Source organism: Paraglaciecola arctica BSs20135 (assembly GCF_000314995.1).
GTDB lineage: Bacteria > Pseudomonadota > Gammaproteobacteria > Enterobacterales > Alteromonadaceae > Paraglaciecola > Paraglaciecola arctica.
In genome coordinates this window covers 288,357-338,518 of record NZ_BAEO01000027.1, presented here as the reverse complement: position 1 = coordinate 338,518, position 50,162 = coordinate 288,357, and the positions used below count along the sequence as shown (strand labels likewise).

At 40.7% G+C, this 50,162-nt stretch carries 45 protein-coding genes and 1 other RNA gene (1 of these 46 only partly in view); 19 read left to right on the top strand and 27 right to left on the bottom strand.

From position 1 onward, the window contains the following. Positions 1-953, bottom strand: a 953-nt coding sequence (locus tag GARC_RS10665) for a transposase (RefSeq protein WP_039989309.1), incomplete at its 3' end; no start/stop codon positions are given. Between the two features lie 277 nt (positions 954-1,230). Here GARC_RS10665 and GARC_RS10660 point away from each other — a divergent pair. Next, a complete protein-coding gene (locus tag GARC_RS10660; RefSeq protein ID WP_039989307.1) occupies positions 1,231-2,163 on the top strand; it encodes a HEAT repeat domain-containing protein in 933 nt (310 codons plus the stop codon). A gap of 478 nt (positions 2,164-2,641) precedes the next feature. On the opposite strand, the gene rnpB is transcribed toward GARC_RS10660, so the two are convergent. The 18 genes from rnpB to GARC_RS10575 all read right to left on the bottom strand — a co-directional run bounded on the left by rnpB (position 2,642) and on the right by GARC_RS10575 (position 20,238). Further along, an RNA gene (gene rnpB / locus GARC_RS25925) (RNase P RNA component class A) lies at positions 2,642-3,024 on the bottom strand. A 75-nt stretch (positions 3,025-3,099) separates the two neighbouring features. After that, complete coding sequence (locus GARC_RS10655; RefSeq protein WP_226989109.1) at positions 3,100-3,987, bottom strand: type 2 periplasmic-binding domain-containing protein; 888 nt, start codon at positions 3,985-3,987, stop codon at positions 3,100-3,102. Between the two features lie 159 nt (positions 3,988-4,146). Then, the gene (locus GARC_RS10650; protein ID WP_007619739.1) at positions 4,147-4,569 is read right to left on the bottom strand and encodes a hypothetical protein; all 423 of its coding nucleotides are present in this window, start codon (positions 4,567-4,569) and stop codon (positions 4,147-4,149) included. A 12-nt stretch (positions 4,570-4,581) separates the two neighbouring features. Continuing rightward, complete coding sequence (locus GARC_RS10645; RefSeq protein WP_007619731.1) at positions 4,582-5,625, bottom strand: AgmX/PglI C-terminal domain-containing protein; 1,044 nt, start codon at positions 5,623-5,625, stop codon at positions 4,582-4,584. Further along, positions 5,622-6,188 carry an ExbD/TolR family protein gene (locus GARC_RS10640; protein ID WP_007619729.1) on the bottom strand — a complete coding sequence of 189 codons (567 nt, stop codon included), beginning with the start codon at positions 6,186-6,188 and terminating at the stop codon, positions 5,622-5,624. The genes GARC_RS10645 and GARC_RS10640 overlap by 4 nt, the downstream gene beginning before the upstream one ends. Continuing rightward, on the bottom strand, positions 6,185-6,733 hold the full coding sequence (locus GARC_RS10635) for an ExbD/TolR family protein (protein WP_007619728.1): 549 nt from the start codon (positions 6,731-6,733) through the stop codon (positions 6,185-6,187). The genes GARC_RS10640 and GARC_RS10635 overlap by 4 nt, the downstream gene beginning before the upstream one ends. A 26-nt stretch (positions 6,734-6,759) precedes the next feature. Beyond that, the gene (locus tag GARC_RS10630; RefSeq protein ID WP_007619727.1) at positions 6,760-7,431 is read right to left on the bottom strand and encodes a MotA/TolQ/ExbB proton channel family protein; all 672 of its coding nucleotides are present in this window, start codon (positions 7,429-7,431) and stop codon (positions 6,760-6,762) included. A gap of 63 nt (positions 7,432-7,494) precedes the next feature. After that, complete coding sequence (locus tag GARC_RS10625; protein WP_007619724.1) at positions 7,495-7,782, bottom strand: hypothetical protein; 288 nt, start codon at positions 7,780-7,782, stop codon at positions 7,495-7,497. Positions 7,783-7,805: 23 nt separating this feature from the next. Then, positions 7,806-8,507: a tetratricopeptide repeat protein gene (locus tag GARC_RS10620; RefSeq protein WP_007619722.1), complete on the bottom strand. Its 702-nt coding sequence runs from the start codon at positions 8,505-8,507 to the stop codon at positions 7,806-7,808. Then, entirely contained in the window at positions 8,494-11,553 is a 3,060-nt protein-coding gene (locus GARC_RS10615; RefSeq protein WP_007619720.1) for a tetratricopeptide repeat protein, read from the bottom strand. The genes GARC_RS10620 and GARC_RS10615 overlap by 14 nt, the downstream gene beginning before the upstream one ends. Then, the gene (locus GARC_RS10610; protein ID WP_007619718.1) at positions 11,550-13,598 is read right to left on the bottom strand and encodes a tetratricopeptide repeat protein; all 2,049 of its coding nucleotides are present in this window, start codon (positions 13,596-13,598) and stop codon (positions 11,550-11,552) included. The genes GARC_RS10615 and GARC_RS10610 overlap by 4 nt, the downstream gene beginning before the upstream one ends. Before the next feature lies 1 nt (position 13,599). Next, complete coding sequence (locus tag GARC_RS10605) at positions 13,600-14,166, bottom strand: hypothetical protein (protein WP_007619699.1); 567 nt, start codon at positions 14,164-14,166, stop codon at positions 13,600-13,602. Positions 14,167-14,206: 40 nt separating this feature from the next. After that, complete coding sequence (locus GARC_RS10600) at positions 14,207-15,385, bottom strand: DUF3570 domain-containing protein (protein WP_007619698.1); 1,179 nt, start codon at positions 15,383-15,385, stop codon at positions 14,207-14,209. A 7-nt stretch (positions 15,386-15,392) separates the two neighbouring features. Then, positions 15,393-15,638 (bottom strand): DUF4266 domain-containing protein, encoded by a 246-nt coding sequence (locus GARC_RS10595; protein WP_007619697.1) that lies wholly within the window; start codon positions 15,636-15,638, stop codon positions 15,393-15,395. Between the two features lie 3 nt (positions 15,639-15,641). Continuing rightward, positions 15,642-16,184, bottom strand: a complete 543-nt coding sequence (locus GARC_RS10590) for a TlpA family protein disulfide reductase (RefSeq protein ID WP_007619696.1) — start codon at positions 16,182-16,184, stop codon at positions 15,642-15,644. A gap of 30 nt (positions 16,185-16,214) precedes the next feature. Then, complete coding sequence (locus GARC_RS10585) at positions 16,215-16,871, bottom strand: outer membrane beta-barrel domain-containing protein (protein ID WP_007619694.1); 657 nt, start codon at positions 16,869-16,871, stop codon at positions 16,215-16,217. Then, positions 16,841-17,617, bottom strand: coding sequence for an SH3 domain-containing protein (locus GARC_RS10580; protein ID WP_007619692.1), 777 nt, complete (start codon positions 17,615-17,617; stop codon positions 16,841-16,843). Before GARC_RS10580 ends, GARC_RS10585 begins: the two co-directional genes overlap by 31 nt. After that, positions 17,617-20,238 carry an HzsA-related protein gene (locus GARC_RS10575; RefSeq protein WP_007619690.1) on the bottom strand — a complete coding sequence of 874 codons (2,622 nt, stop codon included), beginning with the start codon at positions 20,236-20,238 and terminating at the stop codon, positions 17,617-17,619. The genes GARC_RS10580 and GARC_RS10575 overlap by 1 nt, the downstream gene beginning before the upstream one ends. Before the next feature lie 806 nt (positions 20,239-21,044). Here GARC_RS10575 and GARC_RS10570 point away from each other — a divergent pair. From GARC_RS10570 to GARC_RS27635, 4 genes are all read left to right on the top strand, one after another. After that, positions 21,045-22,277, top strand: a complete 1,233-nt coding sequence (locus tag GARC_RS10570; RefSeq protein ID WP_007619688.1) for a hypothetical protein — start codon at positions 21,045-21,047, stop codon at positions 22,275-22,277. 2 nt (positions 22,278-22,279) lie between these two features. Next, positions 22,280-24,769 (top strand): LamG domain-containing protein, encoded by a 2,490-nt coding sequence (locus GARC_RS10565; protein ID WP_007619686.1) that lies wholly within the window; start codon positions 22,280-22,282, stop codon positions 24,767-24,769. A 145-nt stretch (positions 24,770-24,914) separates the two neighbouring features. Beyond that, positions 24,915-26,507, top strand: coding sequence for a hypothetical protein (locus GARC_RS10560; RefSeq protein ID WP_007619684.1), 1,593 nt, complete (start codon positions 24,915-24,917; stop codon positions 26,505-26,507). Positions 26,508-26,792: 285 nt separating this feature from the next. Continuing rightward, on the top strand, positions 26,793-27,293 hold the full coding sequence (locus GARC_RS27635) for a prepilin-type N-terminal cleavage/methylation domain-containing protein (RefSeq protein WP_007619682.1): 501 nt from the start codon (positions 26,793-26,795) through the stop codon (positions 27,291-27,293). Between the two features lie 50 nt (positions 27,294-27,343). On the opposite strand, the gene GARC_RS10550 is transcribed toward GARC_RS27635, so the two are convergent. Further along, positions 27,344-27,682 (bottom strand): FKBP-type peptidyl-prolyl cis-trans isomerase, encoded by a 339-nt coding sequence (locus GARC_RS10550; RefSeq protein WP_007619680.1) that lies wholly within the window; start codon positions 27,680-27,682, stop codon positions 27,344-27,346. A gap of 106 nt (positions 27,683-27,788) precedes the next feature. Here GARC_RS10550 and GARC_RS10545 point away from each other — a divergent pair, with 106 nt between their 5' ends. Next, positions 27,789-28,385: a thioredoxin family protein gene (locus GARC_RS10545; RefSeq protein WP_007619678.1), complete on the top strand. Its 597-nt coding sequence runs from the start codon at positions 27,789-27,791 to the stop codon at positions 28,383-28,385. Between the two features lie 138 nt (positions 28,386-28,523). On the opposite strand, the gene GARC_RS10540 is transcribed toward GARC_RS10545, so the two are convergent. The 4 genes from GARC_RS10540 to GARC_RS10525 all read right to left on the bottom strand — a co-directional run bounded on the left by GARC_RS10540 (position 28,524) and on the right by GARC_RS10525 (position 32,158). Further along, positions 28,524-29,783: an outer membrane protein transport protein gene (locus tag GARC_RS10540; RefSeq protein WP_007619677.1), complete on the bottom strand. Its 1,260-nt coding sequence runs from the start codon at positions 29,781-29,783 to the stop codon at positions 28,524-28,526. Between the two features lie 247 nt (positions 29,784-30,030). Further along, positions 30,031-30,939, bottom strand: a complete 909-nt coding sequence (locus tag GARC_RS10535; RefSeq protein ID WP_007619676.1) for a hypothetical protein — start codon at positions 30,937-30,939, stop codon at positions 30,031-30,033. Further along, positions 30,936-31,796, bottom strand: coding sequence for an ABC transporter ATP-binding protein (locus GARC_RS10530; protein ID WP_007619675.1), 861 nt, complete (start codon positions 31,794-31,796; stop codon positions 30,936-30,938). Before GARC_RS10530 ends, GARC_RS10535 begins: the two co-directional genes overlap by 4 nt. After that, a complete protein-coding gene (locus GARC_RS10525) occupies positions 31,796-32,158 on the bottom strand; it encodes a GntR family transcriptional regulator (RefSeq protein ID WP_007619674.1) in 363 nt (120 codons plus the stop codon). The genes GARC_RS10530 and GARC_RS10525 overlap by 1 nt, the downstream gene beginning before the upstream one ends. A gap of 287 nt (positions 32,159-32,445) precedes the next feature. On the opposite strand from GARC_RS10525, the gene GARC_RS10520 reads away from it, so the two are divergent. The 5 genes from GARC_RS10520 (at position 32,446) to GARC_RS10500 (ending at position 35,059) form a co-directional block, all read left to right on the top strand. Then, positions 32,446-33,294 carry a substrate-binding periplasmic protein gene (locus GARC_RS10520; RefSeq protein ID WP_007619672.1) on the top strand — a complete coding sequence of 283 codons (849 nt, stop codon included), beginning with the start codon at positions 32,446-32,448 and terminating at the stop codon, positions 33,292-33,294. Between the two features lie 122 nt (positions 33,295-33,416). Continuing rightward, positions 33,417-33,752 carry a PBPRA1643 family SWIM/SEC-C metal-binding motif protein gene (locus GARC_RS10515; RefSeq protein ID WP_007619670.1) on the top strand — a complete coding sequence of 112 codons (336 nt, stop codon included), beginning with the start codon at positions 33,417-33,419 and terminating at the stop codon, positions 33,750-33,752. Between the two features lie 69 nt (positions 33,753-33,821). Beyond that, the gene (locus GARC_RS10510; RefSeq protein WP_007619668.1) at positions 33,822-34,259 is read left to right on the top strand and encodes a nucleoside deaminase; all 438 of its coding nucleotides are present in this window, start codon (positions 33,822-33,824) and stop codon (positions 34,257-34,259) included. Between the two features lie 118 nt (positions 34,260-34,377). Next, positions 34,378-34,842, top strand: a complete 465-nt coding sequence (locus GARC_RS27275) for a hypothetical protein (RefSeq protein ID WP_007619666.1) — start codon at positions 34,378-34,380, stop codon at positions 34,840-34,842. A 1-nt stretch (position 34,843) separates the two neighbouring features. Further along, a complete protein-coding gene (locus tag GARC_RS10500) occupies positions 34,844-35,059 on the top strand; it encodes a helix-turn-helix transcriptional regulator (RefSeq protein WP_007619665.1) in 216 nt (71 codons plus the stop codon). Positions 35,060-35,183: 124 nt separating this feature from the next. Here the strand turns inward: GARC_RS10500 and GARC_RS10495 are convergent, their stop codons facing one another. Then, a complete protein-coding gene (locus GARC_RS10495) occupies positions 35,184-36,746 on the bottom strand; it encodes a bifunctional GNAT family N-acetyltransferase/carbon-nitrogen hydrolase family protein (RefSeq protein WP_007619663.1) in 1,563 nt (520 codons plus the stop codon). Positions 36,747-36,928: 182 nt separating this feature from the next. Between GARC_RS10495 and GARC_RS10490 the strand changes: the two genes are divergently transcribed. Both GARC_RS10490 and speA read left to right on the top strand, forming a co-directional pair. Beyond that, positions 36,929-38,269, top strand: coding sequence for a magnesium transporter (locus GARC_RS10490; protein WP_007619660.1), 1,341 nt, complete (start codon positions 36,929-36,931; stop codon positions 38,267-38,269). 69 nt (positions 38,270-38,338) lie between these two features. After that, a complete protein-coding gene (speA, locus tag GARC_RS10485; protein WP_007619658.1) occupies positions 38,339-40,258 on the top strand; it encodes a biosynthetic arginine decarboxylase in 1,920 nt (639 codons plus the stop codon). Here the strand turns inward: speA and GARC_RS10480 are convergent. Continuing rightward, positions 40,255-41,415, bottom strand: coding sequence for a serine hydrolase domain-containing protein (locus GARC_RS10480; RefSeq protein WP_007619656.1), 1,161 nt, complete (start codon positions 41,413-41,415; stop codon positions 40,255-40,257). The two genes, speA and GARC_RS10480, sit on opposite strands and share 4 nt — an antisense overlap. Before the next feature lie 280 nt (positions 41,416-41,695). On the opposite strand from GARC_RS10480, the gene GARC_RS10475 reads away from it, so the two are divergent. Then, on the top strand, positions 41,696-43,051 hold the full coding sequence (locus GARC_RS10475; RefSeq protein WP_153810907.1) for an AlkA N-terminal domain-containing protein: 1,356 nt from the start codon (positions 41,696-41,698) through the stop codon (positions 43,049-43,051). Then, positions 43,048-43,518: a methylated-DNA--[protein]-cysteine S-methyltransferase gene (locus tag GARC_RS10470; RefSeq protein WP_007619653.1), complete on the top strand. Its 471-nt coding sequence runs from the start codon at positions 43,048-43,050 to the stop codon at positions 43,516-43,518. The genes GARC_RS10475 and GARC_RS10470 overlap by 4 nt, the downstream gene beginning before the upstream one ends. Before the next feature lie 18 nt (positions 43,519-43,536). On the opposite strand, the gene GARC_RS10465 is transcribed toward GARC_RS10470, so the two are convergent. Then, positions 43,537-44,961: a sensor domain-containing diguanylate cyclase gene (locus GARC_RS10465; protein WP_039989302.1), complete on the bottom strand. Its 1,425-nt coding sequence runs from the start codon at positions 44,959-44,961 to the stop codon at positions 43,537-43,539. Positions 44,962-45,294: 333 nt separating this feature from the next. Between GARC_RS10465 and glmU the strand changes: the two genes are divergently transcribed. From glmU to GARC_RS10445, 4 genes are all read left to right on the top strand, one after another. Beyond that, positions 45,295-46,653 carry a bifunctional UDP-N-acetylglucosamine diphosphorylase/glucosamine-1-phosphate N-acetyltransferase GlmU gene (gene glmU / locus GARC_RS10460; RefSeq protein WP_007619649.1) on the top strand — a complete coding sequence of 453 codons (1,359 nt, stop codon included), beginning with the start codon at positions 45,295-45,297 and terminating at the stop codon, positions 46,651-46,653. A gap of 349 nt (positions 46,654-47,002) precedes the next feature. Next, positions 47,003-47,782, top strand: a complete 780-nt coding sequence (locus GARC_RS10455) for a DeoR/GlpR family DNA-binding transcription regulator (protein ID WP_007619647.1) — start codon at positions 47,003-47,005, stop codon at positions 47,780-47,782. A gap of 1 nt (position 47,783) precedes the next feature. Further along, positions 47,784-49,616 carry a glutamine--fructose-6-phosphate transaminase (isomerizing) gene (glmS, locus tag GARC_RS10450; protein ID WP_007619645.1) on the top strand — a complete coding sequence of 611 codons (1,833 nt, stop codon included), beginning with the start codon at positions 47,784-47,786 and terminating at the stop codon, positions 49,614-49,616. A gap of 406 nt (positions 49,617-50,022) precedes the next feature. Beyond that, positions 50,023-50,162: the beginning of a GIY-YIG nuclease family protein gene (locus tag GARC_RS10445; RefSeq protein WP_007619642.1), read on the top strand. It continues 151 nt past the right edge of the window; only the first 140 of its 291 coding nucleotides appear in the window; its start codon is at positions 50,023-50,025; its stop codon lies off the right edge, out of view.

The following is a 50,162-nucleotide window of genomic DNA, read 5'->3' as shown; positions in this document are numbered from 1 at the left end:
GCTTTACTCATGCCTCGAATGCGTTGGTGGCCTGTGTGTGCTTTAAACTGGTTCATCATCATTTCTGCGCCTGCTGCATAACAAAAGTGTTTTTCAAACTCTGTGGTGAGGGTGAGCCATTGTCCGTCTGATAGGCCTAACCTTTGTAAGATGGGTTGTTGTTGGTCTATATGCCCTGCTTTGTCGTTTCTGATGATTCTGCCTGTTATGTCCACTAACTCACAATAGTCTTTTAGTGAGAAAGCGATGCCTTTTGGCATATCTTGTCTAGGATTGCCGATAAAAGACATCAGTGAAGGTGTTGTGATGGGGTCTTTTATCGATTCTAAACGTTTTTTAATACTGGTGTGCTCTGACGTTTCAGGGGTATCCGCTATCTTGGTTCGAATGGGGTTAAGGTCAACATAGGCCATACAGGACAGTAATGCGGCGTCATCTAATAAAGCTTGTGATTTAAACCGTCCTTCCCAGAATCTACCCGTACATTCATCCTCTTTATTGGCTTCTCGGGCAATATGTTCATTCAGGTTACCCATCAACCAGCTAATATCATGTAAGCGCTTGCGATACTCGATTATGGTGTCATTTAAGGTCAGTTGTTGACTTTGGCTTAACGTGTCACCTCTTACAAACATTTGCGTGAGCAATGTGCCTTTATGTAGGCGGTGCCAGCGTTCAACCACTTCACTATCTGTCCAAGCCATCACTTGCTGCACATCCACATGTAACACCACATGCACGTGATTACTCATCACAGCATAAGCACATATATCAATTGAAAACACAGATGATAAAAACAACAGTCGTTGTTCAACCCACCCCCGACGATGTTCATAACTTTGGCCTGAATAACTATCCACACCGCACAAAAAAGAGCGCCGCACACAACGGGAAACACAATGGTAATAAGGAGTATCCGATAAACAAATTTGACTACTACGTGGCTGGGGCATGACATCAATCCTTTGATTTATTTCCTAATCAAAGCCTAGCTTGTGCTGGTGTTTAGTCAAATTGTTATGGGTGGCTTGGTAAATCTTGATTTATTTCCTAATCAAAGCCTAGCTTGTGCTGGTGTTTAGTCAAATTGTTATGGGTGGCTTGGTAAATCTAAATTGTTATGGGTGGCTTGGTAAATCTCTTTCGCGTACAAATCGATACATTCTCTAACTGGTAACGGTGCAGCGACAAAGGTAGCATGGGGCCATTGTTACATTTATGTTCAGAACCATGTCTAAATCCAGTCACTTTTTTACCTTAGCTCTCGCCTTCGCCGCATTTTTACTGGCGGCTAGCTGTTTTTATTTGCAAGTCAGTCAGGCACCGTTAAATCTAAGCCACAATGCGCTGTCAGCAGAAGAACAGGCTGTTTCCATTGGCATTGCGTCGCTGCCAATCACCAGCGCTGGCAACAGCAAGGAAGTGCACATGCAAAGGTTACAGCAAACTCTAAATGCCCTGAACCAAAGGTTAATCACATTGGAAAACACATTAAGCCAAGCGCCTGTCTCCGAACAAGTCGTCACCCAAATGATCGAGACTTATGTGGCTCAGCGCGAGCAACAATTGGAAGACGAACGCTTAAGCAATAATCCTTTTCAAAGCTTTTATGAAACATTACCTGATGATTACGAGCAAAAGCTTAAAACCGATCCAGACTATGCGGCGAAAATACAACAAGAATTGAAACACAAGGTGTTGGACAACAATCTCAGTGATGAAAAACGTCTAGAAGCCATGACCCAGTTACAAATCACCAGCGGGATCTTGTCAACTTTTTCTCCGGTTGAGACCAGCAATTTACTTTCTGAAGCTATCATGGATATTGCCAACAGCACCAATGATGAAAAAACCCGTATTCGCGCATTGGAAACCATAACCTCAGGGACTGTAGCCAACGCGAAGCTGGCTCCAACCTTTATCAACTTACTCAATAACGACCCCAATCACTATGTGCGCAACCTAGCTGCCAACGGTTTGAGCATGATGATGTTTAGCCGTGAAATAGACAGTAGTCATCGTCAGCAATTGGCCAATCAAATATTACAAACGATGAAAACCACCTCCGACAATGAGCTTAAAACCATATTAGAGCAAAATTTTGGCATTGAGCAAGACATGCAAAACATGTTGAAACACATGCAAGAGCAAGTAAGTGATTAGCATTACTAAGGCAGTCATATTAGCAAGCCTTAAAATTTACTAAACCAAGCAATACCATTCCGCATAAAGAAGTGCCCACTCAGAAATCACCAGCCATTTTTGCACAAGGCGTCACTATGCAGGAATGGCAAGCCCTTTCAAATAGTGAGAAGGAAGTGCAAGAATGGCTGGCGCTTTCCCTTTAGGGCGAGTTTAAAAGGGCTTACTCTGCGTTGCTCGAATTCGCAATAGAATAACTATTACTTCATTCAAGCGCCTTGATTAAGCCCTTTTAAAATCTCGCTGAGAGGTCACTTATTTATGCGGATTGGTATAATAGCGAAGTCTGAATAGACTTAGCCGGCAAAGCCGATACTTTGATTTCCCCTCCGCTCTATGTTCGCCAATTGTCGAGGGAATTTGCAAGAATGTTAATTGAGGGATAAAACTCTTTTAGAGGGTAGTATAAACCCATGAATTTCATGGGTTTATACTAAATAGTTGGAGTTGGCCGATAAGCCGGGTTCTGTGAAGTTTGTTCGAAAACAAACAGCGACAATCATTCATCTAGGCCAGCAATCGCTCACTGGCTCCAGCAACACACCCGATCTCAACGTGGGCCACGCCATACGAGATCCTATTTGGTCTTGCTCCGGGTGGAGTTTACCTTGCCGTATACTGTTGCCAGCAACGCGGTGCGCTCTTACCGCACCCTTTCACCCTTACCGGCGCTTACGCGCTTAGGCGGTCTTCTCTCTGCTGCACTTGTCGTCGGCTCGCGCCGCCCAGGCGTTACCTGGCACCCTGCCCTATGGAGCCCGGACTTTCCTCCCTTCAGAAATTCACAAGTGAAAACTGAACGACGATTGTCTGGCCAACTCCGCGGCGGATTTTACGCAGGTTATAGCTTAGATACAATCACAATACCCAAACAAATGGCAGTAGCGAAAATTGTGTTCATTGATAAAGTTGATACCACAAACGTTTGTCAGTTAAGGGAGTCGTTTTTGGTAGAAAAGGATTCGATAGTTTATGTACCACCCTAGAGCTTAGTTTGCCTTTAGACAATGCCTCTTGGTGTGCCGGATAGCTATATAGAAGTTGGTCAAAACTGCCGTCGTCAATAGCTTGATTTAACCCATACTCTAATCTCTGAGCTAAGGCTTTATTGTCTTTTTGTACGAAAAAATACATGGCGGCTGGGTAATAGAGCAAGTGTTTATTCTCAACTACTAGATTTTTAAATCGATATTTTCGCATTTCTGCCCAAGGCTCCAAAATAGACCTAGGAAAATAATCGTAATGCCCCTTACTCAGACCTTTGTACAAACTATTGTACCAATCTGATGTTTCCACTTTGAAACCATTTGCCCGAAGGATTTCTGTATCTGCCCAATCTAATCCTTGCAGAGCAACCATATTTTTGATTTGCGTGGTGCTTAATATATGAGTTAGTTCTTGTTGTTTTGTTTCTTGGATCACCATAATTCGATAACCAATAAGACCCTTCAAAATCGGGATCATTATGGGTAACAACTCTTGCTCCCTTTGTTCTGATGTCATGGCCCAAATAACATCAAGTTCACCTTTATTAAGACTAATCAGTTTACGTTGATACACCATAGAGGTACCAAAAGATTCTAACGTAGCGGGGCCAAACTTAGGTTGTGCTTTTTTAATGGCTAATTGTAGCAAAGCTACATAATAGGTTTTTTGTTGATCACGATCGGACCTTGAACTTACATGTTTGATAACTTCTAAAGCGGCATGACTAGTAGTAATGGTCAGTAATATAACCAATACAAAACATAGCTTTGCATACATATTTTTTACGACAACACTCACAGAAAACAACGGGCTAAGTACTGAAACGAAGGTTGCATTGCCATTCCTGAGTAAAGTAAATAAATTGTTAACAACAATATATTCCTAGTTATCCATTAGTACAAGGATCACAATACAGGTCTAAACTGCATTTATTTGCTCGTTTAAAAACATATGACTTTATTTCAGACTATAACCTTCAGTTTTAAGCCAGACTTTGGCTTGTTCGTCAGTTTCCAAAAAACGTCTTTGAAACTGAATTCGTGAAGGTTCGAATTCGCAGGGGTTTTGTTTTGAATGGTTGTTAAACAACTCCAGCTTAACACTCTTGGTATTATTGTTGACTATCGCTTCTCTTTTAAGACTATTACCCCTGCATTCTGCAGCCAATTCCACCATCAGTAATTCACAATCGGGAGTGCACAATCCCCACTGTTGAACATTGCTAATAAGAGCCCATGATTTGCCTTTCAGGGGCTCAATGGTTTGATTGATAGTGTGTTTATAGGCTTTGGCTGTTTCGGCATTCCAGGCTCCATATATATAGGCGATTAAAATATTACCCTGGCGTGTCACAACAAATTCGCCATGTTCATTAAACATATTTGACTTCCCTCAGAAGGGCAAAAAATTAAAAGAATAGTCTAGTAGGGTTTGTGTCACAGATTGTTCACCAAAATTAATGAGGCGTATTCTACTGAGTAATTTTTTCTCTACGTCTGGAGCTCCTAATTCACTGAAAACCAATGTTACTTTGGACACTGAACCATTAGGCTCTATCTGTAGATTAACGGTTAACTTGCCCTGTAAACTCGGGTCAGAGCGTAACGCTTTCCGATAAATAGCATAAATCGCACCTTTGTTGGCGTCCAATACTTTACGAATAGACTCAGTTTCGCGACTACCTAATACTGCACCTTCAGTTACAATTTGTTTTGCAGCCAATGATGCGAGACCTTCATTGGGGGCTACATATTCAGTGTTTTTACGTTCTGCTAGTTCTCCCTTTGAGCCGATATTAGTGGTCAAATTACTGGTGTCTACCCCACCGCTACTAGCCGCTACTTTTTTACCGATAAACTTACGCTGGGTTTGATTGCTTGCCCCAGCACCTTTGATGGTATCGGTATCCGCTAAATTATTCAGGCTGGCATTGTCTCGCATACTGGCTAAATCATCTTGAAAGGCTAACAAACCTGATTGTTTGGCTTTGATTTTAGCTTGTTCGGTAAGTTCTGCTTGTGTGGGCACTTTGACCTTTACCGGCTTAGGAGGCACTTTCTTGACATCTTTTGCTGGTACTTTTTTAGGTTCTACTGCTTTAGGAGGAACAGGTTTTGGCTTTTCGACCTTAGGCTTGGCAGGCAAAGGTTTGGGTACAGGCACTGGAATAGGTTTAGGTGGTTCGACTTTTCTAGGTGTCATTAAACGCGTCAATTGGGCGGGTACTTTTTCTTTTTCTGCACGAGCACGTTCTGGTAACTCTTGCCATTTCACTACTGCGGCAAAGGCCAAAGTGATAAACAAAACAACAACAGTAATAGTCCTAAAACGTTTGTTCTCTAGCTCACTTGATGACCATGGCAAGACTGTAACAAATGCATTCGGCTCTGACATATGACTATTAGTAGCAGTGTGAACATTAATGCTACTGGTCATTGATCTTCTCCTTGAGCAGTAGCAGCATCATTCACTTGGTTTTCTTTTTGTTGCCCCGAAGGTTCTTGCCCGGCAACTGCCAAAGAAATATTGGTAAACCCAGCTTGGGCGCATGTTTGCATAATACGTTTGAGCAAAGTATAGGGAATATTCTTATCACCCATAATGGTAATCGCTCTTTCGATATCGTTGCCATCAGCATCTTTTTCGCCATTGTTACTTGCACGATTAACTTGATATGCCAGTTCAGTTACAAGTTCTGGTATCAGGTCGTCGCTTTGACTCAAGATAGTTTGCACGCTAGCCAACTTTTGGCCTTGAAGAATTAAGTCAGTATTGTTGACCATCAATATCAAGGTTTCTTGCGCCGCTTGTTGCGCGGTCGATTCAGGTAACTCAACACTTTTGCTGTTTTGTAACACTTGCACTTCTGAGGCATTAACCATCAAAAAAAACACCAAAATAGTAAAAATATCCATTAATGAAACTAAGCTGAGTTTGGAGTCTTGGGCCATACGTTTATGGTGGCGCTGCATACGCATAGCTCTTGCTGATTGTTTCATTTTTCACTCCCAGAAGACTCATTTGATACGGCAGGGGCATCACCTAAGGAAATTTCAGGGAAAAGTTCAGCATCCACCACTGAAGCAATCAATACATCTTGGTATGAGCGAGTGGTATCCATTAAGGCCACAATCACTTGATATGGAATGTTTTCTTCTAATAACAAAGTGGCGGCTTTTTTATCGATATTTTTGTTGATCAAAGTCTGTTTTATTTGTCTAAGCACCAATTGCAAGGCGGCATAGTCATAACCTTGGTCGCTAACTGCAATATCTTTTACAAGATACCCTTGAGGGTAATAAACGGCAATATTGTCTGCCCTGACCACCAGCTCCAAACGCTGATCTTTCTCATCAATATTTTGTTCATTTGCTTCACCAAGCTGCGGCAAAGCAAGTTCCAAAACAGTGATCCGCGAGAACACCATCATCATCAAAAGCACAGGCACTAGTACTATCATCAAATTCATAAAAGAGGTGATGTCCAACTCAGCATCTTTTTTGATTTTTCGACTACTACGACCGAATTTTGCTCTACCCGCCATATCGTATTCCTATATTTGGGCTTAACTTATCTATTGTCGTCTGTAGAACGAGACTGGGTATTCAAATCATTTCGTGCAATGAGAGCGTTTAAACACTTCACCCCAGCCATTTCCATGCTGTCAATAATTTCGGTGGTTTTGGTTTGTAACACAGAGTGAAAAACCAGAAGGGGAATGGCGGCAATCAAACCAAAAGCGGTAGTATTCATGGCTACCGAAATGCTCTGGGATAACAAACTAGCCTTTTCAGAAGGGTCAGCCGTGGCTACCGCAGAAAACGCTGCAATCAATCCTATGATTGTGCCCAACAAGCCTAATAAAGTTGAGATATTTGCTAGCGTAGCTAAATATGCAGTACGCTTTTCCAATCGAGGCGTAGTTTCCATCAAACCTTCTTCCATGGCATATTCGATATCTTCACGCCTTTGACTATGATCTAAACGTGTTAAACCTGCACCTATAATGCGGCTAATCGGGGCATTATCAGTATTGGCGAAACTTAACACTCCGGGGTAATCATGTTTGTTAAGTAGCGGCTCCATTTGTTTAAAGGCTTTTTTATTGACACTTTTAGAAAAGCTTAAGAAGAAATAACGTTCGATTGCTATTGCCAGACCTATTGCTAAAACAACGGCAATAGGGAACATAAACGCACCGCCCTCTTGAAAAAACCGTACTACTACTTCAAAAAAATTCATCACTCACTCCTACTTTGTAATCTGTTCACTATATCTTTTCATTCCGCTCCTATAGGTATTTGCCTAAGGTTTGGGGTATGTTTTTAAAATTTGAATTTGTAGCTTTAATTCGTCCCGCTGTAACGGCACAAACTTTTTATTAATACGTTCAACAATAGGGCTAGGCAAAGCTTGTTTTGTTTTAGGTGACTGCCACGGCACTATAGTCATCACTTTGGGCTGCTCTTGATTACCTCGAATAGTTTCTTGCAACTTAATAACGTTCTGCTCTTGAGCATTAAGCATATTGCTCATTAAAGATAGTGCTAAGGTGAAAACCAAGCCCCATAAAAAGTCATGAATTTTAGTCATAACTTCGATCCATTTTGATGCGTTTATTCTGCATTTTTAATTTGCCTCTGTAGATCAATGATCCAACCTTTTAATTGCCGAGAGTCATCATTAGACAAAGCTTGATAAAGCTCATACTCAGCCAATGCTAAAGATTTTTTACCCATATATAAGTCGTATAATATGCCTCGATTAAGATAGGCAGGTGCAAATGCAGGCCAACTTTTTAAGGCTAATTCATAGTGACTTAGGGATTGCTGAAATTGCCCTTGTTGACGCAACACTAAGGCTAATTCATTCTGAGCTAAGTAATTTAGCGGGTTGGCAGCAATGGCCTTATTAAGATATTCCAGCATATCTTCACGCTTTTGTTCGATGTCGTCGGTGTTTTGTTGCTTGCTTACCAAGGCAAGTTGCAACCATATTCCTGAAAGCTCTGGGTGTTCTTCAGCTAAGGTCACAAGTATCTCTTTGGCTTGAGCCAACTTACCTTGCTGTTTTAACGCTAAAGCTCCTTGAAATTGATTTCGCGTCTGACTAGATAAAGTAGACTTACGATTACCCGCTTGCTCTAAATATAAATTAGGCATTGCTTGTAAGTCCGCCACCTCAATTTGCAGAGGTGTTAACGACTCTAGGGAGACTTCTGAAACGCTTGGTCCTGTTTCAATATCAGCAATCAAACTACTACAACTGTTCAATAAAGCTATGCACATCACACTGAAGACTACATTAGTAAATTTCATCAGTGATCTCCCCACTTCTTTCTTTTTTGTTATACCTGCCGGGCAGCAGTTTTTCTAAGGCGCTGAAACTTTTTTCAATCCAAGCATCATAACTACCTTGCCAACTTCGTTTGGCATTGGTTTCGTGAATAGCGATGGCTTTTTCTTCAAAAGGAAAAGCCTGCTCTTCAAGCAGCAAATCATATTGCTCAAGCTCTAGGGCATTAAGATTTTTAGGTTTACTGGATGTCATCAAATCTTTGGCAAGCTGATGATAAATATCGGCGATACTAAAGTTAGCTGAGGTAGTGAACTCTTCAACCTTATAATCCAAGGTTTTATTGTAAGCATCTAGCGCAGCGTTTAACGCTGCCTTTTTCTTAGCTAGGCTGGCTTTTAATGGTTGGGTTAGTTTGATTTTTTTGTACGCAAACAATTTGTCATCAGCAAACACATTGGACGCCATTGCAGCTAGATAACGAGTACGATCGTCGCGTTCAATATCTGGTGACTTTTGTGCTTGTTTGTCTGCTTGAATTAATTTATTCAACCAAAATCGACGTTTACTGTGCTCATTAGTTTCAAGGTAAAATTCACTCATAATATAGCGAGCTTGGTTAGCTTCAGCAAAAGGCATGGCATAACTATGGGCATAAGTTCGATAAGCATCCAATGCCTGTTGTCTGTTACCAATTTTGTGTAAATACTGAGCCGCTACATACAAGGCTTGTCTGCCCTCTTCAGATTCAGGATTGGCTTGATGTAACACTAACAACTCATCAGCCGCTTGTTGCCAGTTTTCATTCTGCTGATAGGCCAAAATCAATTGTTCTTGGATACTTTCAGTCAGCTTATTTTTTGGAAAACGTCGTCTAAAGTCTGTAAATAAATCTATACCTTGTTGCCATTCTTGCATTTGTAATAAATAGGTTGCAGCATCATATTGTGCGTTTACGCGGATCCCAGACTCAGGGGTTTTAGCCAACACCCTTAAAAAATCATTAATGGCTAAGGGTAAATAGTTGAGACTAACATTCTGCTCCCCTTGCTTGTATATACTCGCAGCTAGTCGATCCCGTATATCAAGGCGGCGAGGATCATTATCTGGCAACAATTGTATAACTTGCTCATAAGTACTTTCCCCAGCTGCATATTGTTGCAATGCAAATTGACTGTGTCCTATCACTAAATAACTGGCTAAACGTTTTTCAGATTGCACTTTAGGTTGCCAGTCCAACAATTGTTGTGCACTGACAATAGCAAGCTCATAACGTTTTAAAGTAAATAACTGTTGCATGCTGCTATATAGAATGTCACTTGCTCTAGGATCATCGGCAAAGGTATTCACAAAATTGTCTTGCGCAACAAGCTGCTTGTCTAGCCAACTAGCTTGTTGGTTATTATCTTGCTGTGGCAAAGAGTCCGAAGCGGCCAACTGAATTTTCTGGTAAGCCAAAATAGCAGAGTATGCTGCTTCTGCCGCTTTGGGATGGGCAGCACTTAGATGTGTATTAGGCTGAAGGTGCTCATAAGCGTAATCTTCAAATGCTTTGATAGACTCAGAAAATTGTTGTGATTCAAATAAAGCCTCGCCCAAACGGTAAGTTAATTCAGGCGTTTGCTCATCATTGGGGAAGGTCAGAATAAACTGCTGATACCACTTTGAGGCTAACAATAAAGCTTGGGTAGCTTGTTCTTTTAACTCTAAAGATGTGGCGCGATTTTTATCCGTATCCTTAACATTGGTTTTTCGACTTGCGCTGGCTAACATCTGCCCGCGGCTATGTTCATATTGTGCAAGCTCTTGTAAATATTCGTTTATATAAGGGGCAACTTGTTCTTGCCAAACAATGGGCCAATTAGGCCAATACGCTCCAGTAATACCATAACGCGTCACAAAACGTTGTTTGGCGGGTAACACTAAAGTTGGGAATTGCCCCAAGATGTATGAGTCAATTTGTTTGACCGCAAAAATAGGCGCCTGAAAATGGTCGGCATGGATCTCAGTAAAGGCTTGATAGGCTTTAGCACTATCGCGATACCTATCTTGATTCAGGTAATGTTGCGCCAATGCGTCGTACAGCACATATTCATAGTGCCTATTTTCAACCAGCGTAAAATGCGCTGCGATGCTCTGAGCCGCATTGGCTTCTTGGCTATTTTGATAGGAAAGCTGAGCGTCCTGATAAGAAAACAACAAACTCATAATACGGATCGTATCATTAACCAAACGTTTTTCACCCAGGGGTAAACCCTCAATTTGAGCTTGACTGTCTACCTGAGACAACATCCCCTGGGCGATAATTTCATTAGGTAATTTATGATCAAGCAAGGTAGTAAAGGCTTTTAATGCTTCACCTTGTTGGTCATTTTTAAAATAACTCCAGCCCAACATATAAGCAGCTGTGCCGTAATAAGGATTTTGTTCCCCTTGCTCTAATACCTTGCTATAGGCACTAATAGCCAATGGATAATTAGTACGATTAAACTCTACTTCCCCAACCCTAAAGTGGGTTTCAGCTAAGTAGGCATTGTCAGGGAATTGCTGCAATAACTGCTGTAAGGTATCAAAACTATCTTGTATTTGACCTTGCTGTTCATAAGCCTTAGCCAGTTGGTATAACACCTCTAAATTGTTGGGGTTTTGTGGATGATCCAGCAACAATTGTTGGTATTGAACTATGGCCAAATCAAATAATTTTTGTGGCTTTTGGCCGGTTTGTGTAGCACTGCTTGTAACTGAGTCTATAGGCAGTCCGTTTTCCTGTCTTTGCTCAGCTAATGAGACTTCTAGATCGGCTAACCTATACTGCACTATTTGTTTAGTTTGGGGATCAGCAACTACTTCAAGCAATGCCTTATAGGCATCTCGCATAGTTTTTGTTTCGGGCTGATCTAGCGGTGTATGATCAAGTGGTAATGGCTCAAAATATACCTCACCTAGAGTTTGTTTGCTTATAGATGGTGTTTGAGCAGTTTGTGAGCCATTTTCACCAGAAAACGATCCACAACCAGACAACGGCAACATCATAGCCACAAAAACCAACAGGCAATGACCCAATCTCATAGCTGAACTCCATCGTTTGCAGATGTATCATCTAATTTTGTTGAACTGTCATTGTCTTTTTTCAAGGCTTGATCACTCAACCTGACCATGGCTAATTGCGCCTGCAAAATATAGTCATTGACCTTTTGTTTGTGGGCTTGGATAAATTGCTTAAAGATGGCAGACAACTGACTAATAAGTGCATCTTGAAGACCATTATTTTTGATGATATCAACGTTAATACGCTGTGCTAACGTACTGACTCTAAGTCTTTGTTCAGCAAAATCAGGGTTAACTGCCAGTAGCTTATGTAGTTGCTGCTGACGCTGTTGTGTTTTGGTTATTTCAGCGTCGAGTTGATTTAATGCTTTTTGCGCTTGCCATTGATTAGCAGAATAAGCTTCACTCGCTTGCCAAATTAGTCTGCCCGCCACTCTTTTTATCCGTCGCTGATAACTCTCTGCCAAAGATGGTTGAGCGAGTTGTTTTTTAAGCTTAGAAATAGTCTCTAAACGTTTTTCTGAACGTTTTATTCTGTCTAACCATTGCTGACTTTGCAGGCTCATTAAAACTTGCCCATCTTGCTGACGTATGGCGCTATCAACGACTAGAGCAAGTGCCTCGCGCTGGGTTTGTAATGCTGGTAATTGTTCCAAAGTACGATTTTGTAAAATGTGTTTAGCGCGCTTGAGCCGTTCAGCTTGCCTTTCATCCAACATCAAATGGTATTGCTGCATACGTTGTTGCCAATTTTGCAATTGCTGTTGTATGTCACGACTTTGCGCTAAGGCTGATAACCCGGCCCTAAACTCAGTGCTGACTGTCACACTATTGAATAACTGGGTGCTATTAAATTGCTGACCTTTATGGTGAAGCGACAGGCTAGCATCATCTTCAACCTTAGGGGTGTACTTTGTATTTGGCAGTAAGTCTAAAATAAACTGGTGATGATTTACCTGTTGTTCTGCTTGATTAAGGTCAGATAAAGCCTGCTCAAAACGATCAACACCCAGTTGCAACAGTTGTAGCGATTGCCTTGGTGCAAAGGCTTTTTCATAGGCATAAGCGCTGGCCAGATAAGCCTCTAAGGTATATTCAGTATTTTGTGGCATTTGCATCAAACGTTGCCAAATGGCCAAAGCAGTTTGTAATTCATCCTTTTTTGCCGCAGCCCAGCCGTAGCCTAATAACGCCGCTTCTGCGTCTAAGCCGCCGCTGCGAATTTTTTCAAATACTCTAAACGCTTGATGAGGCTCATCGTTTTGCAGCAAGGTATAACCTAGAGTTAGGTTGGCCCGATCACGAATAGCATCACGTTCAGCTTCAATATTTTGTTCATCGTTGGCACTAAATATTGGATCACCCCACCCCATCCAGCGGCGCACAAAACTATTGTCATTTTTTGCTAAAGTAGATAAACGACTAATGGCTTGCTGGTTTTCCCCTTTTTGCAATAAGGCTAACGCTTGATTGTATTGCACATAATGGCGATAAATTGAATTATCTGATAACTGCTCTAACCATTGGATGTCATTTCCGTCTGCTTCCTGCCCCAATAAAAACCCATGAAGCTGCGATTGCATATAAAGCCAGTTGTCGCGGGTAGACGTCTCAAAATATTCATCCGCATCGTCTTGTGTAATTTGCTGAAACGCTTGAGCTGCATCTGAAAACTGGCGTTTTTGATAATAGGTTTTACCTAGCAATAACCAAGCATAAGCAGTGACTTGTGGTTCAGTATTGTTTTTTAATAAACGTAGAAAAATATCCGCAGCTTGGTTATCTAATCCATAGGCTAAACTCATCCCACCTTTAAGTAACTCCGGCTCCACTTGATGAGCACTCAAAAAATCGGGGATCTGAGTTAAACCATTGGGAAATTTTTGCTCTAAAATCGCCATTTGGGTTAAGGCTAAGGCAAAATTTCCCTGGTAATATTCATATAAAACTTGTTGGTAAGCTTTTTCGAGCGCAACAGAATTAGGTTCATTTACCTGTTGGGCGCTAGCCTTGGCGCTAACCAGCAAAACCAAACATAAACCTAATGCGCTACACCACTTCAACATATTAAAGCTCGACCGCCTCAAAAACGGGCTGCTGCTTAACACTAGAATCAATAATGCTTAATTCTAAGGATTTGGCATCAGCCGTTTTAGTAAATGTGAGACTGGTGGCTCTTTTGTATTCTCTATCTTGTGGCCCTTTACCAATAAAAAATGCACTGAGCTGGTGTTCACCTTGGCCTATATTATCAATATGTAATTTTTGCACGCCGCCTTTAAACAAGGCTTGAATTTGTTTTTCGGTATACAGATGGTAGCTAACTACCTTGTCGTCAATCTGCAACTCAACTGCATCTAAGTTAAAATAAGTGCCTACATCCATTGATAGATACACCACTATTTGAGTACTAGACGGAAACAATAAGTCCTCTTCGAGCACAAACAAATCACGGTTAAGGGCAACCACTTCTTTTCTTAGTTGTTGTAATTGTTCAGCAACGGTGCTGTTAGCAGGCTGGTCATCTTGCTGGGCATTCACCATCAAACTGATACTTAATAACAGGCCAACAAACAAAAATTTCGACCAATGAACAATGTTGATTTTTGTTGCTTTTTCAGAATATAAACTCATGGTGTTACGTTTCCTATGGCCCTTAGACAATCAAAGAACATTAGTAAAATATGGACACGTACAAACGTGTGATATTGGCTGAAAATTGATAAAGCGGCTCAGCACCTACTGGTACAACTTCGGTTGAGGCATCTACCAGTACATTCCTAAAATCATCATAGTCAAAGTTCACATGATCAAAATCTAGGTTGAGAGTGCTTTTCTTGAAAAAATTAGTTGCTGAAAATTGGAATTCATAAGTCACACTTAAACCTAGAGACAAGTTATTAAAAGTGCTCATTTCTTTATCCCGGGCGCGGAAGTTAAATTCAGCACTTCGATTATATAAATCCTGATAAAAATCAGCTTTATCTTGTTGGTAATGGCGAGCCCGTAATTCCACAATCCAGTCTTCACCAAAAGTATGGATATATCCGAGTTTATAAGTATTAGCTTGTATGCCCCACGAATCGGAAAACACCTTAGCTTCGCCATATACAGAGGCACGATAAGGCAGATAATAGTTTGCTGTAACAGCGGCCGCGTTACTTCTGCGAGTGTTGGGGTAAACCTCTGTTTCAAATCGATAACCACGAGCGCTAGTGGCGTCTAAAAAGCGTACTGAACGATAAGGGTTATTCAAATATCCTTGATCAGAGATGTTCTCCACACTCAAGCCCATTATCATATTTTTAGTAATGACCTGAGTGATCCCTAATTGATAATTTTGGCGCTCGGCTAATTCTAAAAAAGTGTCATCACCGGTTTTTCCTACTTCATCATTACCTTTGGAATAACCTAAGGAAAGCGTAGTGAGATCACCAAAAAAGTCTTGGCTAACGCCAAAATGAAACGACTCTGCTTCAAAGTCGTTTTCTGAACTAGTGGTGTAGTTCAAACTCATCAGGGTTTTATTGTGAAGGTAATCAACGCCAATACTATTTTCAGTGCGCTCTTCTTCATAAGGACTGGCAGTCGCTAAAACGTCTATCGATGCACCAGAAATAGTATCAACATAATAATTTGCTGAAAAAGAAACATGATTGCCAATTTTTTTCCGTAATAAAATTGAAGGTCCGTCGATCGACATACCTCCACCTTGATAGGAGTGATACATAGCATCAGAGCGATCTTGTGGTAACACCGCAGCAAAAGCCTGCCAAGCCAGCACCCCAAGAATAATGCAGGCAAATATTAGTCGCGATAGCAGCTTTCTCACTGTGCCACTTGGACTCGTCATTTTACGCCTAATTACAGCCACAACCGCCTCCAGCACCACCTTCGGCACCTCTTGCTCCTTCACGTGCTTGATAAGCGTGATGGGTATAAGACAAGGACACAGGATTACGATTCATACTCATGATAGGGTCAGCCAAATTATCTCGTTCATAGGGTTTGACCCAAGGCTCAAATGTACTACTACAGCCACTGGCTAAACCCAATACCATGATGGCAATGAGCGAGAGCAATGAGTTTGATTGATTTACCTTCACAGCCTACTCCCGAAGTAACGCTTTAACAGCTTGTTTGTATTGCACTTCATCGCCACTTTTATAACCCTGGTGCAACAAACGTTGGTTACCATCTCGGTCAACAATCACTGTGGTTGGCATAGCGTTCACTTGATATAACTTGCTGACATCGTCATTCACATCAAATAACACTGGGAAAGAAACAGGGATATCGTTTAGCAATATGTCAGCTTTAGATGAGTCGTCGTCCACATTGACCGCTAAGATGGTAAAACCCAAATCCGCATATTCCTGTTGCAACGCTTCCAAGTAAGGCAGTTCTTCACGACACGGAGCACACCAAGAAGCCCAAAAATTAATCAAAACCACATTACCTAGTTGTTCTTGCAAACGCACATTGCCGCCATTTTTACTGGGCAAAGTAAAGTCTGGTGCTGGACCTTTACTATCTGCAGCAAAGCTTTGAAGAGATGTGAACAAAACAGCAATGCAAACAATCGCCAAGCCTATAACATGGTAAAAATTTGTATTGGTTTTATATTGCTGGTTTTTAATAAGTAACGGCATAAAATAATATCTCAATAAGTAAACAACGGACTAAAAGAAGAAGGTGGCACCCAAGCCATATTCAATATTATGAGTGGTTTTTTCCTCACCAATCAGCTCAGAATTAAACAGGTGATCTTTCATATTAATGTGCAAAGCAAAAAAGTCAGTCAGCAACAGTCGATAACCCGCACCTAAGCTCAAGGTAAATCTTTCATCGCCACCAAACTCAGTACTACCTGCACCTAAGGTGATATAAGTGGCAGAGTTAAACACCCAACGATCGCTGAAAAAAGTTTCGCCATTAAGGTTATAACCCAAGGACACATTGTAATAACGATAATCGCGTTCCGCTTCAGTTAAAAATGGAGCACCACCACTAAGCACTTCAAAACTGGTTTCTCCCGCTTCAGCCTGGCCGTAAGTGGCTTCGACAAAAAAGTCTTCATTGATGTGATAAGCCGCACGGACTCCCAAAACCATACTAGATGAAAAATCCTCAATACTGATCACTCCTACTAACATGCCAAATTCAAAATTTTCTGAATCTATATTGGCTTCGTTAATATCTCGGCGTTCTACACTAGGCTGGATAACACTTTGTTCAGTTTCTTGTTCGCTTTCTTGTTCGCTTAGCTGCGCAAACAAAGAAAAACTGAGCAGTGTGCATACTAGCCCTAGAAAAAAACTGCGAATCCCAATTTCCATTGTTCTAAATCCTCGTTTTCGTCTCTATCGGTTAAAGCTTGAAGATGTTGATACTCAAGCTTGAGCATAAAATTTTGTGCAATGTAATAACGTAAGCCTAAACCTGCAGCCAACAAGTCACTGGTGCGAGTTTCATCACCACTTTGCACTAAGTTGGCTCTAGGTTTGGTGCGAATTTTTCCTGCACCTAAGGTGACATAGGGTGACAGGCGCCATTCGGGAAAGGCTGTATGTTGCACACGCACTAAAAAGAATTGATTTTCAGATAAATTACCCAAGGCTTGAGTCACACTAATCCCAGCGATTAAGTTTGCAGTTGCCACCCAATCCGCAAAGACTGTCATAGAAGGCACACCTTCGAAGGAACCGCCTAAAGCGCCAAATTCAAAATCACGTTGAGCAAATGACTCAAATGAGCCGTCGGCTAATTTAACAGCCTCTCCAGTACTGCTTTGAGTCAAGTGTAATGCCTCTTGTTTGACCCAACCTTGCACACCTTTATTTGTTTCGACTTTGAACCAGTTGGTTCTGCGCTTTAATACAGTGATCCATTCTTTTTTTGCCGCGACATGGATAACAGGAAAACCACCAGCAGGCCCAGAATGTAATTCGATATAAGGCTGCGTAATCTGCACTTGCACAATTTCATCGGCTAAAGCCGGATTGGTTATAAATAGCAACGTTAGCCAAATGCCTAAGCCAGACTTAACGAAATTAAAATATTTTTGTATGGATCTCAATAACATCAGTTTAGTGGTGCCACAAAAGGATTATTGTAATATTGGCCACCAATATCTAACCATTCAGATAACAGTTTTAACTCGGCTGGAGTTAGCCAACCTTGATGTGCACCACCACTATTAAAAATGTTAAAAAACCGGCCACTAGATCGGGCACCATTTACAGACATGCTGTTTGCTACGCTCACTGTTTGAGTCACAGCTATTGCATTACCTTCACCGTCCAGTATCAACTCGCCTTCCTCATCAAGTTCGAACACAATATCGCCATTTTCATCGGTAACAATCACCAAACGATCGAGCAATGCCCCCTCGACTAACTCTTGTTCATTATCGGTAAACATTAGTTCTCGATAACTGGTTAGAAAATCGGCATTGTCTGTTGATGGGGTTGCACGCAAGTCTAACTGAGCAGCAGGTACCTGTGCTAAACCGTCTTCGCCTTCAGGCGTATGGCAAGTTAAACAACTTTGATCTTCAAGTAGTGTCACGCCGTTTTCAGCAAACTTTTGTCTGTTTAATGACAAAATGGGTTGAATATGCTCGGTAAAATGAATTTGGATACGGCACAAGTTTGTCCAATTAACAGCGCAGGCTACAGTAATAGGCAGCGGGGATTGTAAGTCAGCATAACTGTATACAAAACTAACTGCTTGGGTTTGCTTAGCAGGATCTGTCCAGATATCTTCAAAATAAATATCTGCAGTAGGATAGTTGATGCCGTTAATTCTGCCTGATGTTTGTGCCATGGTATCACCTAAATCAGCAAATAAGGCTGGATTGGTATTAGGAAACGGGCTACCAGTATTGGCTGCGCCTAAGTTAATACTGTCGACTTCGGCATCTGCTCGACCATGAGGTGTTTCGCTATCTCGACTATGACAACCATTGCAAGTGCGCACTTCTCCGGGCACTAACTGCAACCAGTTTTGATGTCTTTCGCTGACACGTTTACCATTTTTATCGAGCACACTAAATGCTAAAGGTACATTCGCGGGCACATCAAATAATACTGAACCATCTGGCTCAACAGGCACATATCCAATAATTTCACGCATCAACTGATTACTGCTGCGTCCAAAAGCAGAATTCACAAAATCCTGTACCTCTTCTGTTGGAATGGATACGGCTTTGACTAATCGTAAAAATCGCGCAGGTCTGTCGTCAATAGGCGTTTGAGTTGGATCGGCCAGTATTGCGATGCCTTGTTCTGTAACGTCAATTCCTGCAAAGTCATATACACTTTTAATGTGTACTCGGCCTAAGCCATTGTTTGCTAAGTCTTGATCGAATTCTTCAGATTGTTGAGCATCGGCTGGGAAAGCGCGGGCCTGCATGGCCACAATATCGGTATAAAACTGGCCTTCCTCAGGAACATTTATGACCAACTGAGTATTTTCAATCGGATCAAACATCCACAATCCGAATAGCAGCGGGGCGGCTTCTGTCTGTGGATCTGTTATCAATTCATCATCACAAGGTAAAATAGTACGAACTTCGCCCTCAACTAAAACTTGTTCGGGATCGTATATGCGGCATTGGCTCCAGCTAAACAGCATCCTTTCGCTGCCATCCCAAAGTGGATAAACGGCTGAGAAAACACCGCCGGGTGAAATACTGCCGTCGATGACAACGTTATCGAATACAGCTGACACTTGCGCTGGCCCTGTTAATCCAATTTGCGACGCAATTGGCATAGTATTGTCAATATAATTGGCGATATCAATATTGACGTATTCCCCACCCCAGTTATTACTATCTAAAGGTCTAAGGGCGGCCAATAACTGACCACTTGGCTGCTCGGCCAATTGTGTAAATTGCAAGGCTTCATCAGTGAGTTCACTATTATGACTATGACGACCATACACAATTTCTAAGCCACTGCCGTCAGCATTCATTTGATAGATGTTAATACTATTGTTGTTTGCCGCGTTATCCCAGCGGCTAAACAAAATTTTGCCGCTACTGAGTACCATAGGATCAAGATCGTGACTCTGATTAAAGGATATTTGTTGAATGTCGCTACCATCACCATCCATTACATGTAACACAGAGGCTATTTGATCGCGATTTTCATCTAGGGCTTGATATTGAGGTTTACCCTCGTCTAATAAAAGAGCTTGATTAGCCTGTTGTCTGGTAGAACTAAATACAATGCGTCCATCAGGTAAGTAAGCGGGTGAGGTATCCTGGCCAAATTCGGCATCTAAGTCTGATGTGATAACACGGCTCAGAACATCTTCGGTTAAGTCATACTGCCAAATATTCCAACTGGGTTGTTCGTCGTCATCGGCATCTTCGATTTCTGGTGCACGCATAGCAAACAACAAACGGGTGCCGTCATAGGACACAAATAAATCTTTTACATCGTAACCAGCTAAAGGTGAAGTTTCTGTTGCAGCCAAAATTTCTTGTTCGGAGAAAAATGCGCGATCTGAAATATTTTTCTCAATGGCGCTGACCGAAGCCCTTGGTTTGATAAATAATTGCGCACCGGGGAAAAAATCATTAGGAACCCGTAAATCTTGAGCAAGCAAAGCTGAATCTTCATCTAATGGAGCGGGCCGTTTAATATATGCTATAGGCACATCGACAACCACAGGGTCGGTTTTTTGCTCTGTAGTCAATATTTGATCGCCACCGCACCCTATAAGATAAACACACAGTAAAAAAGCGACTGCGCGTGACAGGCTAAAATGGATAAGTCCTAATAATGACCACTGATTCAAGGTGTTTTCGCTATGGTTAATAAAACGCTACTAGACTACCAGTTTATGTTGAAGGCAAAAACTGTCTATAGGCAGCTACTTTTTGCCTATTAATAGACGATAGATACTTGCATTAACGACGTTGCGGGACAATTTATGGTTTTATTATTAGGAATATTATTCAATACCTTAAGTTATCTAACCCGAGTTCAGGTTATATTCCACGAAAACAATGCCATTTTAGTTTAGCTTTTATTCAAAATAATTTTACTGAAATTTAACGCCGCAGAAGGTGTATGATATTAAAGACATTTAACAATACCTAACAAAACACACCTAATCAATTGATAAATATACAGTTAACCTAACCAACTAAGATTATTAAAGTAAAACTAAGTATCTTTATTTTTACAAACAGTCGGGTATTAGTAACGTTTCGACTAAAGTACTGCCCTTTAATTTAGATTACATTTCATAAACTCCAAGCAATTCAAAACATTAAACTAAATGGCGCAATTCGTGCTCTCCTCGTTAGAGACTTAAGAGACATCTAGCCAATTTTGGTAGAATTATTTTCCGAGAATTTACTTTTTAACTCAACTAGGCTTTTTAGGTATAATTTCCCAAACCTAACTTGCATTAATTGTATTGTCACAAATGGATTTATTGACTACAACCCATAATAAGCCAAACAAATCGTTATTAGCGGTAAGAGGAGTTCCAATTTGAAACATCCAGTCAGGCAAATTGGCAGAAATAAAGTCGCTATCAGTTGCGCACTATTTGTCGTAGTTTTATTTACTCTTACGCATTCTTACGCTGGAACAAGAGAACAAGCCAAACGTATACATGATCGACTAACAGGTGTGCCACCAAGTAACCAAGTGTTGGAACAAATGGAAAGTCTTATCAGTGCAGGTAATGTCCGCGGGGCTGCAGATATAGCAATGGACGATCCAGCCTTTTATTCGGTGACTTTAAAAAATTGGATCACACCTTGGACAAACGAAAACGCTGATGTATTTGCACCTTTGAATGACTATACGGCTACTGTCATTGGCATTACTCGAGATGAAATAGATTTTAGGCAAATACTCTTCGGCGATATTTTATACATTGCTGATGCAAGTTCTGGTGTACCTGCATATTCCATCACTAACAATGCCCACTATCAGGCATTGGACGACCAAAGTGCTGATTTAAAAGATGTGCTTAAAGCTACGACCCAATCAGCTTTGACAGGTTTGCCTACAGAAGCAACGGCGGGCGTAATAACCACTCGCGCTGCCGCTAAAGCATTTTTTAAAGACGGCACCAATCGCGCCATGTTTCGTTTTACTTTAATCAATCACATGTGCACTGACTTGGAAGGTTTAAAAGATACTAGTCGCAGTCCAGATCGCATTCGCCAAGACGTGAGTCGTAGCCCGGGTGGCGATAGTCGCATATTTAATAATTCTTGTGTGGGTTGTCACTCAGGTATGGATCCACTGGCTCAGGCATTTGCTTATTATAACTACGAGTACAATGTTAATAGCGATCCCGAAGGTGAACAAGGCTCATTACAATACAACCAAGCTGGCGCAACAGATCCCGATACTGGCATCCAAGTACAAGGTAAATATCTTATCAACGGCAACAACTTCCCTTATGGTTTTATCACTAACAATGACAATTGGAGTAATTACTGGCGCCATGGATTAAATAAAAACCTTGGTTGGGATGAGTCTTTGCCTGATAACGGTAGTGGCGCTAAATCTATGGGACAAGAACTAGCCAACAGTCAAAAATTTGCTAGTTGCCAGGTCACAAAAGTGTTTAAAAACATCTGCTTACGCTCGCCTCAAGACTCGGCAGACAGGACAAAAATCACTAGCATGACCAACACTTTTACCAGCACAGGTTACAACATCAAACAAGTGTTTGCCGATTCCGCTGACTACTGTAAGGGGGAATAACAATGGTGACTAACATGCTCTCTTTAACAGCAACCTGCCGCAACAAAGCGCTCACAGGATTAGGGTTAATATTAAGTATTTCGCTAATGTCTGCTTGTGGTGGGGGTTCGGTTGATGTGGTACAAACACCTGCTCCAGCGCCACAAGAAAATACTCCTGTTACTTATTCTGGCCCTGTTGCCGCAACGCCAGACGTGACTCAATTTAAAATTGAGTTATGGGACAATATTAGTTCACAACAACGTTGTGGTGCCTGCCATGTACAAGATAACCAGTCACCTGCATTTGCTCGTAATGATGATATTAACTTGGCTTACAACGAAGCAAGTCTATTGGTAAACTTCAGCTCACCTGAAGATTCTACCTTAGTGACAAAAATAGCGGAGGGACACAATTGTTGGTTAACCAGCGACTCAGCTTGCGCCGACATAATGACAACATGGATCAACAACTGGGCAGCCACTGAAAGTACAGCTACGGAAATACAGCTAGAAGCACCTGTAGCAAAAGACCCAGGTGCCAATAAAAACTTCCCGGTAGATACTGGGCTTTTTGCTGACACTGTTTATCCGTTATTAGAAACCTACTGTGCAAATTGTCATACCAACTCTGCCACTATTCCTATTTCCCCCTATTTTGCGTCCAGCGATATTGACGAAGCTTATGATGCATCAAAGGCTAGGATCAACCTCGATACTCCTGCCAATTCGCGTTTTGTGGGCAGAGTACGAGACGAATTTCACAATTGTTGGACTGATTGCACTAGTAATGCTAATGCTCTTATCAGCGCAATCCAAAACATGGCCGATGGCATTGATATAACCGAGTTAGATGAAAAGGTTGTCTACAGTAAAGCCTTAACTCTTTTTGATGGCACACTAGCTACAGGTGGCGGGCGTTATGAAAATGATGTGATTGCCAAATGGGAATTTAAAACCGGCTCAGGCACCACCGCTTTTGATACCAGCGGTGTTGAACCGGCTATCAACCTCACTCTCAATGGCGATGCGAGCTGGGTAGGTGGTTGGGGCATTCAGTTAACTAACGGAAAAGCTCAGGGTTCAACCACTAGCAGTAAAAAATTACATAACTTGATTACAGCAACGGGCGAATTTGCCATTGAGGCATGGGTAGTACCGGCCAATGTCACCCAAGAAGGTCCAGCCAGAATTATCAGTTATTCTGGCGGTGCCGACACTCGCAATTTCACCTTAGGCCAAACCTTGTATAACTACGACTACCTATTACGCACCGATAAAACCAATTTAAACGGCCAGCCTGCACTGTCTACAGCTGATGCAGCAGAAATATTACAGGCCAGTTTACAACATGTGGTAGTTAACTATGACTCGGTGAATGGCAGACGGATATTTGTTAACGGCCGATTTACAGGAGATACAGATAACACCGAAGTAGGTAATTTTGCCGACTGGAATGACAGTTATGCCTTTGTATTAGGCAATGAAGTATCGGGAGATATTCCTTGGGCGGGCTCCATAAGAATGGTCGCTATCCATAACCGTGTATTAAGTACTGAACAAGTCATACAAAACTTTGATGTTGGCATTGGCCAAAAATTCTTCTTGTTGTTTGAAGTGAGCGAAGTCACTAAGGTTCCACAAAGTTATGTGGTGTTAGAAGTCAGCCAATTTGATAGTTACAGCTACTTATTTAGCGAACCATTTTTTATCACTTTAGATACTAGTGCTAGTATTCCTGACATCCCATTACAAGGCATGCGGATTGGCATTAATGGCCGTGAAGCCACTGTAGGTCAGGTGTACCAAAACCTCGATACACAGTTGAGGCAAAACAATTATATAGCAGGCCAAGGACAAATATTATCGACCTTAGGCACTATTATCCCTATTGAGAAAGGCGCAGAGTTAGATGAATTTTTCCTTACTTTTGAAGTTCTGGCCGAGCAAACTAACGTTGTCATCGAAGCTGATCCCCCAGCCCCGGCCGCCAGTCCAGACCTAGAGGCACAAGCCCAAATTGGTATACGTAACTTTGCCGAAATAAATGCCAGCATGTCAGCAGTAACAACTGTGCCTATAAATAACTCGGCAGTTAAAGCTACCTTTGAAAAATTGAAACAACAACTACCTTCAGTGACTAATATGGGCGGTTTTCTAGCCTCCAATCAGATGGCTGTGACCCAAATGGCGATAAAATATTGTGACCAACTAGTCGAAACCAAAAGCTTAAGAGATAACTATTTTACGGGCTTTGATTTTAGTCAAAATGCTTCATCGGCATTTACGACTCAAGCCAGAAACTTAGTGTTAACCCCATTAACAACCAAGATGTTAGGTACTGGTCTGAGTGACCAACCCAATAACAACGATGTTATCAATGAATTAAACAACTTAATTACCCGCCTAACGGATTGCAGTGGCGACAAAGTGTGTGATGCCAACTATACCAAAACAGTCGTCAAAGCAGTGTGCGCCGGAGCCTTAGGCAGCGCGGCTATAACCATGCAATAAGTGTTAAGTGTTGAGTAAAAGATATGATCCACCACAGAGAACACAGAGTGCTTCGCTCACAGAGAAAAGAACCAGTTGTTATCTTTACCTCTGTGTTCTCAGTGACCTCTGTGGTGAAAATTTTTTGCAGTATGAGAGGTAACAAATGAAAAACAAAAATCCAATCGGCTTGAACGACCCTCTTTATCATGCTTGCCATGCCAAACCAGTGACTCGCCGCGATTTTATTGCTCAAGGTTTTATGGCTGGTATGGGCACTGTACTCAGCGGTTCAGTGTTAAGTTTGTTTGCCAATCCAGGTACAGCACATGCCACTTTATCTGCTGATTTAGAAGCACTAAAAAGCAGTTGTGGCATTGCCACTCAAGGTGCCGGAAAAATACCCTTTATTGTGTTTGATTTAGCAGGTGGTGCAAATATTTCAGGGTCAAATGTATTAGTGGGTGGTCGAGGTGGACAATTAGATTTTCTCAGTACTGCGGGTTATAGCAAACTTGGTTTACCGGGAGATACCGTACCTTCCATTGCGAATCCCGTTAGCGGCCTCAGTGATTTTATTAATACCGAATTAGGCTTAGCCTTTCACTCTGACAGTGCTTTTTTGCGAGGCATTCAAGACAAATTAAGTGTGACTAACCGCGCCAACATTAACGGTGCTGTTATCCCTGCCCGCTCTGAAAATGATACTGGTAATAACCCTCACAACCCTATGTATGGTATTAATAAAGTTGGCTCTGATGGCTCATTGTTAACCTTAATTGGTTCCCGCAATTCAGACTCGGGTGGTAACTCTATGTCACCTGCAGCCATGATAGACGCTTCTAAACGGCCCACTAAAATAGACCGACCTTCTGATGTTACGGGCTTAGTAGACACCGGGGATTTAGTGGGTTTATTAAGCCAGCAAGACTCAGTTGCGGTAATGGAATCGATTCAACGGATCAGTGCCATGAAATTAGGCAAGGTAAATACCCAAATCACCACAGATGACGTATTAAAAGACTTGGTGAATTGTGGCTATGTAAAAAGTGCCGACATCACTGATAGATTTGGGGATCCCTCTTCTCTTAATCCTGAGCTGGATACCGACATAGTTGGAGAAAATGGCATTTTCACCCAAGAAGAATTCGACAACGACAGTGAGTTTAGAAAAACCGCTTCTACTATGAAACTAGTGATCAACGGTTTTGCAGGGGCAGGCACTATCACTATGGGTGGCTTTGATTACCATACCGGAGACAGGTCAACAGGTGAAGTACGAGATTTACGGGCAGGCCGCTGCATGGGTGCTTGTTTGGAATATGCAGCACGTGTGGGCGTTCCGCTTATGATGTACGTGTGCAGTGACGGCTCGGTGGCCAGTAACGGTATGATCGACGATTCAGTGAATGGCCGCGGAAAAGGCGTATGGACAGGTGATAACTCATCTACCGCAGCATCATTCTTTTTAGTCTACAACCCTGGCGGCACGCCACAATTAATCGGCGCAACGGCTGATTCACAAGCCCAACATCAACAAATTGGCTATATGCGCAGCGACGCATCAGTGGAAACCGCTGCCACACCAGCCGCTAACAACGTTAACTTGTTGGTAGAAACAGTGATTTTAAATTATATGGCGCTACATGGTGAACAAGGAAATTTTGCTAGTTTTTTCCCACAAAACGGCTTGGGAAGCTCGGTATTGAGGGACAGCCTGACTGCCTTTGAACCTATTGTGAATGGGGTAATGACCTAGTAACCTGAGCTCTGGATAAGCCATACCGTCCAGCACTGTTATTATTACAATTGTTGTAAGGAAAGCGGCACGTCTTAATCAGAGTTCAGGTTAAGTAATCCCCTTTTAGGTAGTTTTACTATGAGAAATAGTAAGCTGCGGTTCTCTTTACTAACAACCGAATTTACATTAGATATTTGCCTGCATATAAACCTATGGCACCTGCCACAAAAACAGCTAAATACTTGTTTATAATGTATTTTAGTGGTCTTATACCTAGCTATGTTAATAAAGAAAAAGATTCGTATGCATAAAGATGTACAAAGTGGTTTTACGCTAATTGAGTTAATTATAGTCATAGTTATCTTAGGTATTCTGGCTGTGGTAGCCGCTCCTCGGTTCATAGACATAAAAGGTGATGCCATTATTGCCGAGTTAACTGCCGTGCAAGGAGCATTAAAGTCAGCCAATTCCCTTATTTATGCTAAAGCAGTGATAGCAGGTCAAGTAAAGGTTGAATCTGGCGCTATAACCACTAACGGAGCTACAATCAGTACGACTTTAGGGAACATTACCCCTTTAGCTGCCAATGTCATTTTGGCGCTTGAAGGTACTTACGAAGTAATGGCTAACGCAAACGATTCGATTACCGCAGATTGGGGCGTATTTGATATTCCGGGTGGGAAATCCATGTATATAGTCCCCAAGGGTTACGCAACTTTTGATAACTGCAATTTGCTTTATAATGTTGACGCAGCAAATACAACTGAACCTACTTTTTATAGAATAACCACTAGTGGCTGTTAGTTCAGAGATCTGACAATCCGTTTCATGCAAATAAATGATTTCAGATTACTTTAATCTCTAGTCAGTACTTCTAATAATTCAATTTCGAAGATTAAGTTAGAGTTGGGCGGGATCATAGTGCCAATTTGGCGTTCTCCATAGCCTAAATGTGCCGGTACTCGTAAACGTCGCTTCCCGCCCACTTGCATATCCTTTAGGCCTAATATCCAGCCTTGAATAACACGTTTGTTACTAAGGACTGTTTGAAAGGGCGCATTCTTTTTATAAGACGAGTCAAACTCTGTTCCGTCTTCAAGCCAACCCACATAATGAGCGGTGATCAACGCTCCTCGTTCGGCCGCTTTGCCTGTGCCTTTTAGCAGATCTTCAATTTCTAATTCTTGTTGCATACTTACTTTTGAAAAAACTAATGAGAGTGAAAGTATAACTCGTAACGATTGCAACAGGTAAACTGTTGGACAAGCAGTATCGAATTCTAACTTGAGGAAACAAAACATGGCAGTAACGGCATCCAAAATGTTGGCATTAGGTCACAAAGCAGCGAGTTTTAGTTTACCTGATACAGAAGGTAATATAATAAGCTTGGACAACTACAAAGATAGTAAAGGCTTGGTGGTGGCTTTTATTTGTAACCATTGCCCTTACGTTATCCATATTGCGCCGCAGTTAACTAAGGTTGCACAGCAATATCAAAAAAAGGGCATCGCTTTTGTCGCAATTAATAGTAACGACGTTGAGCAATATCCCGATGATGATATGGCACATATGATTAAAGAAAAGCAGGCCCGTCACTATCCTTTTGCCTACCTACTCGATGAAACACAGCAAGTCGCGCAAGCTTATTCAGCAAGATGTACACCTGACATTTATCTATTTGATGGTGAACAACAGTTAGTTTACCGTGGACAATTTGATGACTCGCGACCGACTCGTATATCTTCTGGTAACTACGACTCATCTAAACATCGAGCGACTGGTAGCGATCTAATACATGCGATGGATGCATTACTTGATGATCATCCTATTGATACAAATCAGACCCCTTCAATAGGCTGTAATATAAAATGGAAGGCAGGGAATGAACCTGATTAACAGTTTGAATCCCCTTATTTAGACTGAATTGAATTTAAGACTATTACAAACTTTCCAGGGCAACAATAAATGGAGTGTAAAATTGATTTTCACACTCCATTTAAACAAGTGACATGGATAAATCAGCTCAGAATAGCTTTAGAATTTATAGTTGTACTGAGCGGAGAATATCAGCGCGTCGCCTTTACTACTAAATGTCCATATACTACCTAGGTTGTCAGTTTCATCAAAGGTGTGTTCATCACCTTTAATAATACTCAAACCCATGTCGACAGATGATGTTTTATCAACTTTATAACTGGCTCCTGCACTTAACCATTTTCGGTTAGAATCGGGGATTGAGATAGATAAATGATTACTGTCTGTAGGTGTTGCATCATAAGCAAATCCAGCGCGCAATTTGATATTTTTATCCAGTTGATAACTACCGCCTAACGCATAGCGAAAACTATTTGAGAAGTTTTCTTTCTTTGAAAACAAAAGAGTATTACTTTCTGATGCATATGCTTCCAAAGACTCAAAATGACTCCACTGAGTCCATACGATGCTATAATTTAATGCCCATTTTGTATCAATAGAATGCACCCCAGAAAATTCAGCGGTCGCAGGTAACTCAAGATCTAAATAACCAGGTAAAACAGCGCTTGATAAGCCGCCTAATGCAGCAGGTAATTGGTTTGTATAATCACCTTCAAAAGTGAGGTTTGTTTTACTACGATAATGTAATCCTAAACGTGAGCCCTTATTAATTTCGTATGCAAGCCCAGCATTCCAACCATAACCACTATCATCACCCTCTAAGTCTACAGCAACAGTCTGCGCTGGTAGCCCCAAAGGATTGTCTCCAAAGTGGCGAACTAAATTTGCTTCTGCATAAATGTAATTAAGGCCCATGCCTACTGACCAATGTGCATCGATTTGATATGACACACTAGCATTAAGATTTACAGTAGTGATTTCAGAAATACCAGCAAGTTGCCCTGCGGCATAATCTTCTGGAAACTCAGTGGCTAACCCAAAATTTGAAAACACACCAAAACCTATAGCCACCTTTTCATTTATTGGGGTGACATAATAAATTGCAGGTATCAGGGCTTCAGGCGCAATACTGTCATTATCAAGGGCAGCAGCACTTGAATAAACAGGGGCACTTTCACCAGACACACCAACGTCGGGTAAAATATATGTACCCACAACGGATAATTCGGCCTTTTTAAAAGATGACATTAGCGCGGGGTTACTAGCCACAACAGACGCACTATCAGCGATAGCTGCTTCACCGGCGAAAGCTCGACCAAGCCCCGTTGCACTATGCTCTGAAAGTTGAAAAGCGGCGGCGAAAGCATTCAATGGTAATGCACCAACAAAAACAGCCAAAAGGGACGAAGTTAAATTCATAGGTATATCTCACTCATATTCATTAGGTAGCATATTTCTCTACCCGGTCTAAAATTTTGACCGCGCATAATATAGGTTTATAACTAATATAGTAATGCAAGTCGGGTAAATATGCAGAATACGAGGAGCTGTTTACAATATAATCTCAAATAATTTTCACTACCAACAAATCTATAACATTGATGGTAGTGAAAATAGCTGAAATGGTTATTTTTAAATTAATTTTAGCTGTTAGGTTTAACTGCCTTTACCCTTCACTTCGATTCACCCTTAACCAATACGTAAGGTACATAAACCCCACTCCTAGTAGTGTCGCGACTAGGCTGATTTTTGAAGATAGAACCGAAAATAGTAGGAACTTAGAAGACCCAATATCAGAGCCATTATTGGGTAACATCTCTTGCCCAAATGCAAAATATTCACGTAAGGTGTTAAAGAAAAAACGCCCATCCAGATGTAAATATTCCACTACAAAAGATTCAATAAGCAATATGGCGACTATGGGTAAGATCGCCCACAAAAAAGGTGCCTTATTGGCAAACATCGAGGCTAACATTAACCACGCAAAAACGGGAAACATCCATAGAGCATAAGGTAGTAAATTTAACCAAATAGAAACCAAGTTGCTAATGATATCGGCGCTCCCCCACAATCCCCATAAAGACAAGTCATATCCTAACGACAACACTGTGCAAACAATTAATGCCAAAAGTAGAAAAACCAAGACTACAAAGGTAGCCGCAAGCATAAATATCGCCGGTACAACTAAGGCGCCTGTAATCAGTTTAACTCCTATATTTAACACATCGGATACAGGTAATGAACGCCAGAAATAAATGGATAAATCACGTCTTTCGTCAAACAAACAAGTCGTGAAATAATAGAGCTGAATAATCAGTGACACTATAATAAAAGGTACAAACATGCCCATAATGGTGGCAAGTAAAAAGCGTGTAAAGCCTTCAACATTAGCCAAGTTATCAACATTAGTAATGTTTTCAATCAACTTCGAGCTTTGGTAATCTTCTATCAGCATCAGCTTAAGCAAAGGTGCAACTATGATAAAAATAGCGATGATGAGAGGCACCCAAAATAAGGTTTTTTTGAACTCCCAGATTTCCTTTCTGAAGCTAGTAATGATTTGTGAACTATTCATGAGTTGCTCTCCTGTGTCATCACTCCCACAAAAATATCAGCCAATGTAGGTGAACTTACCTTGCCTAAAGTGGACAATATTGCTGGATCTGCATTATCAAATAACATGCTTGTTATGCCCATCATGCTATTGGTAAACAGTGGTTTATGGATTTTTGCCTGTTCTATATGTTCGTTGTCAACGGCTAGCAATTTAAACCTAGAGCGAATATCGTCGACACTTTGGGCTAATACAATTTTGCCATCCCGTATAAATGCGGCATCGGTGAGTATATGTTCTATTTCTTCAATTTGATGAGTGGTGACTATGATGCATTTATCTTCATCATAAAAATCTTCCAATAAATGTGTATAGAATTGACGACGGGTCAGAATATCTAAGCCAAGTGTAGGTTCATCTAAGATCAGTATTTTTGCATCAACGGCTAAAATTAAGGCTAAGTGCAATTGTGTCACCATACCTTTGGATAAGGTTTTTACTTTGGCTGTTGCAGGTATATTAGTTTTGGCTAGAAACGCTTCGGCCTTTTGTCTATTAAAATTGGGGTGTACTCCATACATATATGTCAGTAATTGCTCGACTTTAATCCACTTTGGTAGAACAGCAACATCTGCAATATAAGCGACATCAGCCAGCATTTTTTCTCTATTTTTGCTGGGGTTATATCCTAAAACATTAATCACACCATCAAAACTGGTTAACCCTAATAACGCCTGTAAGCAGGTAGTTTTACCGGCACCATTTGGCCCCACTAAACCTAAGATCTGTCCGGCACTTAGGCTTAAATTAACATCATTTAGCACCTGCTTATTTTTATAAGATTTGTGGAGGCCTTTAATCGAAATCATAGCTGACATTAGTTATTCTCCTTGGTAGTGCGCGGCAGTTCTTCGACTGAAAACTTAAGACGTGAAATTTGTTGCAGGATCAGCGGCCACTCAGTGGACAAAAAAGAGGCTCGCTCAGTTTCCAATATTCGCTGAGGCGCACCTAGCTTAACAAACAAACCTTTACCTCGCTGCTTCTCAACATATAGGTCATCTTGTAACATTTGATAAGCCTTAGAAATAGTAAGCGGATTGAGTTGATATTCCGCAGCCACTTTTCTAACAGAAGGTAATGCTTCACCTTCTTTGATGTTGCCATCCAGAATGCGCTTTATCACTTGCTGATAGAGCTGTATATAAATGGGTGTATCCCCATTCCAATGAATTGTCATTTATTACTCCAAAGAATAACTTACAACAGTGTTATACATCACCAACACACTATCTACAATTATTCTCAGAGATCAATTTGTAAGCAATCATTACTTCATCAACCTGAACTATCGATACGGCTGTATTTATGATGATTATTTCTAATTCGTAAATACTATCTATGGCGAATTAGAATTATAAACTTACATTGATTTAAAACACTCTCGTTGTTAATAGATTGTTAATGCCCTCGCAAAATACTAATAGTAAATTACACTTAGTAGGAATTTATAAGGGGCAGAATACTATGAAAATTAGCCATACATTTTTACTGATACTTTTATCTTGTATTGTTAGCGCATGTAAACCTGAACCATCCAGTGAACAAACCCAATCAACGCCTATTGCTGCAGATGCTAAAACAACAACGTCAACGGATAAAAAAGCACCCTTCAAAAACTGCCAATTTGTACTTGGATTTGACGCATGGGAACCATATCAATACACAGATGTTGGTGGTCGTGTTGCAGGCTTGGATATAGAATTAGTGGCAGCGGTTGTCGAAGGCATGGGGTGCCAACTCACCTATCAACAAGGAACTTGGGTTGATTTGTTGATGGCATTAAAAGAGGGTGAAGTAGACATTCTACTGGGAGCATCAAAAACTGAGGCCAGAGAACAATTTGCGTTTTTCAGTGATGCGTACCGAATGGAGGAATTTTCTTTGTTCATTCGCAAAGGCGATAACAAGCTTGCAGAATATGAAACATTATCTGACTTCATAAAAAATGGCAGTCGAATAGGCATAGTGGGGGATTATGTTTATGGTCCAGATGTATCAACCTTGTTAGATGGCCCCGAGACTTCTAAGTATTTCGTCAATGCTATTATGGGTGAACTCAACGTAGCTAGGTTATTAGATGGTGATATTGACGGATTTCTTGAGGATAGTTTTGTAGGAGCGACACTTATTAGGCGCAAAGCATTATCTAATTACATAGTGGCTCATGGCATCACTATTCATACTGGTGATGCCTTTGTTATGTTCAGTCACAAAAGTATAACTCTGGATCAGCTTAGCAACTTTAATACACAACTAGAAAAAGTGAAAACTAGTCAAACCTACCAGGATATTTTAAACAAATATTCCTACTAATAGCTGATGAGCTACGGGCATATACTCAATCCATCGATGTATATGCCCACAATGAAAGCTTTAGGCTAGTGTCTTACTCTTATCCTGCTATTATCAAGCCCTAATTATATTGGGGTTTAATAATGTCTAAGCTTTTCTTTAAAGGTCGCATTGATGCACGAGAAAAATATCAAAATTTTGGTTATAACACCAACAGACAAGTGAAACTAGGGAGCGCAATTTCGCCTCTAACATTAGTCGTCAATTCAGAACTGCGAAAAAAAGAAATTGAGCAGATATTGTCAGAAAATTCACTTGTTGCAAATATCGAAATTAACAGCATTGAGAAAGAAAACATTATTGAGTTAGACGCAATTTTAAATAAACCTATTACACAAACCTCTACCCACAGCCTAAATCGTAATGATCCATGTCATTGTGGTAGTGGTAAAAAGTTCAAAAAGTGCTGTAGTGTTTGAAGACAAACATGCAAATACTCATATCACTCAGTCAATTAACAAAAATTGACTAACACTTAAGGAATGCTGATGGACAAATTCATGCAAGCTGCAATTGAAGAAGCTCAACAAGGATTAGCAGAGGGTGGTATTCCTATAGGCTCAGTTCTAGTCCATAACAACAAAATCATTGGTCGTGGCCACAATCGTAGAGTCCAAAAAGGCAGCCCAATTTTACATGGTGAAATGGACGCATTTGAAAATGCAGGACGTCAATCTGCACAGACTTATCGAGAGGCAATTATTTACACTACCCTTTCACCCTGTGCGATGTGTTCAGGAGCAATAATTTTATATGGCGTTAGCCATGTAGTAATAGGTGAAAATCACACTTTTTTGGGTGAGGAGGCCTTGCTCAAATCCAAAGGTATTTCAGTCGAAGTGCTGCAAAACCGGCAATGTATCGATTTAATGCAAAACTTTATCAGCTCAAAACCTCAGCTTTGGAATGAAGATATAGGTGAATAAAAGACAACTACGGCATACTTAAAGTACAATAAAACTAACTCAATGTTAATAATTTTGTACACCAGGTTAACTTTACGTTACTCTATTGATGATTAACAATCACAGAGGGGTAATAAATATGTCTTTTAAAGAAAAGAGTATTTGGATTTCATTAGTCAGTACTGTAGTTATTTTTGGTGATTACTTTTTAAATATATTGTCTTTAAGTAGGCTGCCTGCAGAGATTGCTAAAACAACAGCATTAGAACTATCTCTTAGAGCACTTTTTCTTATTATTATTGTTGAGATAATATTTCAAGGAATGCTTGCTGTGGGCAATCGAAAAGCAGCTGATCTTGGTGCTGATGAAAGAGACAAATTGTATGAATATAAAGGTAACAATTTTGGTTACACTGTATTGGTCATTGGGGTGTTTATTTCATTAGGCCGGATCGTTTTCTTAGAAATGAATCCGCAGTTTATGGCGCAAACTGACGTGCTAAATATCCCACTTTTGACTGCTCATATTTTGCTATTTAGTTTCATCTTTTCTGAAGTGGTTAGATTTTCAGCGCAACTTTATTATTACCGAAGTAGTTACTAACTTGGCTACACTTCCTATCAAAAACAAAATCCGCGAACTACGTTTTTTTGCTGAAGAAATGACTCAGCAAGAGCTAGCAGAATTGGTTGGCGTAACACGGCAAACGATCATGGCCATCGAAAAATGTAAGTACTCACCAACTCTTGAAGTTGCCTTTAAAATTGCTGAAGTATTTGGCCAGTCCATCGATGAAGTTTTTCAATACCAGTCAGTTTAAATCAAGAAGAAAGTTACTTTAGAGGCAACTGAATAGTGACCTTATAAATATCAAGTTTTCACAAAAAAAATGCCGTGAAAAACACGGCATCATTAAAAAATCACAAACTAGTGTGAACACTCACTTACTTACCAGTCCAGTCTACCTTGTATAAATCACGTCTTCTGTCGAGATAATTTCTAACTGAGCCTTCATTACGAAGTTGTGTCAATCTGTCCAAATCTAAGTCAACAATTAACGTCATTTCTGTGTTTGGTGTGGTTTCTGAAACGATTGCATCATGTGGGAAAGCAAAGTCTGAGGGTGAGAAAACAGCCGATTGCCCATACTGAATATCCACATTATCTACCTTAGGAAGATTCCCCACACTACCAGCAATAGCCACATAACATTCGTTTTCTATGGCTCTTGCCTGGGCACATATTCGCACTCTAAGATAACCATTTTTAGTGTCTGTCCAGAAAGGAATGAAGAGTATCTGAATTTCTTGATCAGCTAAAATACGACCTAATTCTGGGAACTCAACATCGTAACAAATCAGAATACCAATTTTACCAAAATCAGTATCGAAGGCTTGAAGTTTGTCGCCACCTTGCATGATCCAATCCTTCTTCTCATGGGGTGTTGGATGCAACTTATATTGGCTGTCAATTTGCCCATCTCGATGACAAAGATAACTGATGTTATATAACTCGTCATCCTTAACAACAGGCATAGATCCCACAATCACATTGATATTATATGACACGGCTAAGCGCGACATTTCAGTTAAGATTTCTTCACTGTATGTCGCTAAGTTCCATATTGCATCGATTGAGGTTTCTGCCGGTTTAATACCCATAAGTGGCGCATTAAAAAATTCTGGAAAAAGTGCCACATCACATTTGTAATCTGAAAGTGCATCAATAAAATATTCAGCTTGTTGCAATAATTCTGCAACATCATGAAAATAACGCATTTGCCATTGGATACAACCAATTCGCGCAGTATTTCTGTGGCCACCAAAAAGCTTAGGGGATTCCGCATTATAATAAATGTTATGCCATTGCAGCAGAGTGGCGTAACCCATCGAGGCTTTATCTTCTGGAAGATAAGCCTTAAGTATTTGTTTAACCTCAAATCCGTTTGAAATCTGAAAGGTCAAGATAGGGTCGAATAAGTCTTTAGACTTGACTGCTTCGATATAATCGTAGGGCGTCATGGTTTCGGCATGTTTAGCATAATTGGGGATCCGCCCACCAGCCATAATCGATTTTAAGTTAAGATTTTTACACAGCTCTTTTCTAGCTTCATACAAGCGACGACCCAATCTAAGACCTCGATACTCTGGAGATACAAAGACATCCACACCATATAACACATCACCTTTTGGATCATGTGTACCTAAATAAGCATCTCCAGTAATTTCATCATAGGTGTGTTTGTCACCAAATTTGTCATAATCGACTATGACCGAAAATGCAGCGGCAATGACCTTACCTTTATCCTCAATACAAATCTGTCCTTCTGAGAATGTATTGAGCTGAGCCTGATAATTTTTTAATGGCCATGCGCCTCCTACTTGAACATAAACTACGTCCATCAACTCCTTCACATCAGCATAATCGTCGAGGGTAAGGTATCTCAACTCTAAAATATGAGTAGGGTCGTCAGTGCTTGGGGTTGGATTAGTTTCTCTGTCTTGCATATCTGTATCTCTAATTTATTGGTAGTAATGGCACGTTCTTAAGTGGGATTAAGAATAAAAAGAAATGGCCCTTCATTTGACATCATAAGCTAATAATAAGATACACCAAAAAATCATAATAAATGACTATGGTGTACTTATCTTTTATCGATACCATATGGTTTAGCTAGAAGGAGATTAAAATGGTCAGTCAAGAACAACGGGAAAGTGCTTTTTTATGGTTACTTGACCGACTTAAAGAAGATCAAGTAGCGGTTCCTATTATCGCCCGAGATTTCACTTCTGAAGATTGGGCTTTTGTATTTGAGGGACTACCTAAAGACCTGCGATTTGAGTTATGGCAAACACTCAGTGAAGATAAAAAGTCGCCTATATTGGCTGCGATGCGAGATGACTCCCGTGAGCAGCTTATGTCGTTGCTATCCAATCAAAATATTGAAGATCTTGCGCTTGCCAGTACCACTGAACACTTAGTCGAAATACTGGATGCACTACCCAACCGAGTTGCAAAAGGTTTAATTAAGAAACTAAACGCCCAAGAGTCTGGCCTAATCGAAGAGGCACTCAACTACTCAGATGAACAACTAGGTCGTTACGTTAATCATGATGTGTACACAGCCAATAAAAATGTTTCTGTAGGTGAACTACTAGAAGCATTAAAAATAGAGGCATTACCCGCCTATACCGATAGTATTTTGGTGGTAGATGATACTGACCACTATTTGGGACAAGTTGATATAAATCAATTATTTACTTGTGAAGCTAACACCCCTCTTATCCAAGTCGCTGAATTTTCAGATCACGTACTGGCAGCTGACTTAGAACTGTTTGACGCGTCCGAAGCGGTAAAAAGCAGTGGACGCTCAATGTTACCTGTCATCACCAAAGAAGGGCGACTACTGGGACGCTTTTCTGTAAAAGATGCCATTGAAGTCTACCAAGAATATTATGAAGCTCAGTTGTCACATATGGGGCGCGTTAGCGACGAAGACTTATTTGCGCCAGTGTTTACCAGTTCAAGACGCAGGGCGGTATGGTTGGGGATCAATTTATTAACTGCTTTTGCTGCATCCATTGTTATCGGCATTTTCGATGAAGTTGTTGCGCAAGTTGTCGCATTGGCGGTGCTTATGCCCATTGTGGCAAGCATGGGCGGCATTACGGGTAGTCAAACATTGACGTTAACCATTAGAGGATTAGCCACAGGACAATTGGCCACATCGAATCTAAGGGCTCTTGGCAACAAAGAAGTATTAGTTGCCTTTTTTAATGGGCTACTCTGGGCTTTAGTTGTCTCGGCTATAACCTCATTGTGGTTTGATAATCCATGGCTGTCTGCCATTATTGCTGTGGCATTAATTATCAACATGCTAATTGCCGCCGTTGCTGGAATAATGATCCCTGTTTTGCTCGACAAAATGGGTATTGACCCAGCCCTTGCTGGCTCAGTGATATTAACTACGGTCACAGATGTAGTGGGCTTTTTTGTGTTTTTAGGCTCGGCATCATTGTTGTTAGTTTAATGCTAGCCAGCACAATTGTTGTTCTTTATAATCCGCCCGTTTAAAACCTTTTGATAGATAGAAAATACTATGCCAAGAACTAAAAAGTGGACCATTGACGATTCGGAAAATATCTACCGTGTAAAACGTTGGGGCGATGGCTATTTTGAAATTGGGCAAAATGGCAATTTACATATTACTCCCGACCCTTCGAATACCGACATGAGAATTGATTTCAAAGCAGTCATAGACGAAATCAAACAAGAAGGCATCCAATTTCCTTTGGTGGTGAGGTTTCACGATATCCTGCGTTCGCAAGTAGCCTTGTTAAATAAAACCTTTCAAAATACCCTTAAAGAAGCTGAGTATAACGGCGGCTACATGGGCGTGTACCCTATAAAAGTCAACCAGATGCGCGAAGTGGTAGAAGAAATTGTCGACGCTGGAGCACCTTTTAACTACGGGTTAGAGGCTGGCTCAAAAGCTGAGCTATTGACCGTTATGGCACTCAATACTAATACCGAATCACTTACTATACTCAATGGTTACAAAGACGAAGAATTTATGCGTTTAGCCTTGTTAAGCCGCAAGTTGGGTCGAAAAACAATTGTGGTTATTGAGAAATTTTCTGAATTAGTTTTATTAGTGAGAATTGCTGAAGAGCTTGGTGTTGCCCCGATTGTAGGTATACGCTCAAAGATGACAGTGAAAGGTCGTGGAAAATGGGCAAGTTCGGGTGGTGACAGAGCAAAGTTTGGTTTAACCATTAGCGAAATGATCAATGCCGCACGTTACCTTGAAGAACATGGCATGGCGGATTGTTTGAAACTATTACATTTTCATATTGGCAGCCAATTAACCGATATCCGCGCCGTAAAAGAATCCATTGCCGAAGGAGCGATGATCTATTCAGAGTTACACCGCATGGGTTTTAAACTTGAGTACGTTGACGTAGGTGGCGGCTTAGGAATTGATTACGACGGCAGTCAATCAACTAACGACTCTTCTCGAAATTACAGTATGCAGGAGTACGTGGCTGATATTGTTTATGGCATGAAACAAGTATGCGACTTAGAAGATGTGCCCCACCCTATCTTAGTTAGCGAAAGTGGCAGAGCTATTACTGCACACCATAGTTGTGTAGTCACCCAAGTTGTTGGTGAAATAAAAGCTCACGGTGCAGGCATAGCCACAAAGCTCGTCGATGGTGAACATGTCTTAGTTAGCGATATGCGAGAACTAATAGAGATCATCGATAATCAAAACAATTTACAAGAAATATTTAATGACGCCTCGCAGTTTAAAGAACAAGCATTACATGCCTTTAAATTAAGAGTTATATCTCTAGAAGAACTCGCCAAGATTGAAACCTTATACTGGCAAATTATGGGAAAAGTGCAGCTTCGTATCAAAGACGCAGAGTTTGTGCCCGAAGAAATGCAGGAACTAGACTATGCATTATCTTCTCAGTATCTATGCAATTTTTCAGTTTTTCAATCTGCCGCGGATACTTGGGCGATAGACCAAATACTGCCGGTGGTTCCATTGACTAGAATGAATGAAAAACCAACCATTAACTGTTCCTTAGTAGATATTACTTGTGACAGTGATGGCAAGTTGGATCAATTTATTAGCGAATATGGCATTTCAAATATTGTGCCTATGCACGACCTTAAGCCAGATGAAGATTATTATCTGGGCTTATTCTTGACTGGAGCTTATCAAGATGTGATGGGCGACATGCATAACTTGTTTGGTCGCTTGAACGAAGTACATATATTCAGTCATGACGATGATCCGAAAGACTTTTACATTGAAGAGATGGTCCACGGCTCATCTGTTGAGGATGTACTTTCAATCATGCAATACCACCCAAGCTCCATGGCCAAAAGCGTGAAAAAGATGATTGATGAACACGTTGCTCAAGGGCAGATGCAACCAAGAGAGGGTGTAAAATGGACAGACTTCTATGAAGACTGCTTAAAAGGTTATACCTACCTAAAAACCTAGGGTGCTGTTTTTAATGAGCCAGCGACTAAGCTGGCTTGTTCTAAGTGTTTAAAACATCTAGCCCAAAAATCAGGGGTAAACTCATTAATCAAGTTTGATTCTGCGTTCATCAACATCACGTAACCTACACCAAATTCAGGTGAAAATGCTATATCTGCACGGTATCCTTGTACCCAGCCACCATGATAGTTAAGGGTGTGCCCTGCAAAATCGTAGATACGCCAACCCAATCCATAGTGAGCATCTGATAAAAATTCACGCCATTGACGTCTGTATGTTTCCTTTTTACTTTTAGTCAGTGGTGTGGTCACTTGAGCAATTAGTTCAGGTGGCACAATTTGCGGTGTTTCACCGAGAAGTGCACGCATCCAAATGACCATATCGCGCATGCTGGCATTCACACCAGCTGCAGGAGAATAGCGATAATAGTCATTTCTAACTGTTGTTAAACGCCAACGATTTCTTGAAATAGCCACATGAGGCTTGGCCCATTTTTCTGAGGATAATAACGCGGTTTTACCAATACTTGCATGAGGCATATTAAGAGGCTGGATCAAGGTTTGGGTTAAAGCTTGCGAATAAGATGAATGATGTTGCGTAAAGTAACTATCGACTACTGCAAACAAGGTATTTTGGTAAGTATAACATTCACCAGGCCTGCAAAGAGGTTCAAGGTCAGCGAGCATAGTAAGTACTCGCTCAACTGCATAATTTGCCTCAATTAAATTGTCATAGGCATTAGGTGTATATCCACTAGATTGGCCAATAACATGTTGTAATAACAGCTCACCACTTTTGCTATTTGCTTTAGAAAACTCAGGCACCAATTGCGCCACAGGCACTTGCCAATCTAATTGATTTTGTGCCACATATTTGGCCATTAACATAGAAGTAAAAGTTTTAGATACCGATGCCAATCTAAATACTGTATCTACATCTATTGCTTTAGATTTACCTGAATTGCTTTCTTTGCCATACACAACCACCGAAGCGGGTTTACCTTTTTCAATATATGCAAAGGTATAGCCTGGTAAATTCTTTTTTTGTGCTTTTTGTTGGATATCTTCGGCAAATTTCGTCAGCCATTTATCGGCGGCAAAACTCTGTTCACTGTATACACTAAATAACAGTAAAAACCCTATGAAGGACTTAAACATGCAGCAGTTGAAGTTGCATAGCTTTGCTTAGCATTTCCAATAAACCCACAGTTACATAAACAAAAGAAGTCACATTATTCCTATTTTTAGATTGAATCAGCTAAGTTACATATAGCCCAATATTGGCTATTATCCTATTTGTTGGTTCTTGGGACAACACCCATCATGGATTGTTCGGGCACGGCACACATAATCAACTATTGACTGCCGCTTTTGTCGCACTATATCCATAGAAGTCGTTAGAATAACAATAACGATGGTATTAAAGCACACTCTAATTATGCACACTCAGATGAATGCAGATTATCAACAAGCTCGACTAACAAGAGATCCGCGCTTTGACGGCACCTTTTTTATCGCCGTAAAAACAACGAATATTTTTTGTCGATCAATTTGTCCCGCGAATACGCCACTTGAAAAAAATGTCGAATATTTTCAGTTAGCCCAACAAGCAATGTTTGCAGGCTACCGACCTTGTTTACGCTGCCGGCCTGACAGTGCACCTCATTCTTACGCATGGCAAGGAGTCAATACTACAGTTCACAGAGCAATGCGTTTACTCAGGCAAAATAGAGAACTTAGTATCGAAGAAATAGCGGTTAAGCTGGGTATAACTACCCGCTACTTTCGGCATTTATTTCAGCAGCATTTAGGCTTAAGCCCAAAACAATACCAATTATTTGATAAAGTTCTATTTGCTAAGCAACTACTGCACCAAAGCAGCTTATCGATTGAAAATATTGCCGATGCTAGTGGCTTTGCTAGTGCTAGGCGTTTACAACATAATTTCAAAAAAGTGACTGGCTTGACTCCCCAACAAATAAGGCAGAGTAAGAATAATAAAGAACAGCTAATTACGCTAAAGCTTGCTTTTCGGCCACCTTTCAATTGGCAGCATATGCAATCATTCTTAGCTTTGAGAGCGATTCAAGGAGTCGAATATGTTGCTGATAATTTTTATTCTAGAACCTTTAACATTGGAACAGATAAGGGCTGGTTTAGGGTTTCAGCAATACAGGATAAAAATTATTTACAGGTAGAGATAAGCCTAGCCAATATCGAAAAATTGATGACTGTATTAAGCAATATAGAGCGAATATTTGATCTCAACGCAGATACTAAGTCTATCCGAACCCAGTTATTAAGATGTGGTGTGCCTGCAGATAAGATGGTGACGGGATTGAGAATACCTGGTGTATGGGATACTTTTGAAGCAGGTTGTCGAGCCATTCTCGGCCAACAAATATCAGTCAAAGCGGCTATTAACTTACTCTCTTTACTAACCAAAGAATTAGGCGAAACAGAAGGAGATAAGTGTTATTTCCCTAGCGCTAAAGCTATAACCAATAGTGATCTTGCATTTCTAAAAATTCCAAACAGTCGCAAACAAACCTTGCTTTTATTTGCGCAACATATTGTTAGTTGCTCAGCTCCATCGGTTGATGATTGGTTAAATATTAAAGGTATAGGGCCATGGACTGTCGCTTATGCAAAAATGCGCGGCCAATCTTCCCCCGACATATGGCTTAACACTGACCTAATAATTAAAAAACAATTGGCAAAAATAAAGATAGACCCCGAATTGGCGCGCCCTTGGCGAAGCTATCTAACATTTCAACTTTGGAGTATGCCGTGATTAAAAGTAATGATTTTGTTGAATATTTGGATTCGAAATTTGGCACATTAGAAGTCTCTGCAGACCAAGTTGGTATTACGGCCATCCGTTTTGTAGACGACCAGGTTAAATTACCCAATAAGAGTGTATTTACTCAGCAAGCAGTTGCACAATTAGATGAGTATTTTGCTGGAAAAAGGACTCACTTTAATTTGAGCCTAAACCCTAAAGGCACTGATTTTCAGCATCAAGTGTGGCGGCAGCTAGTGACTATCGGCTATGGAAAAACCTGCAGTTATGCTGCTATTGCAAAAGCAATAAACAATCCGAAGGCAGTAAGGGCAGTAGGTGCGGCAAATGGACGCAACCCTCTTACTATTGTTGTGCCTTGTCATCGTGTTATCGGCAGTAATGGTAAGTTGACGGGTTATGCTTGGGGTACATCAATCAAAGCTGGCCTGTTGGAGTTGGAAAAAAGTGTTGTCTAATCAAACACTATGGGCGCTTTAATCAGAATCGATTAATTGCATCCTGACCATGTTTCTACCATCTCGTTTAGCGGAAAATAGTGCATCATCTGCTGCAGAGATAACTTCTGACATAGTGCGTGGAGATGCGGTAAAAGATACCCCGAAACTCCCTGTTATTTGAATAGAAGTTGTGCCTGTGGTGATGGTCATAGCCCCCAACTTGTTACATAACTCCTGACATAATTCGACCGCTTCATGAGGACCGGTATTAGGCATTAATAAGATAAATTCCTCACCACCCCAACGACCTAAAATGTCTGTTTCACGTATATCAGTTTGCAACATTTGTGCTACTTGACGCAACACTATATCCCCAGCTTTCCTGCCGTGAGTTTCATTAATAGGCTTAAAGTTATCTAAATCAATAAGTACCAAACTCATCGACTGCTTCTCATACATCAGTTCTTCAAATTTTAAGGTGATGTTACTTCGATTAGGCAATTCGGTGAGGATGTCTATTTGTTTGATTTTTTGGATGTCTTTTTTGAAATAATACAATAAGTTGTATATCAGTAAAAACAATCCAAATATCACTGCTAATAAAGTCACTACACTAATGATAAAACCGCGACTTATCTCAGTTTGCCGAGATTGAAGAGGTGTAATGATGTATAAAGTCCAGTCAAATGGTTGAATATTCAGCTCTGCAATAAGTGCCTCTTGGCCATTAATTTGTAATAACAAATTATTTAATGAAGCTTGTTGTTGCTCTGGATTTAAGTTTTGAAACCACGGTAGATCGGCTAAATTTTTGAAGGTTACACCTTTAATTAATAACTCAGGATCAGATGTCAGAGTAATATCCTTATTCTGATCAACAAAGATAAAATCATATCCGTAGGTTTTTTTATACTCATTAAACACTTGGGTAAATGCGTTGAGACTTTTACCTACGCCAAAAACACCAAGAAAATTATCTTCGTCATCGTAAATTTTTAAATCAATATAAAACTGCGGGTTTTGCCATTGTCCAATATCAGCCATAGCATTTTCAGGTTGGGATTTGTATCTGAAATACCAATCAACTTTGCCTTCATTCAACTCGATTTTCTTCCCCTCTGAATCATATTGAACTCGACTGATCTCACTAGCGATAAAAAAGTTTAATGAAAACTCCTGATTTAAGCGCTTCAGAGTCACAAAAATTTGCTCTTCATTCTCCACAGGGTTAAGCATTAAATCTTTAAGCTCTTTAGCTTTAGCCAATGTCTGTGAAATATGCAGAGGCTGCATCAGTTGTTGAATAATCAGTTGCATCGCTGGAGAGTGGGATTGTTGTTGCGCTCTACTTTGTTCCGCAACTATTTTAGATACACTGATATGAACTAAGGTGACTATAGATACTACAACCACAGCAAACAATATTAAGATACTTCGATGTAATGTACGAAAAATATTCACGGGCAACCCTGCTCTTAATTTTGTCTAATCTGTTTTCTAATAACCAATGCCATAAAGGCAACTAGCACTATCATAACGGAGAATTATCTATCGAGTCATCAGCGATATTCTTTATTTTATTCTTTTTGCTTAAAATATGCGCATAGTCATCATGTAGAATAGTCATTCTGAAATTTTTACCAAGATCCTCTATCTATATTCGCAATAAATTTGAGACAAACTATATAACTGCCACTCAACTACTGACAGTACATTAGCAAATAAGTAGAATGTAGAAATGTCCAAGATATTGCTTGCACAGGCGACAGGCACTTCACTTTTAAAGGAAATTAAATGGCTTTTTCAGTAGTAGTTTTAGCAGCAGGCAAAGGTACAAGAATGAAATCTTCTTTACCTAAGGTATTACACCCTATTGGTGGCAAACCCATGGTTCAACATATCATTGATACTGTAAACAAATTGGGAGCCACAAATATCCATTTAGTTTACGGCCACGGACGAGAACAGCTACAAAATAAACTCAGTCACAATGATTTGTCTTGGTGTCTACAAGATAAACAGTTGGGCACCGGCCATGCGGTACAGCAAGCAGCTCCTTATATTCAAGATAACGAAGACGTATTGATATTGGTAGGTGATGCACCGCTGATTAAAGAGTCCACATTACAGCAATTAATAGCAGTGAAAAAAGATGCCGACCTTGCTTTGTTAACAGTAGAGCTAGACGATCCAACTGGCATGGGCCGGATCATCAGACAAGGTTCACAAGTCACAGCCATTGTTGAACACAAAGACGCGTCAGAACAACAGCATCAAATCAAAGAAACTAACACTGGCATGATGATTATGGGGGGTAAAGACTTAAAACGTTGGTTGTCAGCCCTAAACAATAACAATGCCCAAGGTGAATTTTACTTAACTGACGTGATTGAGATGGCCGCCAAAGAAGGAAAATCTATTCATGCTTCTCAGCCTTCATCAGCAATTGAAGTTGAAGGGATTAATAATAGAGTGCAACTTGCTTCGATCGAACGCGCCTACCAAGATGAACAAGCTAAAGCCTTAATGATGCGTGGTGTATCCTTGTTAGATCCAGCACGTTTCGACTTAAGAGGAGAATTGGAAATCGGGCAAGATATTACAATAGACGTGAATGTCATCGTTGAAGGTAAAGTAAAAATTGGCTCAAATACGACTATTGGCGCAAATTGTATATTGATTGATTGTGAAATTGCAGAGAACGCAGTTATCCATGCCAACTGCATTATTGAACAAGCTAAAGTGGGCGAGCATTGTAGTGTTGGCCCTTATGCTCGATTACGCCCCGGGACTGTGATGAAAGAGAAATCACGGGTAGGTAACTTTGTTGAAATGAAAAAAACCACCTTAGGAAAAGGCTCAAAAGCCAACCATCTAAGCTACCTTGGCGATACAGAGGTAGGCGAAGGTGCCAATATAGGTGCGGGTACTATTACCTGTAATTATGATGGAGTGAATAAATTCAAAACCATCATAGGTGATGGTGCTTTTATTGGCTCAAACAGCGCATTGGTAGCACCTGCCAATATTGGTGCGAATGCTACTGTAGGCGCAGGCTCTGTAGTGACCAAAGAAGTCAATGATAATGAATTAGCTATTGCTAGAGCTAAACAAAGAAATGTAAGTAATTGGCAGCGCCCCACTAAAAAGTAGTTATTAATAAAATGCCGTAGCTAAATAACTGCGGCACTATTTTGTAACTTTAATTGCATCTTATACCAAGTTTTTCCGCTGCCATATCCCAAGGATCCTATCAAGCAACATTGGGATACTTGCCAGTGCGCATAATAAAAAAGCCCTTAAGGCATATACCTTAACCGTTTAGCCAATACCCAGAAAGGTTATAAGCACTGATTAAAATACGCTTCAAGTCTATGAATTTTTAATACACGGCTCTTAGTTGGCGGCTATATATTGCGAATTAGTTTCACTAAAAATATTTAACTTGCATTTCATAAGATTAAATTTAGAATAAGTTTCAAATCGAAACTTATTCTAAATTATGCAAAAACGAAATACTCAACAAAGAAGGCGCGCAATAGTCGAACTACTCAATCGCAGCGGCGAGGTAGCAGTTGATGAGTTAGCTAAACTATTCTCCACTTCAGAAGTGACAATTCGTAAAGATTTTGTCGAACTTGAAAGCAATGGTTTGCTTCTCAGAAAATTCGGTGGGGCTATTTTGCTTCCAGCAAGCTCGTCTGAGCTTAGTGATGAAAAAGTATCACCACGAAAAAAAGCAATAGCCGCGGCCGCAGCGTCTTTAATTAAAGATCACAATCGCATAATCATAGACAGTGGCAGCACCACAGCTGCATTATTACCTGAACTAAAACACAAAACAGGTTTGTTGGTAATGACCAACTCACTTCAGGTCGCCAATTATTTATTAGAGCGAGAAAATGAACCCAAAGTATTAATGACCGGGGGTACGTGGGATCCTCAATCCCATTCATTTCAAGGCAAAATGGCTGAATTAGTACTCCAAGAATATAACTTTGATCAGGCATTTATAGGTGCAGCAGGCTTAGATCCTCAAAAAGGCACCACCACTTTTAACGAGTTGACCCAATTAAGCCAAGCAATGGCAAAGGTATCAAATCAGATAGTGGTCATGGCTGAATCTGAAAAATTACAACGAAAAATACCCAATGTAGAGTTGCCATGGAGTGCAATTTCAGTTCTAGTAACCGACGAACATATACCTGAAGATATAAAACAACAAATTGAACAACATGGTGTAGAGGTTATCTGCGCCAACACAACAGAGATTGGAGCTTAATATGTGTGGGATTGTAGGGGCAATTGCCGAACGTAACGTAGTTGAAATATTATTAGAAGGCTTACGACGCTTAGAGTATCGTGGATACGACTCAGCCGGTGTTGCCCTCTTGGATAACCAAGGAAATCTCACACGCACCAGACGAATAGGTAAAGTCAAAGAATTAGCTGAGGCGTTAAAACAACACCCTGTTATAGGTTCAACCGGTATAGCTCATACACGCTGGGCGACCCATGGTGGCGTGACAGAAGCCAACGCCCACCCTCACTTTTCATCTGAACGAATTGCCGTTGTTCACAACGGTATTATCGAAAACTACCAGACCTTACGCCAAGAACTCACCCAAGCCGGTTATGGTTTTAGCTCAGACACCGACACCGAAACCATTGCTCATCAGGTTCACTTAGAACTAGATAAATGCGGCGATTTACTTAAAGCGGTACAAATTTCAGTAACTAAGTTTCACGGTGCATACGGCACAGTGATTATGGATAAAAATGATCCACAGCGCATCATTGTCGCCCGCTCTGGAAGTCCACTAGTGATTGGTTTAGGCATAGGTGAAAACTTTATCGCCTCAGACCAAATGGCATTGTTACCTGTAACCCGTCGTTTTATGTTTTTAGAAGAAGGAGATGTTGCCGAAATTTCCCGTACTAGCATTAAAGTGTATGACCAAACTGGCGAAGTAGTAGAGCGAGAAGTTGTTGAGTCAGACGTAGAACACGATGCAGGTGATAAAGGCGGTTATCGCCATTACATGTTAAAAGAAATTCACGAACAACCCAATGTTATCCGTAACACCTTACAAGGCCGTTTAAGTGCTACTGGCATCAGTCCAAATATATTTGGCCAAGGTGCTGACAAAATATTAGCTGGTATTAAACACGTACAAATTATCGCATGTGGTACTAGCTACCATTCGGGTATGACAGCGCGTTATTGGTTAGAGCAATATGCTAACGTATCCTGTAATGTCGAAATTGCCTCAGAATTTCGCTACCGAAAATCCTTTGTGCATCCCAATAGCCTGATAGTCACCATCTCACAATCAGGTGAAACTGCAGACACACTAGCCGCACTTAGATTGGCTAAACAACTCGGTTATTCAGCAAGTTTAACTATCTGTAACGTACCAGGATCATCACTAGTAAGAGAATCTGACTTAGCCTTTATGACACTTGCTGGTGCAGAAATTGGCGTAGCTTCTACTAAAGCGTTCACTACCCAGCTTACTGGATTTTTAATGTTGACCTTGGCACTTGGCCAATACAACAACATGTCTCAAACAGACCATGATGACATTGTTAAAGCACTACATAGCTTACCTGCTAAGTTAGAAGAAACACTAACGTTAACCGCGGGCATCAAAGAACTGGCTAAAGAATTTGCGGATAAACAACACAGCTTGTTTTTAGGTCGAGGCGATCAATACCCTATCGCCATGGAAGGAGCCCTGAAACTCAAAGAAATATCTTACATACATGCCGAAGCTTACGCATCAGGTGAACTTAAACACGGTCCACTAGCACTCATTGACGACGAAATGCCAGTCATAGTGGTCGCACCTAATAATGAACTATTAGAAAAACTAAAATCAAACGTTGAAGAAGTCCGCGCTCGCGGTGGCATTATGTATGTCTTCGCTGACAAACAAGCCAACTTCAAAAGTGACGAGACAATGCGCGTAATTAATGTCCCTCATTGTGACGCGGCAGTGGCTCCAATAGTCTATACCCTGCCCTTACAATTATTGTCATATTATGTTGCGGTAATAAAAGGTACAGACGTAGATCAGCCTAGGAATTTGGCAAAATCTGTTACTGTGGAATAGCTGGTTAGAATGTGATTTTTGACCTTGTTGTCAGACGATAATGAAGTTTGTTAATTTATAATAATGTTTGATATTTCTGAACCACAATGTGTTCGGCATTAGGGGTAAAGCTTTACGAAAGCGATTCATGCTTTTGCAAAAGCGCGACTGACCGGTGTGCCCAAGATTGCGGACTTAGCGATTTATTGTGGTTTAGTCCCCTTTGAGCGATCAACCGCCTGTCAGTAATGACGCCTTCAACGGCAAGTTTACCGAGTAAGCTGACAGTGACATTTTGCCTTATATACCCCGTCATTCCCGCGAAGGCGGGAACCTCCAAAACCAACTGGCTAATCTAAAAGAATCGTCCTTTTCAACATGGAAATTTCTGCATATATTTATTAAATGATTGAAAAGGAGTTCAACTATGAAACAGCCCTGCATATACATTCTCACAAATGATAACAACAGTACGCTATACATAGGTGTAACAAGTAATTTAGTGCAGCGTATTTATCAACATAAAAACAAACAATTGAAGGGCTTTAGCTTCAAATACAACTTGAC

Bases quoted from the DNA above. Each gene is read 5' to 3' on its own strand.
- GARC_RS10615 (WP_007619720.1), bottom strand. From the start codon at position 11,553: ATGAGATTGGGTCATTGCCTGTTGGTTTTTGTGGCTATGATGTTGCCG.
- GARC_RS27635 (WP_007619682.1), top strand. From the start codon at position 26,793: ATGCATAAAGATGTACAAAGTGGTTTTACGCTAATTGAGTTAATTATA.
- GARC_RS10495 (WP_007619663.1), bottom strand. From the start codon at position 36,746: ATGCAAGACAGAGAAACTAATCCAACCCCAAGCACTGACGACCCTACT.
- GARC_RS10590 (WP_007619696.1), bottom strand. From the start codon at position 16,184: ATGCCGTTACTTATTAAAAACCAGCAATATAAAACCAATACAAATTTT.
- GARC_RS10455 (WP_007619647.1), top strand. From the start codon at position 47,003: ATGCAAAAACGAAATACTCAACAAAGAAGGCGCGCAATAGTCGAACTA.
- GARC_RS10560 (WP_007619684.1), top strand. From the start codon at position 24,915: ATGAAAAACAAAAATCCAATCGGCTTGAACGACCCTCTTTATCATGCT.
- GARC_RS10620 (WP_007619722.1), bottom strand. From the start codon at position 8,507: ATGAAATTTACTAATGTAGTCTTCAGTGTGATGTGCATAGCTTTATTG.
- speA (WP_007619658.1), top strand. From the start codon at position 38,339: ATGCCAAGAACTAAAAAGTGGACCATTGACGATTCGGAAAATATCTAC.
- GARC_RS10645 (WP_007619731.1), bottom strand. From the start codon at position 5,625: ATGACCAGTAGCATTAATGTTCACACTGCTACTAATAGTCATATGTCA.
- GARC_RS10550 (WP_007619680.1), bottom strand. From the start codon at position 27,682: ATGCAACAAGAATTAGAAATTGAAGATCTGCTAAAAGGCACAGGCAAA.
- GARC_RS10660 (WP_039989307.1), top strand. From the start codon at position 1,231: ATGTCTAAATCCAGTCACTTTTTTACCTTAGCTCTCGCCTTCGCCGCA.
- glmS (WP_007619645.1), top strand. From the start codon at position 47,784: ATGTGTGGGATTGTAGGGGCAATTGCCGAACGTAACGTAGTTGAAATA.
- GARC_RS10640 (WP_007619729.1), bottom strand. From the start codon at position 6,188: ATGAAACAATCAGCAAGAGCTATGCGTATGCAGCGCCACCATAAACGT.
- GARC_RS10580 (WP_007619692.1), bottom strand. From the start codon at position 17,617: ATGTTATTGAGATCCATACAAAAATATTTTAATTTCGTTAAGTCTGGC.
- GARC_RS10585 (WP_007619694.1), bottom strand. From the start codon at position 16,871: ATGGAAATTGGGATTCGCAGTTTTTTTCTAGGGCTAGTATGCACACTG.
- GARC_RS27275 (WP_007619666.1), top strand. From the start codon at position 34,378: ATGTCTTTTAAAGAAAAGAGTATTTGGATTTCATTAGTCAGTACTGTA.
- GARC_RS10600 (WP_007619698.1), bottom strand. From the start codon at position 15,385: ATGACGAGTCCAAGTGGCACAGTGAGAAAGCTGCTATCGCGACTAATA.
- GARC_RS10515 (WP_007619670.1), top strand. From the start codon at position 33,417: ATGTCTAAGCTTTTCTTTAAAGGTCGCATTGATGCACGAGAAAAATAT.
- GARC_RS10490 (WP_007619660.1), top strand. From the start codon at position 36,929: ATGGTCAGTCAAGAACAACGGGAAAGTGCTTTTTTATGGTTACTTGAC.
- GARC_RS10625 (WP_007619724.1), bottom strand. From the start codon at position 7,782: ATGACTAAAATTCATGACTTTTTATGGGGCTTGGTTTTCACCTTAGCA.
- GARC_RS10520 (WP_007619672.1), top strand. From the start codon at position 32,446: ATGAAAATTAGCCATACATTTTTACTGATACTTTTATCTTGTATTGTT.
- GARC_RS10480 (WP_007619656.1), bottom strand. From the start codon at position 41,415: ATGTTTAAGTCCTTCATAGGGTTTTTACTGTTATTTAGTGTATACAGT.
- GARC_RS10635 (WP_007619728.1), bottom strand. From the start codon at position 6,733: ATGGCGGGTAGAGCAAAATTCGGTCGTAGTAGTCGAAAAATCAAAAAA.
- GARC_RS10540 (WP_007619677.1), bottom strand. From the start codon at position 29,783: ATGAATTTAACTTCGTCCCTTTTGGCTGTTTTTGTTGGTGCATTACCA.
- GARC_RS10530 (WP_007619675.1), bottom strand. From the start codon at position 31,796: ATGTCAGCTATGATTTCGATTAAAGGCCTCCACAAATCTTATAAAAAT.
- GARC_RS10630 (WP_007619727.1), bottom strand. From the start codon at position 7,431: ATGAATTTTTTTGAAGTAGTAGTACGGTTTTTTCAAGAGGGCGGTGCG.
- GARC_RS10475 (WP_153810907.1), top strand. From the start codon at position 41,696: ATGCACACTCAGATGAATGCAGATTATCAACAAGCTCGACTAACAAGA.
- GARC_RS10605 (WP_007619699.1), bottom strand. From the start codon at position 14,166: ATGAGTTTATATTCTGAAAAAGCAACAAAAATCAACATTGTTCATTGG.
- GARC_RS10525 (WP_007619674.1), bottom strand. From the start codon at position 32,158: ATGACAATTCATTGGAATGGGGATACACCCATTTATATACAGCTCTAT.
- GARC_RS10610 (WP_007619718.1), bottom strand. From the start codon at position 13,598: ATGTTGAAGTGGTGTAGCGCATTAGGTTTATGTTTGGTTTTGCTGGTT.
- GARC_RS10650 (WP_007619739.1), bottom strand. From the start codon at position 4,569: ATGTTTAATGAACATGGCGAATTTGTTGTGACACGCCAGGGTAATATT.
- GARC_RS10565 (WP_007619686.1), top strand. From the start codon at position 22,280: ATGGTGACTAACATGCTCTCTTTAACAGCAACCTGCCGCAACAAAGCG.
- glmU (WP_007619649.1), top strand. From the start codon at position 45,295: ATGGCTTTTTCAGTAGTAGTTTTAGCAGCAGGCAAAGGTACAAGAATG.
- GARC_RS10535 (WP_007619676.1), bottom strand. From the start codon at position 30,939: ATGAATAGTTCACAAATCATTACTAGCTTCAGAAAGGAAATCTGGGAG.
- GARC_RS10510 (WP_007619668.1), top strand. From the start codon at position 33,822: ATGGACAAATTCATGCAAGCTGCAATTGAAGAAGCTCAACAAGGATTA.
- GARC_RS10545 (WP_007619678.1), top strand. From the start codon at position 27,789: ATGGCAGTAACGGCATCCAAAATGTTGGCATTAGGTCACAAAGCAGCG.